51 protein-coding genes and 2 pseudogenes (1 of these 53 running past the window's edge) are annotated in these 55,874 nt (G+C 73.7%); 23 read left to right on the forward strand and 30 right to left on the reverse strand.

What is annotated here, in order from left to right; genetic code table 11:
• Positions 1-366 precede the first annotated feature (366 nt).
• The 4 genes from proC to IE316_RS04235 form a co-directional block, all read right to left on the reverse strand.
• Positions 367-1,176: a pyrroline-5-carboxylate reductase gene (proC, locus tag IE316_RS04220; RefSeq protein ID WP_190202759.1), complete on the reverse strand. Its 810-nt coding sequence runs from the start codon at positions 1,174-1,176 to the stop codon at positions 367-369.
• 119 nt (positions 1,177-1,295) lie between these two features.
• On the reverse strand, positions 1,296-2,096 hold the full coding sequence (locus tag IE316_RS04225; RefSeq protein ID WP_190202760.1) for a class I SAM-dependent methyltransferase: 801 nt from the start codon (positions 2,094-2,096) through the stop codon (positions 1,296-1,298).
• A 150-nt stretch (positions 2,097-2,246) separates the two neighbouring features.
• Entirely contained in the window at positions 2,247-2,756 is a 510-nt protein-coding gene (locus IE316_RS04230) for an EamA/RhaT family transporter (protein ID WP_190202761.1), read from the reverse strand.
• A 43-nt stretch (positions 2,757-2,799) separates the two neighbouring features.
• Positions 2,800-3,117, reverse strand: a complete 318-nt coding sequence (locus tag IE316_RS04235; RefSeq protein WP_190202762.1) for an SH3 domain-containing protein — start codon at positions 3,115-3,117, stop codon at positions 2,800-2,802.
• A 185-nt stretch (positions 3,118-3,302) separates the two neighbouring features.
• Between IE316_RS04235 and IE316_RS04240 the strand changes: the two genes are divergently transcribed.
• Positions 3,303-5,525, forward strand: coding sequence for a serine/threonine-protein kinase (locus tag IE316_RS04240; RefSeq protein WP_190202763.1), 2,223 nt, complete (start codon positions 3,303-3,305; stop codon positions 5,523-5,525).
• 88 nt (positions 5,526-5,613) lie between these two features.
• Here IE316_RS04240 and ilvD read toward each other — a convergent pair whose 3' ends face one another.
• The 3 genes from ilvD to IE316_RS04255 form a co-directional block, all read right to left on the reverse strand.
• On the reverse strand, positions 5,614-7,467 hold the full coding sequence (ilvD, locus tag IE316_RS04245; protein ID WP_190202764.1) for a dihydroxy-acid dehydratase: 1,854 nt from the start codon (positions 7,465-7,467) through the stop codon (positions 5,614-5,616).
• A 188-nt stretch (positions 7,468-7,655) separates the two neighbouring features.
• Positions 7,656-8,480 carry a sugar phosphate isomerase/epimerase family protein gene (locus IE316_RS04250; RefSeq protein WP_190202765.1) on the reverse strand — a complete coding sequence of 275 codons (825 nt, stop codon included), beginning with the start codon at positions 8,478-8,480 and terminating at the stop codon, positions 7,656-7,658.
• Between the two features lie 171 nt (positions 8,481-8,651).
• On the reverse strand, positions 8,652-9,584 hold the full coding sequence (locus IE316_RS04255) for a Ppx/GppA family phosphatase (RefSeq protein WP_190202766.1): 933 nt from the start codon (positions 9,582-9,584) through the stop codon (positions 8,652-8,654).
• Positions 9,585-9,646: 62 nt separating this feature from the next.
• Here IE316_RS04255 and IE316_RS04260 point away from each other — a divergent pair, with 62 nt between their 5' ends.
• Complete coding sequence (locus IE316_RS04260) at positions 9,647-10,534, forward strand: DUF3109 family protein (RefSeq protein WP_190202767.1); 888 nt, start codon at positions 9,647-9,649, stop codon at positions 10,532-10,534.
• A gap of 51 nt (positions 10,535-10,585) precedes the next feature.
• On the opposite strand, the gene IE316_RS04265 is transcribed toward IE316_RS04260, so the two are convergent.
• The gene (locus tag IE316_RS04265; RefSeq protein ID WP_190202768.1) at positions 10,586-12,328 is read right to left on the reverse strand and encodes a BACON domain-containing protein; all 1,743 of its coding nucleotides are present in this window, start codon (positions 12,326-12,328) and stop codon (positions 10,586-10,588) included.
• Between the two features lie 254 nt (positions 12,329-12,582).
• Between IE316_RS04265 and radA the strand changes: the two genes are divergently transcribed.
• Both radA and disA read left to right on the forward strand, forming a co-directional pair.
• Positions 12,583-13,992 carry a DNA repair protein RadA gene (gene radA / locus IE316_RS04270; protein WP_190202769.1) on the forward strand — a complete coding sequence of 470 codons (1,410 nt, stop codon included), beginning with the start codon at positions 12,583-12,585 and terminating at the stop codon, positions 13,990-13,992.
• Between the two features lie 81 nt (positions 13,993-14,073).
• Positions 14,074-15,198 (forward strand): DNA integrity scanning diadenylate cyclase DisA, encoded by a 1,125-nt coding sequence (disA, locus tag IE316_RS04275; RefSeq protein WP_190202770.1) that lies wholly within the window; start codon positions 14,074-14,076, stop codon positions 15,196-15,198.
• A 79-nt stretch (positions 15,199-15,277) separates the two neighbouring features.
• Here disA and IE316_RS04280 read toward each other — a convergent pair whose 3' ends face one another.
• Positions 15,278-16,129: a hypothetical protein gene (locus IE316_RS04280; protein ID WP_190202771.1), complete on the reverse strand. Its 852-nt coding sequence runs from the start codon at positions 16,127-16,129 to the stop codon at positions 15,278-15,280.
• Between the two features lie 175 nt (positions 16,130-16,304).
• Between IE316_RS04280 and IE316_RS04285 the strand changes: the two genes are divergently transcribed.
• Positions 16,305-16,958, forward strand: coding sequence for a phosphatase PAP2 family protein (locus IE316_RS04285; protein WP_190202772.1), 654 nt, complete (start codon positions 16,305-16,307; stop codon positions 16,956-16,958).
• Between the two features lie 5 nt (positions 16,959-16,963).
• On the opposite strand, the gene IE316_RS04290 is transcribed toward IE316_RS04285, so the two are convergent.
• Complete coding sequence (locus IE316_RS04290) at positions 16,964-17,632, reverse strand: response regulator transcription factor (RefSeq protein ID WP_190202773.1); 669 nt, start codon at positions 17,630-17,632, stop codon at positions 16,964-16,966.
• Positions 17,629-19,209 (reverse strand): sensor histidine kinase, encoded by a 1,581-nt coding sequence (locus tag IE316_RS04295; protein ID WP_190202774.1) that lies wholly within the window; start codon positions 19,207-19,209, stop codon positions 17,629-17,631. The genes IE316_RS04290 and IE316_RS04295 overlap by 4 nt, the downstream gene beginning before the upstream one ends.
• 195 nt (positions 19,210-19,404) lie before the next feature.
• Here IE316_RS04295 and IE316_RS04300 point away from each other — a divergent pair, with 195 nt between their 5' ends.
• From IE316_RS04300 to cseC, 5 genes are all read left to right on the forward strand, one after another.
• Positions 19,405-20,583, forward strand: coding sequence for an iron-sulfur binding domain-containing protein (locus IE316_RS04300; RefSeq protein WP_308438889.1), 1,179 nt, complete (start codon positions 19,405-19,407; stop codon positions 20,581-20,583).
• 243 nt (positions 20,584-20,826) lie between these two features.
• On the forward strand, positions 20,827-21,369 hold the full coding sequence (locus IE316_RS04305; RefSeq protein ID WP_190202775.1) for a SigE family RNA polymerase sigma factor: 543 nt from the start codon (positions 20,827-20,829) through the stop codon (positions 21,367-21,369).
• Positions 21,357-22,082, forward strand: a complete 726-nt coding sequence (locus tag IE316_RS04310; RefSeq protein ID WP_373311065.1) for a hypothetical protein — start codon at positions 21,357-21,359, stop codon at positions 22,080-22,082. Before IE316_RS04305 ends, IE316_RS04310 begins: the two co-directional genes overlap by 13 nt.
• A gap of 146 nt (positions 22,083-22,228) precedes the next feature.
• Complete coding sequence (cseB, locus tag IE316_RS04315; protein WP_190202776.1) at positions 22,229-22,924, forward strand: two-component system response regulator CseB; 696 nt, start codon at positions 22,229-22,231, stop codon at positions 22,922-22,924.
• Positions 22,925-22,931: 7 nt separating this feature from the next.
• Positions 22,932-24,293: a two-component system sensor histidine kinase CseC gene (cseC, locus tag IE316_RS04320; protein ID WP_190202777.1), complete on the forward strand. Its 1,362-nt coding sequence runs from the start codon at positions 22,932-22,934 to the stop codon at positions 24,291-24,293.
• A 200-nt stretch (positions 24,294-24,493) separates the two neighbouring features.
• Here the strand turns inward: cseC and IE316_RS04325 are convergent, their stop codons facing one another.
• Positions 24,494-26,068: an MDR family MFS transporter gene (locus IE316_RS04325; protein ID WP_190202778.1), complete on the reverse strand. Its 1,575-nt coding sequence runs from the start codon at positions 26,066-26,068 to the stop codon at positions 24,494-24,496.
• A 143-nt stretch (positions 26,069-26,211) separates the two neighbouring features.
• On the opposite strand from IE316_RS04325, the gene IE316_RS04330 reads away from it, so the two are divergent.
• Positions 26,212-26,799, forward strand: coding sequence for a TetR/AcrR family transcriptional regulator (locus IE316_RS04330; RefSeq protein ID WP_229910185.1), 588 nt, complete (start codon positions 26,212-26,214; stop codon positions 26,797-26,799).
• Positions 26,800-26,821: 22 nt separating this feature from the next.
• Here IE316_RS04330 and IE316_RS04335 read toward each other — a convergent pair whose 3' ends face one another.
• A complete protein-coding gene (locus tag IE316_RS04335) occupies positions 26,822-27,481 on the reverse strand; it encodes a M23 family metallopeptidase (RefSeq protein WP_190202779.1) in 660 nt (219 codons plus the stop codon).
• 442 nt (positions 27,482-27,923) lie between these two features.
• On the opposite strand from IE316_RS04335, the gene IE316_RS04340 reads away from it, so the two are divergent.
• A complete protein-coding gene (locus tag IE316_RS04340; protein ID WP_190202780.1) occupies positions 27,924-28,556 on the forward strand; it encodes an HAD family acid phosphatase in 633 nt (210 codons plus the stop codon).
• Positions 28,557-28,624: 68 nt separating this feature from the next.
• Here the strand turns inward: IE316_RS04340 and IE316_RS04345 are convergent, their stop codons facing one another.
• Positions 28,625-31,150, reverse strand: a complete 2,526-nt coding sequence (locus IE316_RS04345; RefSeq protein ID WP_190202781.1) for an ATP-dependent Clp protease ATP-binding subunit — start codon at positions 31,148-31,150, stop codon at positions 28,625-28,627.
• A gap of 430 nt (positions 31,151-31,580) precedes the next feature.
• On the opposite strand from IE316_RS04345, the gene IE316_RS04350 reads away from it, so the two are divergent.
• A complete protein-coding gene (locus IE316_RS04350) occupies positions 31,581-32,198 on the forward strand; it encodes an SCO3374 family protein (protein WP_229910186.1) in 618 nt (205 codons plus the stop codon).
• A 32-nt stretch (positions 32,199-32,230) separates the two neighbouring features.
• Here the strand turns inward: IE316_RS04350 and IE316_RS04355 are convergent, their stop codons facing one another.
• The 10 genes from IE316_RS04355 to IE316_RS04400 form a co-directional block, all read right to left on the reverse strand.
• The gene (locus IE316_RS04355) at positions 32,231-32,569 is read right to left on the reverse strand and encodes a histone-like nucleoid-structuring protein Lsr2 (protein WP_190202783.1); all 339 of its coding nucleotides are present in this window, start codon (positions 32,567-32,569) and stop codon (positions 32,231-32,233) included.
• A gap of 198 nt (positions 32,570-32,767) precedes the next feature.
• Positions 32,768-33,301 (reverse strand): amino-acid N-acetyltransferase, encoded by a 534-nt coding sequence (locus IE316_RS04360; protein WP_190202784.1) that lies wholly within the window; start codon positions 33,299-33,301, stop codon positions 32,768-32,770.
• A 9-nt stretch (positions 33,302-33,310) separates the two neighbouring features.
• Positions 33,311-33,724: a BlaI/MecI/CopY family transcriptional regulator gene (locus IE316_RS04365; protein ID WP_268257625.1), complete on the reverse strand. Its 414-nt coding sequence runs from the start codon at positions 33,722-33,724 to the stop codon at positions 33,311-33,313.
• A 127-nt stretch (positions 33,725-33,851) separates the two neighbouring features.
• The gene (locus tag IE316_RS04370) at positions 33,852-34,034 is read right to left on the reverse strand and encodes a hypothetical protein (protein ID WP_190202786.1); all 183 of its coding nucleotides are present in this window, start codon (positions 34,032-34,034) and stop codon (positions 33,852-33,854) included.
• 26 nt (positions 34,035-34,060) lie between these two features.
• Entirely contained in the window at positions 34,061-34,792 is a 732-nt protein-coding gene (locus IE316_RS04375; protein WP_190203267.1) for a hypothetical protein, read from the reverse strand.
• A gap of 139 nt (positions 34,793-34,931) precedes the next feature.
• The gene (locus IE316_RS04380) at positions 34,932-35,729 is read right to left on the reverse strand and encodes a type III pantothenate kinase (RefSeq protein ID WP_190202787.1); all 798 of its coding nucleotides are present in this window, start codon (positions 35,727-35,729) and stop codon (positions 34,932-34,934) included.
• A gap of 11 nt (positions 35,730-35,740) precedes the next feature.
• Complete coding sequence (gene nadC, locus IE316_RS04385) at positions 35,741-36,712, reverse strand: carboxylating nicotinate-nucleotide diphosphorylase (protein ID WP_190202788.1); 972 nt, start codon at positions 36,710-36,712, stop codon at positions 35,741-35,743.
• A 5-nt stretch (positions 36,713-36,717) separates the two neighbouring features.
• The gene (locus IE316_RS04390; RefSeq protein ID WP_190202789.1) at positions 36,718-38,442 is read right to left on the reverse strand and encodes an L-aspartate oxidase; all 1,725 of its coding nucleotides are present in this window, start codon (positions 38,440-38,442) and stop codon (positions 36,718-36,720) included.
• Positions 38,439-39,428, reverse strand: a complete 990-nt coding sequence (gene panC / locus IE316_RS04395; RefSeq protein ID WP_190202790.1) for a pantoate--beta-alanine ligase — start codon at positions 39,426-39,428, stop codon at positions 38,439-38,441. Before panC ends, IE316_RS04390 begins: the two co-directional genes overlap by 4 nt.
• Positions 39,425-40,345: a Rossmann-like and DUF2520 domain-containing protein gene (locus IE316_RS04400; RefSeq protein WP_190202791.1), complete on the reverse strand. Its 921-nt coding sequence runs from the start codon at positions 40,343-40,345 to the stop codon at positions 39,425-39,427. Before IE316_RS04400 ends, panC begins: the two co-directional genes overlap by 4 nt.
• 363 nt (positions 40,346-40,708) lie before the next feature.
• Between IE316_RS04400 and IE316_RS04405 the strand changes: the two genes are divergently transcribed.
• The gene (locus tag IE316_RS04405; RefSeq protein ID WP_229910189.1) at positions 40,709-41,905 is read left to right on the forward strand and encodes a threonine aldolase family protein; all 1,197 of its coding nucleotides are present in this window, start codon (positions 40,709-40,711) and stop codon (positions 41,903-41,905) included.
• A gap of 35 nt (positions 41,906-41,940) precedes the next feature.
• On the opposite strand, the gene IE316_RS04410 is transcribed toward IE316_RS04405, so the two are convergent.
• On the reverse strand, positions 41,941-42,180 hold the full coding sequence (locus IE316_RS04410; protein WP_190202793.1) for a hypothetical protein: 240 nt from the start codon (positions 42,178-42,180) through the stop codon (positions 41,941-41,943).
• A 155-nt stretch (positions 42,181-42,335) separates the two neighbouring features.
• Here IE316_RS04410 and IE316_RS04415 point away from each other — a divergent pair, with 155 nt between their 5' ends.
• Positions 42,336-43,442 (forward strand): DUF5937 family protein, encoded by a 1,107-nt coding sequence (locus IE316_RS04415; protein ID WP_190202794.1) that lies wholly within the window; start codon positions 42,336-42,338, stop codon positions 43,440-43,442.
• Between the two features lie 72 nt (positions 43,443-43,514).
• On the opposite strand, the gene IE316_RS04420 is transcribed toward IE316_RS04415, so the two are convergent.
• The 3 genes from IE316_RS04420 to IE316_RS04430 form a co-directional block, all read right to left on the reverse strand.
• Entirely contained in the window at positions 43,515-44,147 is a 633-nt protein-coding gene (locus IE316_RS04420) for an AAA family ATPase (protein ID WP_190202795.1), read from the reverse strand.
• Positions 44,148-44,187: 40 nt separating this feature from the next.
• On the reverse strand, positions 44,188-44,862 hold the full coding sequence (locus tag IE316_RS04425; protein ID WP_190202796.1) for a response regulator transcription factor: 675 nt from the start codon (positions 44,860-44,862) through the stop codon (positions 44,188-44,190).
• Positions 44,863-44,942: 80 nt separating this feature from the next.
• Positions 44,943-46,145, reverse strand: a complete 1,203-nt coding sequence (locus tag IE316_RS04430; RefSeq protein ID WP_190202797.1) for a sensor histidine kinase — start codon at positions 46,143-46,145, stop codon at positions 44,943-44,945.
• Positions 46,146-46,273: 128 nt separating this feature from the next.
• Here IE316_RS04430 and IE316_RS04435 point away from each other — a divergent pair, with 128 nt between their 5' ends.
• On the forward strand, positions 46,274-47,395 hold the full coding sequence (locus IE316_RS04435; protein WP_190202798.1) for an SAM-dependent methyltransferase: 1,122 nt from the start codon (positions 46,274-46,276) through the stop codon (positions 47,393-47,395).
• Here IE316_RS04435 and IE316_RS04440 read toward each other — a convergent pair.
• A complete protein-coding gene (locus IE316_RS04440) occupies positions 47,360-48,511 on the reverse strand; it encodes an NADH-quinone oxidoreductase subunit D (protein WP_190202799.1) in 1,152 nt (383 codons plus the stop codon). The two genes, IE316_RS04435 and IE316_RS04440, sit on opposite strands and share 36 nt — an antisense overlap.
• Before the next feature lie 31 nt (positions 48,512-48,542).
• Between IE316_RS04440 and IE316_RS35290 the strand changes: the two genes are divergently transcribed.
• Complete coding sequence (locus IE316_RS35290; RefSeq protein ID WP_373311068.1) at positions 48,543-49,109, forward strand: PH domain-containing protein; 567 nt, start codon at positions 48,543-48,545, stop codon at positions 49,107-49,109.
• Between the two features lie 110 nt (positions 49,110-49,219).
• The gene (locus IE316_RS04450; RefSeq protein WP_190203268.1) at positions 49,220-50,515 is read left to right on the forward strand and encodes a PH domain-containing protein; all 1,296 of its coding nucleotides are present in this window, start codon (positions 49,220-49,222) and stop codon (positions 50,513-50,515) included.
• 30 nt (positions 50,516-50,545) lie between these two features.
• Here IE316_RS04450 and IE316_RS04455 read toward each other — a convergent pair whose 3' ends face one another.
• Positions 50,546-51,838, reverse strand: a complete 1,293-nt coding sequence (locus tag IE316_RS04455) for a hypothetical protein (RefSeq protein ID WP_190202801.1) — start codon at positions 51,836-51,838, stop codon at positions 50,546-50,548.
• A 408-nt stretch (positions 51,839-52,246) separates the two neighbouring features.
• Between IE316_RS04455 and IE316_RS04460 the strand changes: the two are divergent.
• The 5 genes and pseudogenes from IE316_RS04460 to folK all read left to right on the forward strand — a co-directional run.
• Positions 52,247-53,233: pseudogene (locus IE316_RS04460) on the forward strand (phosphatidylglycerol lysyltransferase domain-containing protein); the annotation flags it as partial.
• A 41-nt stretch (positions 53,234-53,274) separates the two neighbouring features.
• Positions 53,275-54,138 (forward strand): annotated as a pseudogene (folP, locus tag IE316_RS04465) (dihydropteroate synthase); the annotation flags it as partial.
• Between the two features lie 239 nt (positions 54,139-54,377).
• A complete protein-coding gene (locus tag IE316_RS04470; RefSeq protein ID WP_190202803.1) occupies positions 54,378-54,881 on the forward strand; it encodes a nuclear transport factor 2 family protein in 504 nt (167 codons plus the stop codon).
• Positions 54,882-55,024: 143 nt separating this feature from the next.
• Positions 55,025-55,384 (forward strand): dihydroneopterin aldolase, encoded by a 360-nt coding sequence (folB, locus tag IE316_RS04475; RefSeq protein WP_190202804.1) that lies wholly within the window; start codon positions 55,025-55,027, stop codon positions 55,382-55,384.
• Positions 55,381-55,874: the 5' portion of a 2-amino-4-hydroxy-6-hydroxymethyldihydropteridine diphosphokinase gene (gene folK / locus IE316_RS04480; RefSeq protein WP_190202805.1), read on the forward strand. The gene runs 118 nt beyond the window's last position; only the first 494 of its 612 coding nucleotides appear in the window; the start codon lies at positions 55,381-55,383; its stop codon lies off the right edge, out of view. Before folB ends, folK begins: the two co-directional genes overlap by 4 nt.

Consider the following 55,874-nt stretch of genomic DNA (forward strand, 5'->3'; position numbering starts at 1 on the left):
TCCTCGGTGCTTTCCAGGTTCCCGCTTCCGCGTTTCCCTTTCCGGCGGTTCCGACTCTATCAGATCCTTTCGGGCTCTGATTCCCCGTCAGAGGGGGCTGTCCTCCCGGCCGTTGGGCCGTTCCGACGGAGTGAGACTTTAGCGGATTCCCGGCTCCCGAGCTAATCGGGGGCCGCGTTCTTTCGAACGTGGATTCCTCATTCCGTAAATACACGCACCACGACGCGACGACGTCAGATCGACTGGCCGTCGAAGGCTGGTGGGTACTTGCGGGATGGCTGTCCGGGGACCGACCGGAGTCGGCGCTCACGTCGGACAACTCGGAGAACAGTACGTACCCGGAGCGGGCGTGTCAACTCCGGGTCGTCAGTTGTTGCCGGAGGCGAGTTCGCGGCTGCGGTCGCGGGCGGCTTCCAGCGCGGCGATGAGGGCGGCCCGTACGCCGTGGTTCTCCAGTTCGCGGATGGCGTTGATGGTCGTACCGGCGGGGGAGGTGACGTTCTCGCGGAGCTTGACCGGGTGCTCGCCGCTGTCGCGGAGCATGGTGGCGGCGCCGATCGCGGACTGGACGATCAGGTCGTGGGCCTTGTCGCGGGGCAGGCCGAGGAGGATGCCGGCGTCGGTCATCGCTTCGACCAGGTAGAAGAAGTACGCCGGGCCGGAGCCGGAGAGGGCGGTGCAGGCGTCCTGCTGGGACTCGGGGACCCGGAGGGTCTTGCCGACGGCGCCGAAGATCTCCTCGGCGTGGGCCAGGTGGTCGGCGGTGGCGTGGGTGCCGGCGGAGATCACCGACATGGCCTCGTCGACGAGGGCGGGGGTGTTCGTCATGACCCGGACGACCGGGGTGCCGGAGGCGAGGCGCTCCTCGAAGAACGAGGTGGGGATGCCTGCCGCGCCGCTGATGATCAGGCGGTCGGCGGGGACGTGGGGGGCGAGTTCGTCCAGGAGGGTGCCCATGTCCTGCGGCTTGACCGTGAGGATCAGGGTGTCGGCGGTCTTGGCGGCCTCGGCGTTGGTGACGGGGGTGACGCCGTGGCGGGCGTGGAGTTCGGCGGCCCGTTCCGGCCGGCGGGCGGTGACCAGGAGGTCGGCCGGGGCCCAGCCCGCTCGGATCATTCCGCTGAGCAGGGCTTCGCCGATCTTGCCGGTGCCGAGGACTGCGACTTTCTGGGTCATGGCTGCGGGTGACCTCCGGGGTAGTACGTCGTCCCGGGTCATCCTCGCACCGGGGGCGCCGGTGCGGTGGGGATGTCCGGTGGGCGGGACGTGGGCCGTGCCGTGCCGTGCCGGGGTGATCAGGTGGCGGTGGGGACGCGGGCGAGCAGGAGGACGACGACGTAGACCTCCTCGACGATGCCGTCGGGGAAGACGGTCAGGAGGTGTCCGCGCTCCTCGGCGAGGTAGGCGGCGGTGCGTTCCTCGCCGAGGACGAGGAAGACGGAGTGGCTGGCGATGTTCGCCAGGTGGGTGTCGAGGGGGACGCGGCGGCTCCAGCGGATCTCGCGGCGGACCAGGTCCAGGCGGCCGGTGGGGTCGGCGGCGCGGGCGTCGATGGCCCGTCGCTCGGCGTTGATGTCGAGGCCGGCGTGGCGGACGACGCGGTCGGCTGCCGCCGCGATCCACGGGATGTCGGTGGCGCTGGTGTTCCACCACAGTGCCAGCGCTCCGCCGGGCCGCAGGACGCGCAGCGCCTCCGGCACGGCGAGGACGGGGTCGGTCCAGTGCCACGCCTGGGCGTAGGTGAGCAGGTCGGCGGAGTGGCGGGCGAGCGGGAGGGCGTTGCCGGTGCCGCGCACGATCGGGACGTCGGGCAGGGTGGCGCGGAACTGGGCGGCCATGCCGGCGCCGGGTTCCACGGCGATCACGTCGGCGCCGCGGGCGTGCAGCAGGGCGGTGGATATGCCGGTGCCGGCACCGATGTCGGCGACGCGGGCACCGGCGAGGGGGTGGCCGGCCAGGTGTTCCACGGCGTCGAGGAGCGCGGGCGGGTAGGAGGGGCGGTTGGCGGCGTACTGCGCGGCGGCGGCGTTGAAGGAACGGGCGCGCTCGGCGTGGGAGAGGGGCCGGGCGGCGGGCCGGGGTCCGGGTGTGGGCATACGGTCATGGTGACCGCGGGGGGCGGGGCCGGGGGCGGGTTTTTCCCATGTCATGTGCCGGCGGGCGGCGCGGGATTCTTCGCGGACGGTGATCCGGGCCGGTGCCGGGTCGATCCGGGTCGCCGTCGTTCTCCCGCGGGGAGCCGTCGGCTACGGGCGGCGGCGCTTCTTCGGGTTGCCCGAGCGGCGGGTGGTGCGCTTCTCGTGGCGGGCGCGGGCCGCCTCGTACTCGGTGCGGTGGAGTTTTTCGCCGGGGGCCTCGATGAGGCAGCGGAAGGCGTAGGCGAGGAGGGAGCCGATGAAGCCGATGGTCAGCAGGCCGCGCAGGGATGCCTGGCGGTCGGGGTCGGGGCGGCTGCTGAAGCCGGCCCAGGTGTGGCGGAAGGCCAGCGCGCTGCACACCGCGAACATCACGACGACGAGCAGCGTGACGAAGCTGCCGATGTCGGCGATCTGCAGGCCCTGGTAGGCGAGGCACAGGACCAGGCAGGCGACGGCCGCCGCGGCGAGTGAGCCGGCCGCGAGGGCGATGCGGCGGGCGGTGTAGCCGTGGTCGTGGCCGACCCAGCTCGTGCCGAAGAACCGGATCGGTTCGGGGCGGGGACCGGTGGGGGGCGTGGAGCCCGCGGGGGTCTCCGGGGTGCCGTTCTCTGCGCTCACGCGTCGATTATGGCGCCGGAGGGGCCGCGGGCCCCGGCTGGGATCAGGCGCAGCGCGAGGCGACGTAGCCGTCGCTGCCGGTCTGGACGTAGGCGTCGGAGACGTACTCGCCGTTGCCGATGTTGTCCCAGATGCTGCTGGTGCCGTAGGGACCGGAGACCGTGGTGCCCGGTCGCTGGCAGTAGATCGGCACCCGGGCGCCCTCGGGCAGGACCCGGACGACGCTGTAGCTGGTGCCCGGCCCCCGTCGGACGTTCAGACGGACGCCCGGGGCGACCGAGTAGTAGCGGACGGTCGCGGCCGTCGCCGTGACGGCTTCCTCCGTACCGCTCGCGGTTGTTTCCGCACGGTCCACAGACATGACAGAACCTCCCCCGTTGAACCCCATGGCCCCCGCCATGGGGTGGTGGTGATTCCCCTGAGTCGCCAGGCGAAACAGGAGTTCGTTTTTCGCAGGCGGAGGCTAGCAAGCCGCCTCGGTCTCGTACGAGTCATCGACTAGGCTCCGTGCGTCGCGCACGCGGACGAACGCACGGGGGTGGTCCAGTGGCGCCACAGCGGAATGCCGGAGCAGACATGGAAGCGGAACTTCCGGAGTACGCCGGTCACTATCGGCTGGAGTCCTGTCTCGGGTCGGGTGGCATGGGGGTCGTGCACCTGGCCCGCAGTACGTCCGGGATGCGCCTCGCGGTGAAGGTGGTGCACGCCGAGTTCGCCAAGGATCCGGAGTTCAGGGGGCGTTTCCGGCAGGAGGTGGCGGCGGCGCGGCGGGTCAGCGGTGCATTCACCGCGCCGGTCGTGGACGCCGATCCGGACGCCGGGCGGCCCTGGATGGCCACGTCGTTCATCGCCGGTCCGACCCTCGCCGAGCAGGTGAAGCGGAACGGGCCGCTGGACGCCGGGCAGTTGCGCCGGCTGATGGCCGGGCTGGCGGAGGCGCTCCGGGACATCCACCGGGTCGGCGTCGTGCACCGGGATCTCAAGCCCAGCAACGTGCTGCTCGCCGAGGACGGCCCGAAGGTCATCGACTTCGGGATCTCGCGGCCGGCGGACAGTGAACTGCGTACCGAGACCGGCAAGTTGATCGGCACGCCGCCGTTCATGGCGCCCGAGCAGTTCCGGCGGCCCCGGGAGGTCGGTCCCGCGGCCGATGTCTTCGCGCTCGGGTCGGTGATGGTGCACGCGGCGACCGGGCGGGGGCCGTTCGACTCCGACAGTCCGTACGTGGTCGCGTACCAGGTCGTGCATGACGAGCCGGATCTGACCGGCGTACCGGAGCCGTTGGCCGGGCTGGTGCGGCGGTGCCTGGCGAAGGCGCCGGAGGAGCGGCCGACGCCGGACGAGCTGATGCGGGCGCTGCGGTCGGTGGCGGCCTCGTACGACACGCAGGCGTTCATACCGGCGCAGCGGGTGGGCGGGGCGCGGGGGCAGGCCGAGTCGCCGTCGCAGCCCGAGTCGCCGTCGGCCTCGCCAACGGCGTCGCCATCGGTAGCAGTGCCGGCAGCACCGGCAGCACCGGCAGCACCGGCAGCACCGGCAGCACCGGCAGCACCGGCACCGGAGCCTCAGTCCGAGCCCGAGCCCGAAGCCGTGCCCCGGTCGAGGCCGCGGCCCGGGCGGCGGGTGCTGCTGGCGGCCGGGGCCCTCGGGCTCGCTGTCGGTGCGGTGCTGGTCTCCTTCACGGCGTTCGGTGGGGAGGGCGAGACCCGGGAGAAGGCGCCCTCGGGGGGCGCGCCGGGTGCGTGGACGGCGGAGCCCGTCTCCGGGCGCGGGGGCGTACCGCAGTGCACGCACGGCGCGCGGGCGTTGCTGTGCGCCCAGACGGGTGTGGTGTTCGCCCTGGACCCCGCCGACGGCGAGCTGCGGTGGCGGCGTCCGGTCGGTACCGAGTCGGTCAGCGGCCCGCCCGTGGTCTCCGGCGGCCTCGTCCAGCCCTTCCCGGACGGCGGGCCGCGTCTGGAGGGCCGCTCCCCCGCGACCGGCGAGCGAGTCTGGCAGCGGGGCGCGTCCGGGTACCGGTCGATCCGGTACGCCGGTGACATGCTGCTGCTGGCCGGCGCGGACGGCACGGTGACCGGCGTCGACAGCGCCTCGGGCCGGACCGCGTGGACGAAGCCCGCCGCCGTGCCCGCCGACACGGCCCTCGACGCCTTCCCCGGCGACCCGCTGGCCTACGCGACCGCCCCCACGCCGGACGGCACCGGCACCCGGGTCACCGCGCTGGACCCGGGGACGGGCGAGGTGCGCTGGAGCGCCCAACTGGCGGGGACGCTGCGGCCGATCGGCGCCGGAGAGGATTCCGTGGACTTCCTCGCGGTCGACGGGCCCGACAGCCGTGCCGTCGGCGTGGTCCGGTACACGCCCGGGACCCGTACGACGAGCCGGGTGGAGCTGGCCGTGCCCCGCCCGGACGTCCGGGCCTCCGTACGCGGGGACGTGGCGTACCTGCTGGCGGCGGACGGGGCGTTGCAGGCGGTGGACCTGGGCGCCGGTGAGGAGCTGTGGCATCTGGAGACGTCCGTGCCGCACGGCTCGGCGCCCGCCGCCGACGCCCGCCATGTCTACGTCACCGCTCCCGACGGCCGGCTGCTCGCCGTGGACGCCCGGGACGGCCGGCTGGTGGGGCAGACCCCGGCGCGGCTCGGCGCGGACGCCGGCACGGTGGCCGCCGCGCTGCCCTCGCCGGTCGTCGTGGACGGTCTGGTGTACGCGAGCGCCCCCGACGGCACGGTCTTCGCCGTGGCCGGACGCGACCCGGCCGCCTGGTAGGACGTATCCGCCGGGCCCTGCCCGGTACGCGCGTCGGGGCCGCTCCCGTGCGGCACGGGAACGGCCCCGAGGGGGCGGGCGGCGCGGGTCAGCCGAGCTTGCTGACGTCGCGGACCGCGCCCTTGTCGGCGCTGGTGGCCATGGCGGCGTAGGCGCGCAGGGCGGCGGAGACCTTGCGGTCGCGGTTCTTGGGGGCGTAGACGCCGTTCAGGGCCTGCTCGCGGCGGGCGAGTTCGGCGTCGTCGACGAGGAGTTCGATGGTGCGGGCGGGGATGTCGATGCGGATGCGGTCGCCGTCCTGGACCAGGGCGATGGTGCCGCCGGAGGCCGCCTCGGGGCTGGCGTGGCCGATGGACAGGCCGGAGGTGCCGCCGGAGAAGCGGCCGTCGGTGACCAGCGCGCACGCCTTGCCCAGCCCGCGGCCCTTGAGGTACGAGGTCGGGTAGAGCATCTCCTGCATGCCGGGGCCGCCCTTGGGGCCCTCGTAGCGGATGACGACCACGTCGCCCTCCTTGACCTGCTGGGTGAGGATCTTCTCCACGGCCTGCTCCTGCGACTCGCAGACCACCGCGGGGCCCTCGAAGGTCCAGATCGACTCGTCGACACCGGCCGTCTTGACCACGCAGCCGTCGACGGCGAGGTTGCCGCGCAGCACCGCGAGGCCGCCGTCCTTGGAGTAGGCGTGCTCGGCGGAGCGGATGCAGCCGCCCTCGGCGTCCTCGTCCAGGGTGTCCCAGCGCTCGGACTGGGAGAACGCCTCGGCGGAGCGGACGCAGCCGGGCGCGGCGTGCCACAGTTCCACGGCTTCCGGCGAGGGGGAGCCGCCGCGGATGTCCCAGGTCTTGAGCCAGTCGGCCAGCGACGGGCTGTGCACGGAGTGGACGTCCTCGTTGAGCAGGCCGGCCCGGTGCAGCTCGCCCAGCAGGGCGGGGATGCCGCCCGCGCGGTGCACGTCCTCCATGTAGTACGTGCGGTTCTTGGCGACGTTGGGGGCGACCTTGGCCAGGCAGGGCACGCGGCGCGAGAGGGCGTCGATCTCGGTGAGGCCGAACGGGACCTCGGCCTCCTGGGCGGCGGCCAGCAGGTGCAGGATCGTGTTGGTGGAGCCGCCCATGGCGATGTCGAGGGCCATGGCGTTCTCGAAGGCCGCGACGGTGGCGATGGAGCGGGGCAGGACGGTGTCGTCGTCCTGCTCGTAGTAGCGGCGGGTCAGGTCCATGACGGTCTCGGCGGCCCGCACGTAGAGCTGCTTGCGGGCCGTGTGGGTGGCCAGCACCGAGCCGTTGCCGGGCAGGGAAAGGCCGATGGCCTCGGTCAGGCAGTTCATCGAGTTGGCGGTGAACATGCCGGAACAGGAGCCGCAGGTCGGACAGGCGTTCTCCTCGATACGGAGGATGTCCTCGTCCGAGATCTTGTCGTTCACCGCCTCGGACATCGCGTCGACCAGGTCGAGGGTGCGGACCGTGCCGTCGACCAGGGTGGCACGGCCGGCCTCCATCGGGCCGCCGGAGACGAAGACCGTCGGGATGTTGAGCCGCAGGGCGGCGTTGAGCATCCCCGGGGTGATCTTGTCGCAGTTGGAGATGCAGATCAGGGCGTCGGCGCGGTGCGCCTCGACCATGTACTCCACGCTGTCCGCGATCAGGTCGCGCGAGGGCAGGGAGTACAGCATGCCGCCGTGGCCCATGGCGATGCCGTCGTCGACGGCGATGGTGTTGAACTCGCGCGGGATGCCGCCGGCCGCGGTGACGGCCTCGCTGACGATCCGGCCGACCGGCGCGAGGTGGGTGTGGCCGGGCACGAACTCGGTGAAGCTGTTGGCGACCGCGATGATCGGCTTCCGGCCGATGTCCGCACCGGGTACACCGGAGGCGCGCATCAGGGCGCGGGCGCCCGCCATGTTGCGGCCGTGGGTGACTGTGCGGGACCTCAGCTCGGGCATCGTCGCTCGCTCCTTCGACAGAGTGCTGCCAGAGAGTACTGACTGCCGTCGAGCGTACGCCCGTCATCCAGGGGTCGGGACAGGGTGTCCGGAATGCGGGATGTGGAGACCGCGGGGGGTGGCGTCAGGGCGGGGCGCCCTCGGTGCCGCGCCCCGGCGCCGGGGCGGGGTGCCCCCGGTGCCGCCGGTCATCCGCGCGGCACCCTCGCCGCGGAGGCCAGGTGCAGGCGGGTGAAGGCGAGGGCCTCGGCGAGGTCGGCCTCCCGCTCGGCGCCGGACATCGCGCGGCGGGTGTTGACCTCGATGACGACGTGGCCGTCGAAGCCGCTCAGCGCCAGGCGTTCCAGCAGCTCGGCGCAGGGCTGGGTGCCGCGGCCGGGGACCAGGTGCTCGTCCTTGGCGGAGCCCTTGCCGTCGGCGAGGTGGACGTGGCCGAGGCGGTCGCCCATGCGGTCGATCATGCCGAGGGCGTCGGTGCGGGCGGTGGCGGTGTGGCTGAGGTCGATCGTGAAGTGCCGGTAGTCGTCCTTGGTGACGTCCCAGTCGGGGGCGTAGGCGAGCATCTCGCGGTCGCGGTACCGCCAGGGGTACATGTTCTCGACGGCGAACCGTACGTCCGTCTCGTCGGCCATGCGCCAGACGCCGCTGACGAAGTCCCGCGCGTACTGGCGCTGCCAGCGGAACGGCGGGTGGACCACGACCGTGCTGGCGCCGAGCTTCTCGGCGGCGGCGCGGGCGCGCTGGAGCTTCACCCAGGGGTCGGTGGACCACACGCGCTGCGTGATGAGCAGGCAGGGGGCGTGCACGGCCAGGATCGGCACCTGGTGGTAGTCGCTGAGTCGGCGCAGGGCTTCGATGTCCTGGCTGACCGGATCGGTCCAGACCATGACCTCGACGCCGTCGTACCCGAGGCGTCCGGCGATCTCGAAGGCCGTCGCCGTCGACTCCGGGTAGACGGAGGCCGTCGACAGGGCGACCTTCGCATCCGGGATCCGTACGAGGGGCTCTGCCATGGGGGACAGGTTACGGGGTGCGGTCGGGTGGGTGCGGGGTGCCGGGTGGTCGTTGTGGTCATCGCCATACCGGCCTTGATCCTTCTTGATCCCTGTGGCCCGGCGGCCCTGTGGCCCTGTGGCCCTGTGGCTCTGTGGCCCGGTGGCCCGGTGGCCCGGTGGCCATGGGACCTAGTCCTGGCCCATGTGGTCCAGGCGGCGCAGGATGACTCCCTCGCGCAGGGCCCAGGGGCAGATCTCCAGGCTCTCCACGCCGAAGAGGTCCATCGCGGCCTCGGCGACCAGGGCCCCGGCGACGAGCTGGCCCGCGCGGCCCTCGGAGACGCCGGGGAGTTCGGCGCGTTCCGCCGTGGTCATGCCGGCCAGGCGCGGGACCCAGCCCTCCAGGGACTCGCGTTTGAGCTGCCGCTGCACGTAGAGGCCCTCGGCGGAACGGGCCGCGCCGGCGATGCGGGCCAACTGCTTGAACGTCTTCGAGGTGGCGACGACGTGGTCGGGGGCGCCGAAGCGGGTGAACTCGCCGACCGTGCCGGCGATCTCCGCGCGTACGTACCGGCGCAGGGCGCGCACGTCGTCCGGGTGGGGCGGGTCGCCGGGCAGCCGGGCGGCGGTCAGCCGGCCCGCGCCGAGCGGCAGGGAGGCGACGGCGTCGGGTTCCTCGTCGATGCCGTACGCGATCTCCAGGGAGCCGCCGCCGATGTCGAGGACGAGGAGCTTGCCCGCGGACCAGCCGAACCAGCGGCGGGCGGCGAGGAAGGTGAGCCGGGCCTCCTCCGCGCCGGACAGCACCGTCAGCTCGACGCCGGTCTCGGCACGCACGCGCGTGAGGACGTCCTCGGCGTTGCGGGCCTCGCGCACGGCGGAGGTGGCGAACGGCAGCAGGTTCTGCACGCCCTTGTCCTCGGCGGCCTGCAACGCCGTCCGCACGACCGTGACCAGGCGGTCGACGCCCTTGGTGCCGATCGCGCCGTCCGCGTCGAGGAGCTGGGCGAGGCGCAGTTCGGCCTTGTGCGAGTGCGCGGGTATCGGTCGGGCGCCGGGGTGGGCGTCCACCACCAGCAGGTGCACCGTGTTGGAACCCACGTCGAGAACACCGAGTCTCATGGACGGAACGCTACTGCCCGGGGTGGTACGGGGAGCGGGCCCGGCCGACTTACCCTGGACGAGTGCCAAAGACGAAAAAGGCGAAGGACGAAAAGCCTGCCAAGAAGGGCAAGAGGGCGAAGAAGGGCGAAATCGCCCTGAACCCCTCGATGGGTGATGAGAAGGGGCTCGACTTCGCGCGCGCGTGGGTGGAGTTCCCGGACCCGGCCGACGACGAGCAGGTCTTCCGCTGCGATCTGACCTGGCTGACCTCTCGCTGGAGCTGCATCTTCGGCAGCGGCTGCCAGGGCATCCAGGCGGGCCGCGCGGACGACGGCTGCTGCTCGCTGGGCGCGCACTTCTCCGACGAGGACGACGAGCGGCGGGTCGCCGGGCACGTGGCCCGGCTCACCCCGGACATCTGGCAGCACCACGCCGAGGGCACGGTGAACGGCTGGGTGTCGGAGGACGAGGAGGGTTCCCGCCAGACCCGCCCGTTCCAGGGGTCGTGCATCTTCCAGAACCGGCCCGGCTTCGCCGGCGGCGCCGGCTGCTCGCTGCACATCCTGGCGCTGCGGGAGGGCCGCGAGCCGCTGGAGACCAAGCCGGACGTGTGCTGGCAGTTGCCGGTCCGGCGGACGTACGAGTGGATCGACCGGCCCGACGACACGCGCGTGCTCCAGGTGTCGATCGGTGAGTACGACCGCCGCGGCTGGGGGCCGGGCGGCCACGACCTGCACTGGTGGTGCACGTCGGCGACCTCGGCGCACGGCGCGGGCGAGCCGGTGTACGTCTCCTACCGGGCCGAGCTGACCGAGCTGATGGGCAAGGCCGGGTACGACCGGCTGGCCGAGCTGTGCGAGGAGCGGCTGGCCGGTCAGCTTCCTGTGCTGGCCCCGCATCCGGCTGATCCGCCCGTGGGGCCGGGCCCGGCACCGCGTTCGGCCGGTCCGGTGGACGGCCTGGGCTAGGGCCCGCGTCCGCCGCGCCAGCCGGGCAGCAGTCCCGCCCATGGCGACCGGTTACGGCACCTCCGGGCTCGGGTCCTCGCTGTCGTCCGGCGGGGACGAGGAGTCGTCCGGGCCGGTCGGGCTCGGGGCGGTGGGGGTCGGGTCCGGCGGCGGGGTCGTGGGCGTCGGGGTCGCGCTCGGTCCGGGGTCGGGCGGCGTCGAGGTCGCCGGGGCGGTCGGAGTCGTCGGGCGCGGGGCGGAGGGGCGCCCGCCGGGGCTGCTGGGGCGCGGGTCCGGACGGGAGGGGCTCGGGGCGGTGCCGTAGCCCTCGATGGAGACGACGGCGCCGGCGGGCGAGACGGCCACCCGCGCGCTCCAGTGGCCGGACGGCTCGCGCAGGGGGTCGACGTATACCTTGATCGTGAACGTTTCGCCGGGGTGGAGGGTTCCCGAGGACCGGCTGAGGTAGAGCCAGGGGGCGGTGGTCGACGCCGACCAGTGGACCGGGGAGCGGCCGGTCGCGGTCAGGGTGATGAACGTGGTGTCGTCGCGGTTCCCGGCGGTGACCTCCAGCCTCCCGGCCTGTTTGCGGCCGACGCCGCCGATGCCGAGGACCTCGACGGAGACGTCGGGCCGGCCGTTGCGGCCGAGGCGGCCGCCGGGGGCGGTGCTGCCCGTGTTCTCGTAGCCGTTCAGCCCCTCGCCGTCCTCGTCGTGGGTCTCGCTGGCGCTGTTCGTCCGGCCGTCCTCGGCCTCGCCGGTCGGGGTGCCCCGGTAGGCCGCCCACAGGGCGAACACGGGGGCCGCCACCACGGTGGCGACGACGGTGGTGGTGACGGCACGCGCGCGCAGCTTGTCCCGGCGGGCGGCCCGGTCCTTGGGGTCCATCGGGAAACCGCGCCGGTCGAAGCGGGGGGCGGCGCCACGCGCGCGGGGCAACTGCGTCAGGGCCACCTGCAGCGCCATGCGGGGCGCCTCCAGGACGGGCAGCTCGGCGGGCGTGACGCTGGTGCCGGGCCAGTGGCCGGGGATCGCGCGTTCGGCGGTGCGGCGGCAGCGCGGGCAGTCGTCGACGTGCCGGACCAGCTCGCGGCGGAGGGCGGCGCTCAGCACCAAGTGGCCGTCGCCGGTGAGCCGGGCGGCGCCCGGACAGGTGCCGGTCTCCACGACGGCGAGGGCCGCGCGGGTGCGCTCGACCTCGCAGGCGGCGGAGGCGAGCAGCTCCCGCGCGGCGACCGGGTCCAGGCCGAGGACGGCGGCGACCTCGTGGGCGGCCAGGTGGTGGCGTACGGCGAGTTCGAGGGCCTCGCGCTGCTCCGGGGTGGTGCCGGCCGCCTCCGGCCAGGCGAGCAGGGCCAGTTCGCGGCGGCGGCGCTCCAGGACCTCGGCGGACGGGCCCTCGGCGGCCGGGGCCGGGGCGTCGGGCCGGTGGTCGGCGGCGGGGCGGTGGTCGGCGGCGGGGCGGCCCGCCGCGTGGGTGCCCTGACGTTTCTGCTTGGCCTCGGCCAGCTTGCGCAGGCAGAACCAGCGGGCCAGGGCGTACAGCCAGGCCCGCAGGTCGGCGGGGTTCTCGAGGCAGCGGTGGCCGCGGCGCTCGGCGAGCGCGAGGACGTCGCCCAGGGCGGCGGTCGCGGTGTCGTGGTCGCACAGCACGGACAGGCAGTAGGTGAACAGGCCGTCCAAGTACGGCTCGTAGCGTGCGAGCGGCCACTGCGCCACCGTGCGGGCCGCGGCGCGGTCACGCGCTTCCCGGTGCGCCCGGTGCGCGCGGTGGGCGCCGGTCGTGCGGGTCGTGGTCTGCGGACTGCTGCTCATTCCGGTGACCGTAGGCGGCCATGGGTGGCGCGAACTGGCGCAGGGCGCACTTTTAATCCGTACGGGTGAAACGATCCCTCAAAAGGGGACACGAACCCCTTGACCCGGTTGCCCGAGGGTCGGCGTGCCGGGGCGGACAGCCGGTACGGGACGGTGGCGGGCCGCCGGTACGGGACGGTGGCGGCCGCCGGTGGGAGGCGGTGGCGGGCCGCCGGTGGCAGGCGGTGTCAGTGGGTGCGGTTACGGTTTCGTGCATGGCTGCCCGTACGAAGACCACCAAGGACCGTCCGTCCTACCGCTGCACCGAGTGCGGCTGGCAGACGGCCAAGTGGCTCGGTCGCTGCCCCGAGTGCCAGGCGTGGGGGACGATCGAGGAGTACGGCGCGCCCGCGGTCCGTACGACGACGCCGGGGCGGGTCACCACCTCCGCCGTGCCCATCGGCCAGGTCGACGGCCGACAGGCCACCGCCCGCTCCACCGGCGTGCCCGAGCTGGACCGGGTGCTCGGCGGCGGACTGGTGCCCGGCGCGGTGGTGCTGCTCGCGGGCGAGCCCGGCGTCGGCAAGTCCACGCTGCTGCTGGACGTGGCCGCCAAGTCGGCGAGCGAGGAGCACCGCACCCTGTACGTCACGGGCGAGGAGTCGGCCAGCCAGGTCCGGCTGCGCGCCGACCGGATCGGCGCCCTGCACGACCATCTGTACCTGGCCGCCGAGACCGATCTGGCCGCCGTGCTGGGCCACCTGGACGCGGTGAAGCCGTCGCTGCTGATCCTCGACTCCGTGCAGACCGTCGCCTCCCCCGAGATCGACGGCGCCCCCGGCGGCATGGCCCAGGTCCGGGAGGTCGCCGGCGCGCTCATCCGCGCCTCCAAGGAGCGCGGCATGTCCACCCTCCTGGTGGGCCATGTCACCAAGGACGGCGCCATCGCCGGCCCCCGCCTGCTGGAACACCTGGTGGACGTCGTCCTGTCCTTCGAGGGCGACCGGCACGCGCGGCTGCGCCTGGTGCGCGGCGTCAAGAACCGCTACGGCGCCACCGACGAGGTCGGCTGCTTCGAGCTGCACGACGAGGGCATCACCGGCCTCGCCGACCCCAGCGGCCTCTTCCTCACCCGCCGCGCGGAGCCCGTCCCCGGCACCTGCCTCACCGTCACCCTGGAGGGCCGCCGCCCGCTGGTGGCCGAGGTGCAGGCGCTCACCGTCGACTCCCAGATCCCCTCCCCCCGGCGCACCACCTCCGGTCTGGAGACGTCCCGGGTGTCGATGATGCTGGCCGTCCTGGAGCAGCGCGGCCGCATCAGCGCCCTGGGCAAGAGGGACATCTACTCCGCGACGGTCGGCGGGGTGAAGCTCTCCGAGCCCGCCGCCGACCTGGCCGTCGCGCTGGCGCTGGCGAGCGCGGCCAGCGACACCCCGCTACCGAAGAACCTGGTCGCGATCGGCGAAGTGGGGCTCGCGGGCGAGGTGAGACGGGTCACGGGAGTGCAGCGCAGACTCTCCGAGGCGCACCGTCTGGGCTTCACGCACGCCCTGGTACCGGGCGATCCGGGCAAGGTTCCCGCCGGTATGAAGGTCCTGGAAGTGGCGGACATAGGGGACGCCCTGCGGGTCCTGCCGCGATCCCGTCGGCGAGAGGCCCCCCGGGAGGCGGAGCAGCGCCGGTAGACTTTGCCCTGGTCTCGCCCGTCCGTACGAACCGAGTGCGCGAAACGGGGGCGCCCAAGAACCTGCGACCGGAGGAGTGCAGTGGCAGCCAACGACCGGGCAGCAGCTCCCGGAAAGTCCGGTGGGAGTGCCGGTTCCGATGGCCTGATGCGCGCCTCGCTGAGCGCCGTGGCACCCGGCACCGCCTTGCGCGACGGCCTGGAGCGGGTGCTCCGCGGCAACACCGGCGGTCTGATCGTGCTGGGCTCCGACAAGACCGTCGAGGCGATGTGCACGGGCGGTTTCGTGCTGGACGTCGAGTTCACCGCGACCCGGCTGCGCGAGCTGTGCAAGCTCGACGGCGGCATCGTGCTCTCCTCGGACCTGTCGAAGATCCTGCGCGCGGGGGTGCAGTTCGTGCCCGACGCGACGATCCCCACGGAGGAGACCGGCACCCGGCACCGCACCGCGGACCGGGTCAGCAAGCAGGTCGGCTTCCCCGTCGTCTCCGTCTCCCAGTCCATGCGGCTGATCGCCCTCTACGTCGACGGGCAGCGCCGTGTCCTGGAGGACTCGGCGGCGATCCTGTCCCGCGCCAACCAGGCGCTGGCCACCCTCGAGCGGTACAAGCTCCGCCTGGACGAGGTGGCGGGCACGCTCTCCGCGCTGGAGATCGAGGACCTGGTGACCGTCCGGGACGTCTCGGCGGTCGCGCAGCGCCTGGAGATGGTGCGCCGGATCGCCACCGAGATCGCCGAGTACGTGGTGGAGCTGGGCACCGACGGGCGGCTGCTGGCGCTCCAGTTGGACGAGCTGATCGCCGGGGTGGAGCCCGAGCGGGAGCTGGTGGTGCGGGACTACGTGCCCGAGCCGACCGCCAAGCGGTCCCGCACGGTCGAGGAGGCGCTGGCCGAGCTGGACAAGCTCAGCCACGCGGAACTGCTCGAACTGGCCACGGTGGCGCGGGCGCTGGGGTACACGGGGTCGCCCGAGACGCTGGACTCGGCGGTGTCGCCGCGCGGCTTCCGGCTGCTGGCCAAGGTGCCGAGGCTGCCGGGCGCGATCATCGACCGGCTGGTGGAGCACTTCGGCGGGCTGCAGAAGCTGCTGGCCGCCAGCGTGGACGACCTCCAGACGGTCGACGGCGTCGGCGAGGCCCGCGCCCGCAGCGTCCGCGAGGGGCTGTCCCGGCTGGCGGAGAGCTCCATCCTGGAGCGTTACGTCTGACCGGCCCGGCGCCCGCTGTGCCGCGGTGTCGCAGTGTTGTGGTGTCGCGGTGTCGCGGTGTCGCGGTGGAGGGTTGAGGTCAGTCCTTCTCCAGTACGAAGGACGTCTGTACCTTCGCAAAGCCCGGAGCCTCCGCCTCCACCAGGTACGTCCCCGCCTTGGCCGACCCGGACGGCGGCGTGCCGCACTCGGGGGCGCTCGGCTTGCGGTCCCACTTCACGGTGTAGGTGATGCCGCTGCCCGCGGCGACCCGGTACAGCAGGCTCCCGGGGCCCTTCGGGCAGTCGGCGGAGGCCCAGTACGCGTCGTCGCCGTCCGCCTGAGTGATCGTCAACTTGGCGTGCTTGGGGCCGAGATCGACCTTGCAGTCGCTGCCGGAGGTGTTCCGGGCGGTGAGTTCGAAGGTGGGCGTCTGGCCGGGCTCGTAGGCGTTGCGGACGCTGCGCAGGCTCAACCGGACCGCGCCGGGCGTGCAGTCGGGCAGGCTCGACCCGGCCGGCAGGGCGTCGCCCGCGCCGACCCCGGTCGCCGCACCGCCCCCGGCACCGCCGCCCGTACCGCCACCGCCGGCACCGGAGCCGGCCGAACCCCCGGACCCGGCGCCGGAGTCCGCGCCGGAACCGGAGCCGTCACCGGAGCCGTTCCCGCCGCCGCTGCCGCTGCCGCCGGTCTCCTCGTCGCCCGACTCCTCGCGTCCGCCCGGCGCTTGGCTGATCGCCGGACCGGAACCGGAGGGTCCAGGGGTGATGGAGGGCGCGGGGTTCCTGCCGTTGGCGCCGTCGTCGTGGCCGTTGCCGCCACCACCGCCGCCCGAGGTCACGATCCACGTGATCAGCAGCGCCAACACGACGATCACAGACAGCAGTACGACCCTCCGTCGCCAGTAGATGGAGGAGGGAAGCGGCCCGACCGGATTGCGCAGAGATCCCACGGCGCAAACTGTACGAGAGATCAGTCCGTTCCCTTGCGCCACCCGCCGTTCGGGTCATCAACTTTTCCGGATCATCATCCCGGAGACCGTTCCCGACCCCCTGACTTTCGTCAGGTGCCGCACCTGACGATCGCGGGATGTGACCGGATCGCCGTGCCGCCTACCGTCTGTGACCATGGACTTCCAGGACCGATGGCTCTATCTCGACATCACCGGGCAGGCCCGCGACGCGCCCGCGTGGCTGCGGCACACGGCGGAGATCTGGACGGAGGGCGGACTGCTGCTGTTCGCCGTCCTGTTCGTCACCGCCTGGTGGCGCGCGCGTCGCGGCGATCCCCGCGCGTTCGCGATCGCGGTGCTTGCACCCGTGGCCACGGCCGTGGCGTACGTGGGCAGCGAACTGCTCAAGTCGGTGATCACGGAGGAGCGTCCGTGCCGGGCCGTGGCCGGGGCGGCGCGGTCCCTCGCCGAGTGCCCGCCGCACGGTGACTGGTCCTTCCCCAGCAACCACGCCACCATCGCGGGCGCCGCGGCGCTCTCCCTCGCCCTGGTCCGGCGGGCGGTCCTGTGGCTGACCGCGCCGCTCGCCCTGCTGATGGCGTACTCCCGGGTCTTCGTCGGCGTGCACTATCCGCACGACGTGGCCGCCGGGTTGCTGCTGGGCGCGCTCGTCGCCGTGCTCGTCGTACGCCTGGGGACGGGACCGCTGATACGGCTGGTCGTGGCGGTGCGGGGCTCATCGACGCCCGTGGCGCGGTGGCTGACCGGGCCGGGACCCGGCACGGCGCCGGGGCGCGCACCGGCATACGCGACGCACCGGCGGTCCTGACGCGGCTAGTCGGGCACCAGGCCGGCCTCGTAGGCGACGATCGCGGCCTGCACCCGGTTGCGCACCTCCAGACGGTCCAGGACCGCGCTGACATACGCCTTCACCGTGCCCTCGACGAGGTGCAGCCTGGCGGCGATCTCCGGGTTGGACAGGCCGGCGCCGACCAGGCCGAGCACCTCCCGTTCCCGGGGGCTCAGCTTCGCCACCCGTGCGCGGGCCTGGGCCTCGCGGGCGTGCCGGCCGCCGCCCGCGCGGCCGAGGTCCTCGATGACGTACCGGGCGACCTTCGGCGACAGGAAGGCCGCGCCGCCCGCCACCGCCCGTACGCCCGCGATCAGTTCGTACGGGTCGCCGGACTTCAGGAGGAAGCCGGTGGCGCCGGCGGCCAGGGCGCGGTCCACGTAGGACTGCTCGGAGAAGGTGGTCAGCATGGCGACCGCCGTGCCGGGGACGGCGCGGACGATCTCCTCGGCCGCGGCGAGCCCGTCCAGGCGGGGCATCCGGATGTCGAGCAGGGCGACCTCCGGGCGGTGCGCGCGGGCCAGTTCGACGGCCTCGCGGCCGTCGCCCGCCTCGGCGACGATCTCGCACTCACCGCCGCTCGCGCTCGCCAGGATGGCCCGGACCCCGGCCCGTACCATCGCCTCGTCGTCGGCCAGCAGGACCCGGATCACTGCGTCAACTCCTCGTATTCCTCGCGGCCTTCGCCGGCCAGTCCGGCGCGGGGGACCACGTCCTTGGCGACCAGGCGGCCCTCGTCGTCGAAGCAGAGTCTGAAGTGGTCGACGGAGACCAGGAGTTCGCCGCTGGCGCGGTAGTAGCGGCAGGTGGCGCCCTCGGGGGGCGTGGGGGCGCGTTCGTCCGGCGGGTCGTCGACCGCGCGGTCGGGCAGGACGGGGGTGACGTCGGCGGCGGGGGCGCCCAGGCGCAGGGCCGAGTAGACGCCGGGGTCCAGTACGGAGTGGGTCTCGGTGTACGCGTACCAGCCGAAGGCGGCGCCGACCAGGACGACGCCCGCTCCGGCGGCGGCCCAGAGGCCGAGGACGGCCCGGCGGCGGGCGTGGGCGAGGGGCGCCGCCGGGGGGCGCCGCCCGGCGGGGGCGGGTCCCTGGCGGGCGGGGATGTAGGCCCGGACGCGGAAGCCGTCCCCGTGCGGGCCCGCCTCGAAGTCGCCGCCGACCGCGGTGACGGCGGCGCGCAGGCCGAGCAGTCCGGTACCGCCCGAGGAGGCGGAGCCCTTGCCGGTGGCCGGTCCGTTGGTGACGGTGACGGTGCTGCCGTGCGGGTGTCCGGTGAGGGCGACGGTCACGGGGGCGCCCGGGGCGTGCCGGGCGGCGTTGGTGAGGGCCTCGCGCGCGACCCGGTGCAGCAGGCGTTCGGCGACCGTGCCGGGCTCGGGGGGCGCGGTGGCCGGCGAGGGTGCCCAGGTGACCGGGAGGCCCGACTCGGCGGCGCGGGCGACGAGCTGTTCGACGCTCTCGCCGGGCGGGGCCAGCGGGAGGGGGTCGTCGGCCTCGCGCAGCACGCCGATGATGCGGTGCAGCTTGTCCGTGGCGTCGGCGGCGGCGGCCCGCAGATCGGCCGCGGCGGCGCGGTGGGCGTCGGCGAGGCCGGGGGCGACCTGGAGGGCGCCGGCGCGCAAGGCGATCAGGCTCAGTTCGTGGCCGAGGGAGTCGTGCATGTCCTGGGCGATCCGGGCCCGCTCGCGAAGTCTGGCGCGTTCCTCGGCGTGCCGCTGCTCGTCCTCCAGGCGGGCCGCCCGCAGCCAGCCCGCCTCGGCCAGCGCGCGGCTCTGCCGCCAGTAGCGTCCGCCGAGCCAGGGGAAGACACAGCCGAACAGCAGCGTGCCGGTCAGCACCAGGAACTCGGGCGCCGGGTCGGTGCCGACGGCCGCGATCCGGGCCGTGCCCGCGATGCCGACGGCCAGGAAGCAGAGCGCGGCCGGGCGGGCGCGGGGGGCGCGCAGGCCGAGCAGCAGCGCGAGGGCGCCGAGCGCCGGGCCGTAGGAGACGCTGAACAGGGCGGGGGCCGCGGCCAGCCCGAGCGCGGCGGTGAGCGCGAACGACAGGAGCGGGTGGCGCCGGGCGAGGGCGACGGAGGCGGCCAGCACCAGCAGGCCGGCCAGTTGCTGCCAGGGGGCGCGCGGCTCGTTCAGCCCGATCAGGTCGGCCGTGACCGCGGGGAGGGCGAGCGTCCCCCAGAGCAGAACGGCACCGACCGGACGCGCCGGTGCCGGACGGAGGTGTTCCATGCCCTCGACGCTACAAGCGGGCGGCGGGACGGCACCTCTGCCGATCGTCAGGGGTGGGGGGCTGCGGGTAGTAGTGGACGCCGGGTGCGCGCCTGGTGAGTACGGTCCTCCGTCGCCGCCGATCACGAGGTCCCGGACCTCACCGGGTGGCGGTGCGCCCGTGCGGTGGTCCTCCCGTGGCAGGATCGGGAGGTCATGACTGCGCCCACGAAGCCCTCGCACACCGGCCCCGCCACCCCGGCCCCGGCCCCGGGCTGCGGCCCGGACTCCGCCCCGACCGACACCGCCGACACCGCCGACATCACCGACACCTCCGCCGCCCCCGCCGACCAGGCCACCGGGCACGCCCCCGCCGCTGCCCCGGTCGCCGACCTCCTCGGCGCCCACGTCGGCGCCCCCGCTGCCGAGCCCGCCCCCCAGCGCGCCCTCGCCCCGGAGCGCACCCCCGAGCGCCCCGCCCCCTCCCCCACCACGGACGGCACCTCCGGCGGTACCCCCGACGGCACCGCCCTCCACGCCCCCGTCATCGACTGGTTCGAGGAACACGCCCGGGATCTGCCCTGGCGGCGGCCCGAGGCCGGGGCGTGGGGCGTGATGGTCAGCGAGTTCATGCTCCAGCAGACGCCGGTCAACCGGGTCCTGCCCGTCTACGAGCAGTGGCTGGCCCGCTGGCCCCGCCCCGCCGACCTGGCCAAGGAGGCCCCCGGCGAGGCCGTCCGCGTCTGGGGCCGGCTCGGCTACCCGCGCCGCGCCCTGCGGCTGCACGGCGCCGCCGTCGCCATAGCGGAACGGCACGGCGGGGACGTACCGTCCGACCACGCCCAGTTGCTGGCGCTGCCCGGCATCGGCGAGTACACGGCCGCCGCGGTCGCCTCGTTCGCGTACGGGCGCCGGCACGCCGTCCTGGACACCAATGTGCGCCGGGTGTTCGCACGGGCGGTCACCGGTGTGCAGTACCCGCCGAACGCCACCACCGCCGCCGAGCGCCGGCTCGCCCGCGCGCTGCTGCCCGACGACGAGGCGACCGCCGCGCGCTGGGCCGCCGCCTCCATGGAACTCGGCGCGCTGGTCTGTACCGCGCGCAACGAGTCCTGCCACCGCTGCCCGATCGCCGCGCGGTGCGCGTGGAGGCTGGCGGGCAAGCCCGCGCACGACGGCCCGCCGCGCCGCGGCCAGACGTACGCGGGCACCGACCGGCAGGTCCGCGGCCGGCTGCTCGCCGTACTGCGCGAGGCGCACGGCCCGGTGCCGCAGGCCGCGCTGGACCGGGTGTGGCACGAGCCGGTGCAGCGCGCCCGCGCGCTGGACGGCCTGGTCGCCGACGGTCTGGTGGAGCCGCTGGCGGGCGGCCGTTACCGGCTGCCGCTGACCTGACCGCCGCCCGCGCGGGCCCGGCGATACGCGGTCGTCGGCGCGTATCGCCCCGTAACCCCCGTAACTTCCCTTACCGGCCGCGTCCCCGCCCCCGCTCGCCCGTCCGTTACACAACCGACGGACAGCCGAGGGCCGGCCGCAGGCTGCCACGGACAGCGCCGTGACAACGATTCCCTAGGTTCGTTCCGTGCCCGGCGGACCCGGCACGGATCAGGACCCACGGGGAAGGGGAGGCGGTTCACCATGGCGCAGGGCGAGGTGCTCGAGTTCGAGGAGTACGTCCGTACGCGGCAGGACGCGCTGCTGCGCAGCGCCCGCCGGCTGGTCCCGGACCCCGTCGACGCGCAGGACCTGCTGCAGACCGCGCTGGCCCGGACGTACGGCCGCTGGGAGACCATCGAGGACAAGCGGCTCGCCGACGCCTATCTGCGCCGGGTCATGATCAACACACGGACCGAGTGGTGGCGGGCGCGCAAGCTGGAGGAGGTCCCGACCGAGCAGCTCCCGGAGGTGGCGTACACCGACGACGCCGCCGAACAGCACGCCGACCGGGCCCTGCTGATGGACGTCCTGAAGGTGCTCGCCCCCAAGCAGCGCAGCGTGGTCGTGCTGCGACACTGGGAGCAGATGTCCACGGAGGAGACGGCCGCCGCCCTCGGCATGTCGGCCGGTACGGTCAAGAGCACGCTGCACCGGGCGCTCGCCCGGCTCCGCGAGGAGCTGGTCGCCCGCGAGTCGGACGCACGCGCGCTGGAGCGTGAGGAGCGGGAGCGGTGCGCGGCCTGAGCTGCGGCCCGGGGCCAGGAGCGGCCACGGAGGACGCCGGCGTCCCCGGTCCGGTGACGGTCCGGGGGCGCGTCGGCGTCCCGGCGCCGCGCGGACGGATCAGGGCGGCGGTCCCGGCACTGGCCGGGGCCGTCGTCCTCGCCGTGTCGCTCGCCATGTCGCTCGGCGGGTGCGCGGCCGGCGGGACCGGCGCCCGGGACGAGGGGCCGGCCCGGGCGGACGCGGTGCCGGGGGCAGCCGCCTCGCCGTCGCCGTCCCCGTCCGGGACGCCGCACCGGGTGGACGCGGTCCGGCTGGTGAAGTCCGACCCCCGTGTCTCGGCGGAGGTCAAGCGCGAGCTGAAGCCCTGTGTCGCCGACGAGTACCCGGTGGACGTCAGCTACGGGGAGCTGACCGGCGCCTCCGCCGAGGATGTCGTCGTCAACGTCCTGACCTGCGGTGACGCGGTCGGGGTGGGCAGTTATGTGTACCGCAGGCAGAGCGGTGCGTACGAGAACGTCTTCACGGCCGAGGATCCCCCGGTCTACGCGGAGATCGACCGCGGCGACCTGGTGGTGACCAAGCAGGTGTACGCCAAGGGCGACCCGGTGCTGAATCCGTCCCGCGAGAACGTGATCACGTACCGCTGGTCCGCGGGCCGCTTCACCGAGCGGTTCCGCACGCACACCGACTACGGCAACGCCGCGGGCAACGCCCCGACCGAGGCGCCGTGAACCGGACGGGGCGCCGTGAACCGGCCAGGCCGCCCTGCACCGGCCGAGCCGCCGTGAACCGGCCGGGCCGCCGCGCACGATGTAGGGGTGGGCGGCTGAACGGCGGCACCGCACGACACGCACGACACGAGGACTGAGAGCACCGGATGGCAGACCAGACCCACGTTCTGTTCGTCGAGGACGACGACGTCATCCGCGAGGCCACCCAGCTCGCCCTGGAGCGGGACGGCTTCGCGGTCACCGCGATGCCCGACGGGCTGTCGGGCCTGGAGTCGTTCCGGGCCAGACGGCCCGACATCGCGCTGCTGGACGTGATGGTCCCGGGCCTGGACGGCGTCAGCCTGTGCCGCCGGATCCGGGACGAGTCGACCGTGCCGGTGATCATGCTGTCGGCGCGGGCCGACTCCATCGACGTGGTCCTCGGCCTGGAGGCGGGCGCCGACGACTATGTGACCAAGCCGTTCGACGGGGCGGTGCTGGTCGCCCGGATCCGGGCGGTGCTGCGCCGCTTCGGCCACGCCGGCGGCGGTGACCGGGGCGACGCGGCGGCCGGCGGCGGGGTGCTGACCTTCGGCGAGCTGGAGGTCGACACCGAGGGCATGGAGGTGCGCCGGGCCGGGCGGCCGGTGGCGCTCACCCCGACGGAGATGCGGCTGCTGCTGGAGTTCTCCTCGGCACCGGGCACCGTGCTCTCCCGCGACAAGCTGCTGGAGCGGGTGTGGGACTACGGCTGGGGCGGGGACACCCGGGTCGTCGACGTCCATGTGCAGCGGCTGCGGACGAAGATCGGCCAGGACCGGATCGAGACGGTCCGCGGCTTCGGCTACAAGCTGAGGGCCTGAGCACGGCATGCGGGGGTACTTCCGGCGCCCGGTGGCCGCGCTGGTGCGGCGCGCGGAGCTGCGGACGGGCCTGAGGTGGAAGCTGAGCGCCGCCATCGCGCTGGTCGGCGCGCTGGTCGCGGTGGCGCTGAGCCTGGTGGTGCACAACGCGGCACGGGTGTCGATGCTGGACAACGCCCGTGACCTGGCCGACGACCGCCTGGTGATCGCCCAGCGCAACTACGAGCTGTCCGGCCGGGTGAACTTCCCCGGCGCCCGGATCGACGACCCCGCCCTGCCCCGGGAGCTGCGCGAGAAGGCCGCGGCCGGGCGGCGGGCCACGTACGTCTCGGACCGGTCGGGCGGGGCCACCGACATATGGGCCGCGGTGCCGCTGAAGGACGGGCACGTGATGTCCCTGCACAGCGGGTTCACCGACCGCAGCTCGGTCATCCTCAAGGACCTCGACCAGGCACTGGTGATCGGCTCCATCGCGGTGGTGCTCGGCGGCAGCGCGATCGGGGTGCTGATCGGCGGGCAGATGTCCCGGCGGCTGCGCAAGGCCGCCGCCGCCGCGAACCGGGTCGCCAAGGGCGAGACCGAGGTGCGGGTGCGGGACGCCATCGGCGGGGTGGTCCGGGACGAGACCGACGACCTCGCGCGGGCCGTGGACGCGATGGCGGACGCCCTCCAGCAGCGTCTGGAGGCCGAGCGCCGGGTCACCGCCGACATCGCGCACGAGCTGCGCACCCCGGTGACCGGGCTGCTGACCGCCGCCGAGCTGCTGCCGCCGGGCCGGCCGACCGAGCTGGTGCTGGACCGGGCCAAGGCGATGCGCACCCTGGTGGAGGACGTGCTGGAGGTGGCCCGGCTGGACAGCGCCTCGGAGCGGGCGGAGCTGCAGGACATCCTGCTGGGCGAGTTCGTCACCCGGCGGGCGCTGGCGAAGGACCCGGAGGTGAGGGTCCGGGTGGTGCACGAGTCGGAGGTCACCACCGACCCGCGCCGCCTGGAGCGCGTGCTGTTCAACCTGCTCACCAACGCCGCCCGGCACGGCCGCCCGCCGGTCGAGGTGACCGTCGAGGGCCGGGTCGTCCGGGTCCGCGACCACGGGCCCGGTTTTCCCGAGGCCCTGCTGGCCGAGGGGCCGAGCCGCTTCCGCACCGGCAGCGCGGACCGCGCCGGGCACGGCCACGGGCTGGGGCTGACCATCGCGGCCGGACAGGCGCGGGTACTGGGCGCGCGGCTGACCTTCCGCAACGTACGGCCGGTGGGCGCGCCGGCGCGGATACCGGCGGAGGGCGCGGTCGCCGTGCTCTGGCTTCCGGAACACGCCCCCACCAACACGGGCAGCTACCCGATGCTGCCGGACCGGCCGGGCCGGGGCTGACACGGATGCCGCCGGGCCGGCCGCGCCGGGGCTGACCGCTGCACACGTACCTACGGCGGCTATGGTCTGGCCGCTCCAGGCGCACGTACGGCGGCTACGACCAGACCGCGCCGCAACCCGCGTACGCCGAAGACCCCGAAGACCCCGAAGACCCCGAAGGCAGTCTGCCTCCGGGGCCTCCGGGCATCGGGCGGGAGCGGTCAGACCACCGGCTCCGCCACGCTCACCTTGTCCTGCGGGACCGGGCCGTCGCCGCCGTCCGCCTTCGGGCCGGCGCCCTTGAGCGGCACCTCCTTGACGAAGATTGCCGCCACCAGCGCCAGCACCGCCACCGCCGAGCCGAGCAGGAACGCCCCGTGGGTGCCGGAGGAGACCGCGTGCTGGTACGCCTCCCGCGCCGCCGCCGGCAGCTTGGCCAGGCTCGCCGCGTCGAGCTGCGCGGACTGCTCGGTCACCTTGGAGCCCAGCGCGCCGGCCCGCTCGGCCATGACGTCCTGGACGCGGTGGTTGAACAGCGCGCCCATGATCGCCACGCCGAACGAGGAGCCGAGGGTGCGGAAGAGGGTGGTGGACGAGGAGGCCACGCCCATGTCCTTCATCTCGACGCTGTTCTGCGCGACCAGCATGGTGATCTGCATCAGACAGCCCATGCCGAGACCGACGACGGCCATGTAGAGACCGGAGGTGAACCGCGAGGTCTCCGTGTCCATCAGCGACAGCAGGTACAGCCCGACCGTCATCAGCGCGCCGCCGACGATGGGGAAGACCTTGTACCGGCCGGTGCTGGTGGTCACCCGGCCCGCGACCATCGACGTGACCAGCATGGCGCCCAGCATCGGCAGCAGCAGCAGTCCGGAGTTGGTCGCGGACGCGCCCTGCACCGACTGCTGGTACAGCGGCAGGAAGAGGGTCGCGCCGAACATCACGAAGCCGACGATGAAGCCGATCAGCGACATCAGCGTGAAGTTGCGGCTGCGGAAGATGTGCAGCGGCACCACCGGCTCGGCCGCCTTGGTCTGCCAGAACACGAACCCGACCAGCGCGGCGACCCCGATGCCGATCAGCTCCATGATCCGCGCGGAGGTCCAGGCGTACTCCGTGCCGCCCCAGGTGGTGACCAGGACGATCGCGGTGATGCCGATGGTCAGCAGGGCGGCGCCGAGGTAGTCGATGCGTGCCTGGGCCCGCTTCTTCGGCAGGTGCAGGACGGCGCTGATCAGTGCCAGCGCGACCACGCCGAGCGGCAGGTTGATGTAGAAGGACCAGCGCCAGCCCCAGTGGTCGGTGATGGTGCCGCCGACCAGCGGTCCGCCGATCATGGCCAGCGCCATGACGGCGGCCATCATGCCCTGGTACTTGCCGCGCTCACGGGGCGGTATGAGGTCGCCGATGATGGCCATCACACCGACCATCAGACCGCCGGCGCCCAGGCCCTGCACGGCGCGGAAGCCGATGAGCTGGCCCATGTCCTGCGCCATGCCGCTGAGCGCGGAACCGATCAGGAAGAGCACGATCGAGGTCATGAACGTGCCCTTGCGGCCGTACATGTCCCCGAGCTTGCCCCACAGCGGCGTGGCCGCCGCGGTCGCGAGCGTGTACGCGGTGACCACCCAGGACAGGTGTTCCAGGCCGCCCAGCTCGCCGACGATCGTCGGCATCGCGGTGCCGATGATCATGTTGTCCAGCATCGCGAGCATCATCGCGATCATGAGCGCGAGCAGGACGACCCGCACGCTCCTGGGCTGTTTCCCGCCCGCCGTCTCGGTCTCCGCCATGACTCCTACTTCCCCCAGTTGCTACTTACTTGCCGCCCGGCTAGTGGCTACACTCGGAAGGTAGACGCGCAACTAGCCGGGCGTCAAGTAAGTTTTCTGGAAAGCGGCGGGCGAGTGCGCGCAGCGGGAGGTGGCGTAGGAAAATGGGCGACACGATGGACGGCACCAAACAGCGGCGCCGCGGGGACACCCGCCAGCGCATCCAGGACGTGGCCCTCTCCCTCTTCGCCGAGCAGGGGTACGAGAAGACCTCTCTGCGGGAGATCGCCGAGCGCCTGGAGGTCACCAAGGCGGCCCTCTACTACCACTTCAAGACCAAGGAAGAGATCCTGGTCAGCATCTTCGAGGATCTCGTGCGGCCGATCAGCGACCTGATCGACTGGGGCGCCGGGCAGCCGCACACCCTGGAGACCAAGAAGGAGATCGTCCGCCGCTACAGCGACGCGCTGGCGGCCGCGGCCCCGCTCTTCCGCTTCATGCAGGAGAACCAGGCGACGGTACGGGAACTGCGCATCGGCGAGATGTTCAAGACCCGGCTGCTGGGCCTGCGGGACATCCTCGTCGACCCCGAGGCCGATCTGACCGACCAGGTGCGCTGCGTCAGCGCGATGTTCACGCTGCACGCGGGGATGTTCGTGCTCCAGGACCTCGAAGGCGACCCCGAGGCCAAGCGCAAGGCGGTCCTCGAGGTCGCGATCGATCTGGTCACCCAGGCGCATCAGGGCGCCTGAGGTTCTTGTCGACGCGGTCGCGTCAGACGGTCACGCCCTGCGCGCGCAGGAAGGCGACCGGGTCGACGGCCGAGCCGTAGTTCGGGGTGGTACGGATCTCGAAGTGCAGGTGCGGGCCGCTGGAGTTGCCGGTGTTGCCGGAGGCGGCGATGTGCTGGCCGGTCTTGACGACCTGGCCGACCTTGACGTCGATCCGCGACAGGTGCGCGTACTGGGAGTACGTGCCGTTGCCGTGCTTGATGACGATGGCGTTGCCGTAGGCGGGGCCGTCGCCGGCGCCGTTGCCGCCGGCCTTGACGACGGTGCCGCCGTGGGCGGCCATCACGTTGGTGCCGATCGGGACGGCGAAGTCCTGGCCGCTGTGCTTGTGCGACCACATGCCGCCGGCCTGGTTGAAGGTGGCGCTGAGCTTGTAGCTCTTGACCGGGTCGATCCAGGAGGCGGCCTTCTTCTTGGCAGCGGCCTGGACGGCCTTGTCGGCCTTGGCGGCCTTCGCCTGGGCCGCGGCCTGCGCCTGCACGGCGCTCGCGACGCCGGTGGCGCTGGAGGCCGCCGTGGTGTCGGCGGCGGCCGCGACCCCGGCTCCCAGTGCGACCGAGGCGCCCATACCGGCGGCCAGGACCGCGGCGCGGGTGCGCAGAGTGGTCGGACGGGGGAAACGGGGCGTGACACGCGAAGACATACGAACCTCATGGGGACGGGTGCAAAGGAAAGCCCCTCCGACGCACAGACACTCGCCGGGCGGGCTCCACCTTGGTAACCCGAAGGGACGTATGGGCACAAAGGTGTGACGTACGACGATATGTAGTACTTGACCGTGAAACCACTCATCCCTCAACAGTCCTGTCATTCAGGACAAAGGAGGTCAGAGGCCCAGGCAAGTCCGCTACGCCGTGCCCGATAAGCCCGTTTTCGCAGCTCTCGTCCCAGCGACTATTCCGGGTAGTACCCCCCGAATCCCCTGTGCGGCATGTCACCGGGACCCCCCGTCGGGGCCCGCCGGAATGTGACGGGGGCTACGCGCTCACTACCGGCCGGTAACCCGTCCGTTCCTCTCCCGCCACCCGTGCCCACGAGCATGTCCTCGTCAAGCAGCAGCGCCCGGACGGGAGAGGACACCCCCCATGAACAGACGCCCCTGGCTGCGCCGGATCTCCGTGAGCGCGGTCTCCGCGGCGGCTCTCGTCGCCCTCGCCGCACCGGCCGAGGCGGCGACGGCGGGGCCCGCGGCGGCCCCCACGACCGCCGCCGCGGCCGCCGCGGACGTCGACTACGCCACCTGGCAGCGCGACTGCCGCGCCGTGATGGACCAGGCCCTGCCCTATCTCAAGGAACGCATCGCGGACACCGCGCCGGGCGAGAAGCAGGCCCTTGTCCTCGACGTGGACAACACCGCCCTGGAGACCGACTTCGGCTTCAGCTTCCCGCAGCCCGCCAACCGGCCGGTGCTGGAGGCCGCCCAGTACGCGCAGGACCACGGCGTCGCGGTGTTCTTCGTGACGGCCCGCCCGGGCATCATCGCCTCGGCGACCGAGTACAACCTCGACCGGGTCGGCTACGAGGTCGCCGGCCTGCACGTACGGGGCTTCCTGGACCTGTTCAAGAACGTCGCCGACTACAAGACCGCGCAGCGCGCCGCCATCGAGTCGCGCGGTTACACGATCATCGCCAACATCGGCAACAGCGCCACCGACCTGTCGGGCGGCCACGCCGAGAAGACGTTCAAACTGCCGGACTACGACGGCCAGTTGTCCTGACCGCCCGTACCCGGGCAGACGGAAGGGGCCGGTGCTCCACTGAGCACCGGCCCCTCACGTGTCGAGGCTTACGCCTCCTTGCTCAGGTTCGGTCCGGCACCGCCGGCCGCCTGCTCGATCGGCGGGACGTCGGGCAGGGCCGCCTTCTCCTCACCCCGGAAGGTGAAGGTCTTGGCGTCGCCCTCGCCCTCGGTGTCCACGACCACGATGTGACCGGGACGCAGCTCGCCGAAGAGGATCTTCTCCGACAGCGAGTCCTCGATCTCCCGCTGGATGGTCCGGCGCAGCGGCCGGGCGCCCAGCACGGGGTCGTAACCCTTCTTGGACAGCAGCTCCTTGGCGGACTGGGAGAGCTCGATGCCCATGTCCCGGTCCTTCAGGCGCTCGTCGACCTTGTCGATCATCAGGTCGACGATCCGCAGGATGTCCTCCTGCGACAACTGCGGGAAGACCACCACGTCGTCGACGCGGTTGAGGAACTCGGGCCGGAAGTGCTGCTTCAGCTCGTCCGAGACCTTGTTCTTCATGCGCTCGTAGTTGGTCTTCGTGTCGCCCGCGGCGGCGAAGCCGAGGTTGAAGCCCTTGGAGATGTCCCGGGTGCCGAGGTTGGTCGTCATGATGATGACCGTGTTCTTGAAGTCCACGACCCGGCCCTGGGAGTCGGTCAGGCGACCGTCCTCCAGGATCTGCAGCAGCGAGTTGAAGATGTCCGGGTGGGCCTTCTCGACCTCGTCGAAGAGGACGACGGAGAACGGCTTGCGGCGCACCTTCTCGGTGAGCTGGCCGCCCTCCTCGTACCCGACGTAGCCGGGGGGCGAGCCGAACAGCCGCGAGACCGTGTGCTTCTCGCTGAACTCCGACATGTCGAGGGAGATCAGCGCGTCCTCGTCGCCGAAGAGGAACTCCGCGAGCGCCTTGGACAGCTCGGTCTTACCGACACCGGACGGGCCGGCGAAGATGAACGAGCCACCGGGACGCTTGGGGTCCTTCAGACCGGCACGGGTACGGCGGATCGCCTTCGACAGCGCCTTGACGGCGTCGTTCTGGCCGATGACCCGCTTGTGCAGCTCCTCCTCCATACGGAGCAGGCGGCTGGACTCCTCCTCGGTGAGCTTGAAGACCGGGATGCCGGTGGCGGTGGCGAGGACCTCGGCGATCAGCTCGCCGTCGACCTCGGCGACGACGTCCATGTCGCCGGCCTTCCACTCCTTCTCCCGCTTGGCCTTGGCGGCCAGGAGCTGCTTCTCCTTGTCGCGCAGGGAGGCGGCCTTCTCGAAGTCCTGCGAGTCGATCGCGGACTCCTTGTCCCGGCGGACACCGGCGATCTTCTCGTCGAACTCGCGCAGGTCCGGCGGCGCGGTCATCCGGCGGATCCGCATCCGGGAGCCGGCCTCGTCGATCAGGTCGATCGCCTTGTCCGGCAGGAAGCGGTCCGAGATGTAGCGGTCGGCCAGGGTGGCGGCCTGGACCAGCGCCTCGTCGGTGATGGAGACCCGGTGGTGCGCCTCGTACCGGTCGCGCAGGCCCTTGAGGATCTCGATGGTGTGCGGCAGGGACGGCTCCGCGACCTGGATGGGCTGGAAGCGGCGCTCCAGGGCCGCGTCCTTCTCCAGGTGCTTGCGGTACTCGTCCAGCGTGGTGGCACCGATGGTCTGCAGCTCGCCGCGGGCCAGCATCGGCTTCAGGATGGAGGCCGCGTCGATGGCGCCCTCGGCGGCACCCGCACCGACCAGCGTGTGCAGCTCGTCGATGAACAGGATGATGTCGCCGCGGGTGCGGATCTCCTTGAGCACCTTCTTCAGGCGCTCCTCGAAGTCACCGCGGTAGCGGGAGCCGGCGACCAGCGCGCCGAGGTCCAGGGTGTAGAGGTGCTTGTCCTTGAGGGTCTCGGGCACCTCGCCCTTGACGATGGCCTGGGCGAGGCCCTCGACGACGGCGGTCTTGCCGACGCCGGGCTCACCGATCAGGACCGGGTTGTTCTTGGTACGGCGGGACAGCACCTGCATGACCCGCTCGATCTCCTTCTCGCGCCCGATGACCGGGTCGAGCTTGGACTCACGGGCGGCCTGGGTGAGGTTCCGGCCGAACTGGTCGAGGACCAGGGACGTCGAGGGCGTGCCCTCGGCAGGCCCGCCGGCGGTGGCGGTCTCCTTGCCCTGGTAACCGGAGAGCAACTGGATGACCTGCTGCCGCACCCGGTTGAGATCTGCGCCCAGCTTGACCAGGACCTGGGCGGCGACGCCCTCGCCCTCGCGGATCAGGCCGAGCAGGATGTGCTCCGTGCCGATGTAGTTGTGGCCCAACTGGAGTGCCTCGCGGAGCGAGAGCTCCAGCACCTTCTTGGCACGGGGGGTGAAGGGGATGTGACCCGACGGAGCCTGCTGGCCCTGCCCGATGATCTCCTCCACCTGCTGGCGGACCGCCTCGAGCGAGATCCCGAGGCTCTCAAGGGCCTTGGCGGCGACACCCTCACCCTCGTGGATCAGGCCCAGGAGGATGTGCTCGGTGCCGATGTAGTTGTGGTTGAGCATCCGGGCTTCTTCCTGAGCCAGGACGACAACCCGCCGCGCGCGGTCGGTGAACCTCTCGAACATCGTTAATCGCTCCTCAGAGCGGTCAGGCAGTAAGGGGAACTTCCCCTCCCTGTCCTTCCGCAGCTTAGTCCCGCAAGCGGGGACCGCTCATTCCAACTGCCGACACCGTCGATGGCCTCCTGACCCGCAACGCCGACATCTGCCTCAACCCGATGGTGCGAGACGATGTTCCCGCAGGCCAGGCACTTACCCCAGTCGCCAGTACGCCGATGGCGAACGTGAGACGGCCTTTCCTGCGTGTCGCCCCCTCCCACTAGGGATGTCTTACCCGCTGGGACGGACGGTCCATGCCGCGCACCCCCGTTCCCTCCGCTACGGGCGAACAACCTTGCACCTCCCCGTGCCCCTGCGCGCCCCCGTGACCTACACCCTCAGTAGTCACAGAGGCACTGAGCGTAACTCAACGGGCCCGGGAGCGGTTGCACTTGGCATGGTGCGCGCCCCCCTCGCCCCCTTCGCTCCGCTCCCGTTCCCCGCCCCGCGCCGCCCGCCCGGAGCGGACGGCCGCTGGGAGCGGGCACGGCGGTGGTACGAGGACGCGCTCGGCTGGGAGACCGCGCCGGGGGCGCCGGTACGCCTGCGCACGGGCGTCGGCTTCGATGTGCTGGACGTGCCGGCCGAGGCCGGGCACGCGGCCCTCGGGCGGCTTCCGGCGGGCTTCCCGGTGGCGCTGCGGGGCGACCGGATGCTGCTGCTGGTGGCCGCGGGCGGCGCGGAGGAGCTGCCGGGGCTGCTGGAGTGGCTGGAGTGGGGCTCGCTGGAGCTCGGCCTGCGGGCGGTCGGCGCGGGCGGTCTGATCGACGCGCCGCTGCCCGCCGGGCCCGGGGCACCGGCGGTGCCGGGCGGTTCGCAGGGGGCCGCCGTGTGGCTGCGGCCCCCCGAGCCGGGGCGCGGGGCCGGGGCCTCGCTGCCGACGCTGTCGGCCATGGGGGGCGAGCGGGTCGCCCCCGGTCTCGTACGGCTGGTCGGCACGGTGGCGACGGAGTGCCACCGTGTCCGGCTGCGGCGGGCGTGCGGGCGTCCGGCTCCGCGTCCTGGGCGCCCGTAGCCCGCGGCGGTCCGGGAGAACCGGCCCGACGATCAGCCGTTGGCCTTCTCGTACGCCTCGCGGATGGAGGCGGGGACCCGGCCGCGGTCGTTGACCTCGTAGCCGTTCTCCTTCGCCCAGGCGCGGATGGCCGCGGTGTCCTGGCTGCCGCCGCCGGAAGAAGCGCGCGCCTTGCCCCGGCCGCCGGAAGCACGGCCCCCGGTACGGCGGCCGCCCTTCACGTAAGGCTCGAGAAGGCCGCGGAGCTTGTCCGCATTGGCGGTGGTGAGATCGATCTCGTACGTCTTCCCGTCCAACGCGAACGTCACGGTCTCGTCCGCCTCGCCGCCGTCGAGGTCATCGACAAGAAGGACCTGAACCTTCTGTGCCACCGGATTTCCTTTCATCGATAACTGAGGGATCGGGGTCCGCCGGCGTCCGCCGTATCGCCGTCCCCTGTTATATGCAGTACTGCAGTACGTCGGAAAGCAAACCGCTTTTGCCGGGAAAACACAAACCCTTGGAGGGAACCCGCAGCCCCGCACCGGCCCGGAAAGATGCGCGTTTCGGACATAGGGCACCTGCGGCGATCACAGATGCAGAAGCATCCGGCTGTTGCCCAAGGTGTTCGGTTTCACTCGTTCGAGACCGAGGAACTCCGCGACGCCCTCGTCATAGGAACGGAGCAGCTCCGCGTAGACATCGGTGTCAACCGGTGTCTCGCCGATCTCCACGAAGCCGTGCTTGGCGAAGAAGTCCACTTCGAAGGTCAGGCAGAAAACCCGGCGAACGCCGAGCCAGCGGGCGGTCTCCAGCAACTTGTCCAGCAACTGGTGGCCGACGCCGGCGCCCTTGAGGCCGGGCTTCACCGCGAGAGTGCGCACTTCGGCGAGGTCTTCCCACATGACGTGCAGCGCGCCGCAGCCGACGACCTCGGCGTTGTCGTCCCGTTCCGCGACCCAGAACTCCTGGATGTCCTCGTAAAGCGTCACCATCGCTTTGTCGAGCAGGATGCCGTCCCGTACGTAGGCGTCGAGGAGTCGGCGGACGGCCGGGACATCCCTGGTGCGGGCGCGGCGGACGGTGATGGCTTTTGCGGTGACTTCGGGGCGCACTGCTGACATGAGCGGACGCTATCGCCCGCCGGTGTCCGGCGTGGAGTCGGGGTTCTGCGGCTCGGGGGTTTCCGGGCCCTGGACGATGCGGACGGCATCTCTGAGGGCCAGCCGCTGTTCCTCGCTCATCATCCCGAAGAAGGCGACCAGGGCGGCAGCCGGGTTGTCACTCTGCGACCACGCGTCGTTCATCAGCGCGGCGGCGTAGGCGGCGCGGGTGGAGACCGCCTCATATCGATAGGCCCGGCCTTCCGCCTCGCGGCGGACCCAGCCCTTCTGGTGGAGATTGTCCAGGACGGTCATCACGGTGGTGTACGCGATCGACCGTTCCTGCTGCAGATCTTCCAGGACTTCCCGAACGGTCACCGGGCGGTTCCACTTCCACACCCTCGTCATGACCGCGTCTTCGAGTTCTCCCAATGGGCGAGGCACCCTCAGCACGATACTGGGAGATTCCGGCAAGGGCGTGCCGAAGCGGGCCGGATGCGCGGATTCGCGGGCGAATGGGGTGGGGACGGGGTGAAAGGGGCGGGGCGGGGGGCGGGGCCGCCCCGGGGGGTCAGGCGTCGGTGGTGGGGGTGCCGGCCTGGCGGGTGCGCTCCGCCCGGGCCAGGGCGGCGTCCACGACCGCGTCCTCCTTGGCCTTGTTGGCGCCGCCCTGGGTCTTCACGATCACCCTGATCACGGCGATGAACAGCACGGCCATGACGACCGGGGGCAGCAGCGCGGAGACGTAGTCCATGGCTCCAGAGTAGCCACCGGGTCCGGTCAGCCCGCGGCGAGGTGCTGCCCCGGGGTGGCGGGCCGCGCGGCGGGCTTGCGGCGGGGGAAGACCTCGCCGGGGGTGGGGACGGGGCGCTTGGGGGCGGGGGGCCGGGGGGCCGGTTCGCGGGCGGGCTGCTTGTCCGGCTGCGGGGCGGGGCGCTGGGCGGCTGTGGGCGTCGCTGGGGCCGGGGCCGTGGGGGTGGTGGTGGGTGTGGCTGGGGCTGGGACCGTTTGGGTGGCGGTGGCGGTGGCGGTGACCGTGGCCGCGGGGCGGGGGGCGGTGCGGCCGCCGGGGAGGGCCTGGAGGAGGCGGGTGCGGGCGGCGGGGACGGTGGGGGTGGGGCCGGCCGGGGTGACTGGGGTAGCTGAGGTGATCGGGGTGGCCGGCGGGAGCGGGGGCGTGGGGCGGCAGCGGGTCAGGAGGGCGGCGGCGGTGGGGTTGCCGCTCAGGGCCCGCAGGGCGGCGAGGTCGTCGCGGTGCGGGCGGTGGCCGGCGCACAGGGCCTCGTCCAGGAGCGTGAGGTAGCCGGCGGCGGTGCCGGGGAGGGCGGCGCGGTACCGGGCCAGGTCCGCCAGCAGGAAGGCACGCAGCCGGGCGCTCTCCCGCGCCGCCTCGTCGAGGGACTCGGCCAGGCGGCGGCAGTCCTGGGCGTCCTCGGCGGAGACGGGGCTGGGGTTCAGGGCGTGGGCGAGGGCGCGGCGGAGCACACGCAGCTCCTCCGCACCGAACGCCAGGCCGCCGCGGGATCCGTAGGGCGTGGGCATGGGGCGACGATACGCGCTAATCAGACAAACCATGCCCGGTTGCCGGGCGTGGCGCGGAGGTGCCACTCCGGTGGGGGTGCGGGCCTCCGCGCGGTGGGTGGGTCGGGGGTCAGAGGCGGGAGACGTTGCGGGCGTAGACGAGGCGGAGGCCGATCAGGGTGAGCCAGGGTTCGTGCTCGTCGATGACCGAGGATTCGCCGAGGACCATCGGGGCGAGGCCGCCCGTCGCGATGACCGTGACGTCCCCGGGGTCGTCGGCCAGCTCGCGGGCCATGCGGCTGACGACCCCGTCGACCTGGCCGGCGAACCCGTACACGATGCCCGCCTGCATCGCCTCGACCGTGTTCTTGCCGATGACGCTGCGCGGCCGGGCCACCTCGATCTTGCGGAGCTGGGCGCCCTTGACGCCGAGTGCCTCCACGGAGATCTCGATGCCGGGCGCGATGACCCCGCCGACGTACTCCCCGCGCGCGGAGACCGCGTCGAACGTGGTCGCCGTGCCGAAGTCGACGACGATCGCGGGGCCGCCGTAGAGGTCGACCGCGGCGACCGCGTTGATGATGCGGTCCGCGCCGACCTCCTTGGGGTTGTCGGTGAGGATCGGGACGCCGGTCTTGACGCCCGGTTCGACGAGGACCGCGGGGACGTCGCCGTAGTAGCGGCGGGTGACCTCGCGCAGCTCGTGCAGGACCGAGGGGACGGTGGCGCAGATGGCGATGCCGTCGATGCCGTCGCCGAGTTCGTCGCCGAGCAGGGGGTGCATGCCCATCAGGCCCTGGAGGAGGACCGCCAGCTCGTCGGCGGTGCGGCGCGCGTCCGTGGAGATGCGCCAGTGTTCGACGATCTCCTCGCCGTCGAACAGACCGAGGACGGTGTGGGTGTTGCCTACGTCGATCGTCAGCAGCATGGGTGTTCCGCCTACTCCGCCGCTCGCAGGTCCAGGCCGATGTCCAGGATCGGGGAGCTGTGGGTGAGGGCTCCCACGGCGAGGTAGTCGACGCCCGTGTCGGCGTACGCCTTGGCGTTGTCCAGGGTGAGCCGGCCGGACGCCTCCAGGGCGGCGCGGCCGTCCACCAGGGCGACGGCCTCCGCGCACTCGCCCGGGGTGAAGTTGTCCAGCAGGATCAGGTCGGCGCCGGCGTCGAGGACCTCGCGGAGCTGGTGCAGGGTGTCGACCTCCACCTCGATGGGGACGTCGGGGAAGCGGTCGCGGACCGCCTGGAAGGCCGCGGCGACGCCGCCCGCGGCGACCACGTGGTTGTCCTTGACCAGGGCCGCGTCGGAGAGGGACATGCGGTGGTTGACGCCGCCGCCGCAGCGGACCGCGAACTTCTCCAGGCTGCGCAGGCCGGGGGTGGTCTTGCGGGTGTCGCGGACCTTGGCCTTCGTGCCGTCCAGGGCGTCCGCCCACGCGCGCGTGGCGGTGGCGATGCCGGACAGGCGGCACAGCAGGTTCAGGGCGCTGCGTTCGGCGGTGAGCAGGTCGCGGGTGCGGGTGGTGACGGACAGGAGCTTCTGGCCGGGTTCGATCCGGTCGCCGTCCGCCACATGGCGTTCGACCTCGAACTCGTCCGTGCAGACCACCGAGAGGACCGCCTCGGCGACGCGCAGGCCCGCCACCACGCCGGCCTCGCGGGCGGTGAAGTCGGCGGTGGCGACCGCGTCCTCGGGGATCGTCGCGACCGTCGTCACGTCCACGCCGTGGGCGAGGTCCTCCTGGAGGGCGACGTTGGCGATGTCCTCGACCTCGACGGGGTCGAGGCCGGCGTCGGTGAGGAGCTGGGCGAGCGCGGGGTCGAGACCGCACTCCAGGTACTCCTCGCCGGCGCCGCAGGCGCAGTCGTCGCCGCAGCCTCCGTCGGAGGCGAGGGGAAGGTCGTGGGTGCTCACGTCGGTCACTGCTCCTGGGGGTTCTGCGGCGGCTGTGCGGTCGGGGGAAAGTCTGCGGTCTCGGTGGTGCGCACGGCGAGTGCCCGGTCGGGTGCCACGCGTACGACGATGTGACGGCGCCAGTTGACGTCGTCCCGGTCGGGGCGGTCCTCGCGCCAGTGGCAGCCCCGGGTCTCCTCGCGCAGCGCGGCGGCGGCGACCAGGACCCGGGCCACGGTCAGCAGGTTGGTGGCCTCCCAGGTGTCCACGCCGGGCTCGGCGGTCTTGCCGTGCTCCTGCAGGGCGTCCTGGGCGTCGGTGTGCAGGCGGTCCAGCCGGTCGGCGGCCCGGGCGAGGGAGTCGGCGGAGCGCAGCACACCGGCGCCCTCGGACATGATCCGCTGGACGGCGAGCCGGGCCTCGGGGGGCAGCAGGGGGTGCTCGGCGGTCGCCGGGTGCGGGGGCGTGTGCGGCACGCGCGCGAGGAGGGTGCCGTCGGCCCGGCGGGCCGCGATGTCGGCGGCGATCCGCTCGGCGTAGACGAGGCCCTCCAGCAGGGAGTTGGAGGCCAGCCGGTTGGCGCCGTGCACGCCGGTGCAGGCGACCTCCCCGCACGCGTAGAGGCCGGGCACGGTGGTCCGGCCGCGGGCGTCGGTGCGCACGCCCCCGGAGGCGTAGTGGGCGGCCGGGGCGACCGGGATCGGCTCGGTGACCGGGTCGATGCCGTGGGCGCGGCAGGCGGCGAGGATGGTCGGGAAGCGGTGCTCCCACATGTCGGCGCCGAAATGCCGGGCGTCCAGGTACATGTGGTCGGCGCCGTGCTCCCGCATGCGGCGCATGATGCCCTTGGCGACGATGTCGCGGGGGGCCAGCTCGGCGAGTTCGTGCTGCCCCCGCATGAACCGTACGCCGTCGGCGTCCACCAGGTGGGCGCCCTCGCCGCGGACCGCCTCCGAGACCAGCGGCTGCTGGCCCTCGGCGTCCGGGCCGAGGAAGAGCACGGTGGGGTGGAACTGGACGAACTCCAGGTCGCTGACCTCGGCGCCCGCGCGCAGCGCCAGGGCGACGCCGTCGCCGGTGGACACGGACGGGTTCGTCGTCGCCGCGAAGACCTGGCCCATGCCGCCGGTGGCGAGGACGACGGCGGGGGCGTGCACCGCTCCGACGCCGTCGTGCTGGCCCTCGCCCATGACGTGCAGGGTGACGCCCGCGGTGCGGCCCTCGGCGTCCGTGAGCAGGTCCAGGACGAGGGCGTTCTCCACGGTGCGCAGGCCACGCGCGCGGACCGCCTCGACCAGCGCGCGGGAGATCTCCGCGCCGGTGGCGTCGCCCCCGGCGTGCGCGATGCGGCGGCGGTGGTGGCCGCCCTCGCGGGTGAGCTGGATGCCGCCCTGGTCGTCGGTGTCGAACCGGGCGCCGGTGCCGATCAGCCGGCGGACGGCGCCGGGGCCCTCGGTGACCAGCAGCCGGACCGCCTGCTCGTCGCAGAGGCCGACGCCGGCCACCAGGGTGTCGTCCAGGTGCTGTCCGGGGGTGTCGCCCTCGCCGAGGGCGGCGGCGATGCCGCCCTGCGCCCAGCGGGTGGAGCCGTCGTCCAGGCGGGCCTTGGTGACGACGACGGTGCTCAGTCCGGCCGCCTCGCAGCGCAGCGCGGCGGTGAGGCCGGCGACGCCGGAGCCGACGACGACCACGTCCGCGTCGAGGGCCCAGCCGGGCGCGGGGGCGTGCAGTCGTATGCCTGTGCCGGTCACGAGGCGGCTCCGAAGGTGAGGGGGATGTTGTCGATCAGCCGGGTGCCGCCGACCCGCGCGGCGACGGCGAGGACCGCCTCGCCGGTGAAGTCGTCGCCGATGTCGGTGAAGTCGGCGGGGTCGACCAGCGCCAGGTAGTCGAGCCGCAGCGGTGGCTGGAGGCGGGCGGCGTCGTCCAGGACCGCCCGGGCGGCGGCGCGTACCGCGGCCGGGCCGCCGGCCGCCTTGGCGACGGCGTGCGCGTCGGCCGCCGCGCGGGACTCGCCCAGGGCGCTGAGCGCCTCGGCCCGCGCGGGTGTGGCGGGCACCTCACGCGCCCGTGCGCGCAGCGCCTCCTGGGCGGCGTGCCGGTCGCGGCCCGCGAACAGCGCCTGGGACAGCGCGAGGGCGGTACGGCGCTCCTCGGGCGTCAGATAGCGGTTGCGGCTGGAGAGGGCGAGGCCGTCCTCCTCGCGGACGGTGGGCACGCCGACGATCTCCACGCCGAAGTTCAGGTCGCGCACCATGCGGCGGATCAGGGCGAGCTGCTGGGCGTCCTTCTGCCCGTACAGCGCCACGTCCGGGCGGGTGAGGTGGAGCAGCTTGGCGACGACCGTGAGCATGCCGTCGAAGTGGCCGGGGCGGGAGGCGCCCTCCAGGCGTTCGCCCATAGGGCCCGCGGTGATCCGGACCTGGGGTTCGCCGCCGGGGTAGACCTCGTCGACGGACGGGGCGAAGACGACGTCCGCGCCGGACCGCCCGGCGAGCTCGACGTCGGCGTCCAGGGTGCGGGGGTAGCGGTCGAGGTCCTCGCCGGCGCCGAACTGGAGCGGGTTGACGAAGACGGTGACGACCACCTCGCCGTCCGGGCCGGCCAGCGAGCGGGCGGCGCGGATCAGGGTGGCGTGGCCCTCGTGCAGGGCGCCCATGGTCATCACGACGGCCCGGCGGCCGTGCCGCACGCGTGCGTGCAGTTCGTCGGCGGTGCGCAGCAGGGCGGTGGTCATCGGGCGGTCCCTTCGGTCCCGTCGGCGAGGACGCCGAGCAGGTCCTCGGCGAGTTCCGGCTTGAGCAGGCCGTGCGCGAGGGCGCGGTCGGCGGTCGCGCGGGCCATCGCCAGGTACCCGGCGACGGCGCCCGGGGCGTGCGCGCGCAGTTGCTGGACGTGCGCGGAGACCGTACCGGCGTCGCCGCGCGCGACGGGGCCGGTGAGGGCGGCGTCACCGGAGCGCAGCGCGTTGTCGAGGGCGGCGCCGAGCAGTGGGCCGAGCATCCGGTCGGGGGCCGTGACACCGGCGGTGCGCAGCAGGTCCAGGGACTGGGCGACCAGGGTGACCAAATGGTTGGCGCCGAGGGCGAGGGCCGCGTGGTACAGCGGGCGCTTCTCCTCGTCGATCCACTCGGGTTCGCCGCCCATTTCGATGACGAGGGCCTCGGCGGCGAGGCGCAGTTCCTCCGGGGCGGTGACGCCGAAGGAGCAGCCGGCCAGCCGCTGGACGTCGACGGGGGTGCCGGTGAAGGTCATCGCCGGGTGCAGGGCGAGCGGCAGGGCGCCGGCCCGCAGGGCGGGTTCGAGGACCTTCGCGCCGTACCGCCCGGAGGTGTGGACGAGCAACTGGCCCGGCCGGACCGCGCCCGTCTCGGCGAGCCCGGTGACCAGGCCGGGCAGGGCGTCGTCGGGGACCGTCAGCAGCACCAGCTCGGCGTGCCGGAGGACCTCGGCGGGCGGCATCAGCGGGACGTCGGGCAGCAGTGCGGCGGCCCGCCGCCGTGACGCCTCGGAGACGCCGGAGGCGGCCACCGGGCGGTGCCCGGCCAGGCGCAGGGACGCGGCGAGGGCGGGGCCCACGCGGCCGGCGCCGACGACGCCGACGGTGAGCCGCGCGGGGCGGTCCCGGGGATCGGGCGGTGGGGTTGTGTTCACGCGACGGTGGCCTTCCCGTTCCAGTCCGCTCTGGGTACCGGACGATTTCTCGTCATGTTAACGCTATCGGCCCGGGGGCGTTCGGTTGTCCACAGGCTGTGGGTTTCCCGGGCGCGCGGGGGCACGGGTGCGGCGTGCGGGTCCGGTCGGGGGCGTACCGGTCGGGCACCGGTGGCCCGCGGGGCGCCTGCCACGCGTCCACGCGCGCGTGCGGCGGGCGGCGTGCGGCGTGCGGCGTGCGGCGTGCGGCCGGGCCGGACGCGTACCGGGCGGCGGCGCGGTCCCGGGCCGAGCCGCCTCCCACGCGCGTGCCCGGCGGGACCGGGGTGCCCCGGCCGGGCGCCGCACGGCATGATCCGGGGCATGAGCGATACCGAGCGACAGGACGACCGGCGGACGGCACGGGCCACGGGGACCGGGCGGCGGCGCGAGCTGCGGGAGCGGCGCGTGGCCGCCCAGCGCGACGCCCGGCGGGTACTGGCCCGTCCGGGCTTCCAGGGCACCCTGCGCGAGCGCCTGGCCGTGCTGGACGGCGCCGGGGAGCTGTACGACCTGGACGCGCCGGCCGACATGTACGGCGACGGCGTCGTCGAGGAGCTGGAGCGGCGCACCGCCGGCCTGCTCGGCACGGAGGCCGCCGCGTTCTTCCCGACCGGCACGATGGCCCAGCAGGTGGCCCTGCGCTGCTGGGCGGCCCGCACCGGCGGCCCCGTGGTCGCCCTGCACGCGCTCAGCCATCCCCAGGTGCATGAACGGGACGCCCTCAGCCAGGTCAGCGGCCTGCGGCCGGTGGAGCTGACCAGCGCGCCCCGGCAGCCCACCGCCGACGAGGTACGGGACTTCCCGGAGCCGTTCGGGACGCTGATGCTGGAGCTGCCGCTGCGCGACGCCGGTTATCTGCTGCCGACCTGGGAGGAACTGACCGAGGTGGTCGCCGCCGCGCGGGAGCGGGACGCGGTGGTCCACTTCGACGGGGCCCGCCTGTGGGAGTCGACCGCGCACTTCGGCCGCTCCCTGGCGGAGATCGCGGGCCTGGCGGACAGCGTCTACGTGTCGTTCTACAAGTCCCTCGACGGTTTCGGCGGCGCCGCGCTGGCCGGGCCCCGCACCCTGGTCGACGAGGCCAAGACCTGGCGGCACCGCTACGGCGGCATGGTCTTCCAGCAGTTCCCGACGGCCCTGGCGGCACTGGCCGGCCTCGACCGCGAGCTGCCCCGGCTGCCGGAGTACGTGGCCCACGCGCGCGTGGTGGCCGCCGCGCTGCGCGAGGGCCTCACGGCGGCCGGGCTGCCCTGGGCGCGGGTGCACCCCGAGGTGCCGCACACCCACGAGTTCCAGGTCTGGCTGCCGTACGACGCCGACGCCGTCGCCGAGGCGGCGGTCCGGCAGGGCGAGGAGTCGGACACGCTGCTGTTCTCCCGCGCGTGGGACGCCCCGGGGCCCGGGCTCGCCATGACGGAGGTCAGCGTGACGGCGGCGGGCCTGGAGTGGACGGCGGACGACGTCCGCGCGGCGGTCGCGGACTTCGCGGCGCGCTTGAAGGAGACGGCCGGCGGGTGACCCGCCGGTCAGGGGTCAGCCCGTGGAGCGCGGCGTCAGCCCGTGGAGCGCGCCCGGACCGGCGACACCCGGCCCAGGGCGCGCCGCAGGGCATGTCTCAGGGCGTGCCGCAGGCGTCCGCGGGCCGGGCGCCCGGCGATGACCGCGCGGAAGCGGCGTTCGTCGCGCCCGGCGCGCAGCACGCGCAGGTCGTGGGTGCCGGGCGGGGGCGGCGGGGGCGTGCCGAGCTGGTGGGCGCGGTAGGTGTCGAGGAGGTACTGCTGGGTGACGCTCATGGGGATCGGCCTCTCGGGACGGACAGCCCGGGTCGTGGAGGGTGATCGGGGCCCCGGTGTTCCCAGCCTGCCGCGCCCCGGCGACCGCGTCGCGCCGATTGACGGCGGACGTCAATCGGGACGGCGTTGTCAGTGGCGGGGTGCACCATGAGGGCATGAGCGTACGCATCGACATCACGGGGCTGCGGCCGGAGAGGGTCACCGTCGTGCCCTCGCCCCTGGCCGAGCTGTGCATGGCGCTGCACGCGCTGTCCGAGCCGGGCCACCACCCCGGTCTCCAGGGCTGGGTCACCGGCGTCACCGCCCGCCTCGACTCGCACCTGGCCGACCGGATGAGCGAGGCCGACTTCCTGTGGCGGACGACGTTCTCGGACCTGTTCATGCCGTTCGCCGGCGTCCCCGGCCGCACCACGCTGCCCGGCGCCACCCTCGCCGAGGACCTGGACCTGCTGGACAAGCTGTCGGACGAGCAGTTCGTCGACGCGGCCCTGGAGTTCACCTGCGCCCTGGCGTACAGCACACCCGGGTCGTCGGCGCTGACGGACGCCGGGACGCGCCGCCGCGCCCTGGACCTGGCCGCCGCGCGGGGCCCGCGCCAACTGCGGTTCGCCGAGCGGCTGCTGACCGACCCGCCGCGCATCCGCGCCTGGCTGCGCGGGTTCCTGGACGACTGCGACGAGGCGTTCTTCGCGGACGCCTGGTCCCGGCTGCGCCACCAGCTCGCGGCGGACGCCCGGCACAAGACGGAGCTGCTGCGCCGCAAGGGCCTGGCGGAGGCGCTGGCCGCGGTCTCCCCGGCGGTCACGCTGGACGAGGAGGCCGCGCGGATCACGGTCGACAAGCTCGCCGACGGGCGTACGACGACGGGGGACGGCGGCCTGCTGCTCCTGCCGACCAGTTTCGGCTGGCCCCACCTGTCCGTGCTGCACCGGCACGGCTGGCAGCCGGTGCTGCACTACCCGGTGGCCTCTCAGGACCCGGCCGACCCTCCGTCGGTCGAGCAGCTCGCCCTGCGGATGACCGCGCTGTCCCACCCGGTGCGGATGCGGATCTGCCGTTACCTGGGGCGCAGCGCGTACACCACCAGCGAGCTGGCGCAGGCGCACGGCGTGACGCCGCCGGAGATATCCCGGCACCTGGCCGTGCTGAAGAAGGCGGGCCTGCTCATCACCCGCCGCCGCGGGCGGTACGTCCTGCACCAGCTCGACGTGACGGTGGTGGCCCGCCTGGGCAGCGACTTCCTGGAGGGCATCCTCCGGTAGCGGCGCGGCGCCCCGCGCGGGAGCGCCGGTCGGCCGGACCGGGTGTACCGCGGCCCCGCGCGGGAGCGTCGTTCAGTCGAACCGGATGTGCCGCACCCCGACCCCGGCCTGCCGCAGCCGCGTCCGCAGGGGGCCCTCGTGGTTGGGCCGGAGCGTCAGCCCGGCGAGGACGGCGATGCGGTCGGCGGTCCTGGGCACGGTCGTGCAGTCCGTCCACAGGTGCTCGGCGAACTCCGGTTCGCGCAGCCGTGCCAGGCAGTGGTCGAGCCGCTGCTCGGCCCAGCTCTCCCCGCGCGGCCCGGGACGCTTCCCGGCGGCGTACGACAGGAGGTGGTTCAGGCCGCGCTCGCGCAGCCGCCTGCGTACGGTCTCGGCCTCGGCGAGCAGGGTGAAGTGCCGGACGTCATGGCCGAGTTCGCGCAGCCGGCCGACGGTCTCGGCGAAGTACCCGGAGTCGGTGACGGTCATGGGGACGATCACCACGCCGTCGTGCCGGGTGAGGGCCAGGTCGAGGACCTCCACGACGCCCTGCCGCCAGGACACCAGGTCCTGGAAGTCGCCCCGCAGCGCGGGCGGCAGCATCCGGCGCAGGCCGAAGCCGGCGTGCTCGGGGTCGCAGACGACGCTGCCCGGCAGGCGGCGCAGGATCTCGTGTGCGGTCTGTGTCTTGCCGCCCCCGAAGGGGCCGTTGATCCACAGGAGCATGTGCGGACCCTATCGACGCGGCACCGGCCGCGGGGACCGGTCAGCCGTGTCCGCCGCCGGCCCGTACCAGCCCGGTCTCGTAGGCCAGGACGACCACCTGTACGCGGTCCCGGAGGCCCAGTTTGGTCAGGATGCGGCCCACGTGCGTCTTCACGGTCGCCTCCGACAGCACCAGCCGGGCCGCGATCTCGCCGTTGGACAGGCCCTGCGCCACCAGGACCATCACCTCGCGCTCGCGTTCGGTGAGCCGGGCCAGTTCCTGGTGCTGCGGCTGCTGGACGCTGCTCGGCAGCATCGGCGCGAAGCGGTCCAGCAGGCGCCGGGTGGTCGAGGGGGCGACCACCGCGTCGCCGCTGTGCACGGAGCGGATGGCGGTGAGGAGTTCGCCGGGCGGCACGTCCTTGAGCATGAAGCCGGAGGCACCGGCCTTCAGCGCGGAGAACGCGTACTCGTCGAGGTCGAAGGTGGTCAGGATGAGCACCTTGGGGGCGTCCGGGTCCTGGCAGATCCGGCGGGTGGCCTCCACGCCGTCCAGCTTGGGCATCCGGACGTCCATCAGCACGACGTCCACGGCGGTCGAACGCAGCACCTCCAGGGCCTCGACGCCGTCGCCCGCCTCCGCGACGACCTCCATGTCCGACTGGGCCGCGAGCACCATCCGGAACCCGGTGCGCAGCAGCACCTGGTCGTCGACGAGCATGACGCGGATCGTCATCGTGTTTCTTCCGTTCTCGGGGTGGTCACTGGCGGGCTTGTTACAGGTGTCAACGCCGGGCACGCGTGTGTGCCGGTGTGTCAGTGCGCGGGTTTGAGCGGGAGCAGGGCACTGATGCGGAATCCTCCGCCGGGGCGCGGGCCCGCGTCCAGCGTGCCGCCGACCATGCCGACCCGTTCCCGCATGCCGATCAGTCCGTGGCCGCGGCCGTCGAAGCCGCCCTCCTCGTACAGCTCGTGCGGGGCGCCCTTGCCGTCGTCCTCGACCAGCAGGCCGAGCCCGTCGTCGAAGTAGACCAGGCGGACGCTGGCGCCCGCGTCGGGCCCGGCGTGCTTGCGGGTGTTGGTCAGCGCCTCCTGCACGATCCGGTACGCGGTCAGCTCGACGCCGCTGGGCAGCGGGCGGGGCGTGCCCTCCACCTTGAAGTCGACGGGCAGCCCGGAGCCCCGGCACTGCTCGACCAGGTCCTCTATCTGCTGGACGTCGGGCTGCGGCACGTACTCGCCGGCCTCCTGGTGCTCGCCGGTGCGCAGCACGCCGAGCAGGCGGCGCATCTCGGCGAGGGCCTGGCGGCCGGTGGAGGAGATGGTCTCCAGGGCCTTCTTGGCCTGGTCGGGCGCGGCGTCCAGGACGTAGGCGGCGCCGTCGGCCTGCACCACCATCACGGAGACGTTGTGCGCGACCACGTCGTGCAGCTCGCGCGCGATCCGGGCGCGTTCGGCGGCGACCGCGACCTTGGCCTGCGCCTCGCGCTCCTTCTCCAGCCGGGCGGCGCGCTCCTCCAGTTGCGCGAAGTACGCGCGGCGAGTGCGGATGGAGTCGCCGAGCACCCAGGCCAGCGCGAACGGCACCGCCTGGAAGACGGTCAGCGCCACATTGCCCGCGACGCCCGTCTCGCCGCTGGGCCAGCGCAACTGCGCCAGCGGCGCCGCGCACAGCCCCGCGCTCAGCGCCAGCCGGGACGCCCAGCGGGCGCCGGTCGCGGCCACCGTGTAGACGATCACCAGCATGGCGAAGTCGGCGGGCATGGTGGACACGTCCAGCGCCAACTGCGCCACGCCGACGACACCCGCGAGGACGAGCATCCGCTCCGGCACGCGTCGGCGCAGCGCGATCACCAGGCACAGCAGGACGGCGACCGGGATGATCAGGAAAGGGGCGTCCGTGCCGGTGTTCGCCTGACTCGCGCCCGCGGACACCAGGGTGAGCCCGAGCAGGACGAGGGCCCAGAAGCTGTCGACCCCGGTCGGGTGCCTGCGGATGAAGTCATAGAGGCGCTGCACGTAACCCAGCGTAGGGAAGCCGGATAGGTGCAGGGGTCAACCGGAGGGTCGATCCCCAGTGGGCGCGCGTACTCCGCAAGGTGGAGGTCTCGCGCACCCGTGCGCTGAGGCTGCCCTAGCCTGAGCCGGTGAAAGCTGGGACCAGAGGGGCGAAAGACGACGCAGGGGGCTGGCGGGGCTGGGCCGAGGCGGCGCGGGACGCGCTGTACGGGCCCGGTGGCTTCTACCGGGGACCCGCCGGTCCGGCCGCGCACTTCCGTACGTCCGTGCACGCGTCGCCGCTGTTCGCCGAGGCGGTGGCGAGGCTGCTGTGCCGGGTCGACGAGGCGCTGGGCCGGCCCGCGGAGCTGGACTTCGTGGACATGGCGGCCGGGCGCGGCGAACTGGTCACCGGGGTGCTCGCCGCGCTGCCCGCCGGAGTGCGCGCCCGCGTGCGGGGGTACGCCGTCGAGCTCGCCGACCGTCCCGAGGGCCTCGATCCGACGGTGCTGTGGCGTGCCGAGCCGCCGCGCGGGATCACGGGGCTGCTGTTCGCCAACGAGTGGCTGGACAACGTCCCCCTGGAGGTCGCCGAGGTGGACGCCGCGGGCGTGCCCCGGCGGGTGCTCGTGCGGGACGACGGCGCCGAGCGGCTCGGGGAGCCGGTGGAGGGGGCGGAGGCCGCGTGGCTGGCCCGGTGGTGGCCGCTGCCGCCGGAGCCGGGGCTGCGGGCCGAGATCGGGCTCCCCCGCGACCTGGCCTGGGCCGCCGCCGTGACGACGCTGGACCGCGGCCTCGCCGTCGCCGTCGACTACGCCCACACCCGCGCCGCCCGCCCGCCGTTCGGCACCCTGACGGGCTTCCGGGACGGCCGGGAGACCCCGCCCGTCCCCGACGGCACCTGCGACATCACGGCCCACGTGGCCCTGGACGCGTGCGCGGAGGCGGGGGCGGGGGCGGCGGCCGACGCCGGCGCAGCCGCCGACGCAGGGACCGGCGTGAGCGCGGGCGTGCGCGCCCCGAACAGCGCCCTCTCGCGCCCCCGTACGCTCCCCCAGCGCGACGCGCTCCGCGCCCTGGGCGTCACCGGCGCCCGTCCCCCGCTGGCCCTCGCCTCCACCGACCCCGCCGCCTACGTACGGGCCCTCGCGCGTGCCGGTGAGGCCGCCGAGCTGACCGCGCCGGGCGGGCTCGGCGGCTTCCGGTGGCTGGTGCAGCCCGTCGGGGTCGGCGGGCTATTTGTCGATGTCCCCGACCACGAAGAACATTGACCCGAGGATCGCCACCATGTCCGCGACCAGCGTCCCGGGCAGCAGTTCGGTGAGCGCCTGGATGTTGTTGTACGAGGCCGACCGCAGCTTGAGCCGGTACGGCGTCTTCTCGCCCTTGCTGACCAGGTAGTAGCCGTTGATGCCGAGCGGGTTCTCGGTCCACGCGTAGGTGTGCCCCTCGGGCGCCTTGAGCACCTTGGGCAGCCGCTGGTTGATCGGCCCGGGCGGCAGCTCGGCGATCCGGTCCAGGCACGCCTCCGCGAGGTCGAGCGCGTTGTGCGTCTGCGCCAGCAGGCACTCGAACCGGGCGAGGCAGTCGCCCTCGTCGCGGGTGACGACCTCCAGCACGTCCTGGAGATCGCCGTACGCCAGGTACGGCTCGTCGCGGCGCAGATCGAAGTCGACGCCCGAGGCACGCGCGATCGGGCCGCTGACCCCGTACGCGTGCACGGCCTCGGGGCTGAGCACGCCCACGCCCCGGGTGCGCCCGCGGAAGATCTCGTTGCCGAGCACCAGGTCGTCGAAGACGTCCATGCGGGACCGTACGGCGCAGACGGCGGCACGCGCGCGTGCGGTCCAGCCCGCCGGCAGATCCTCCTTGAGGCCGCCCACGCGGTTGAACATGTAGTGCATCCGCCCGCCGGAGACCTCCTCCATGACGTTCTGGAGCACCTCGCGCTCCCGGAACGCGTAGAAGACCGGGGTGATGCCGCCCAGCTCCAGCGGATACGAACCGAGGAACATCAGGTGGTTGAGCACCCGGTTCAGCTCGGCGAGCAGCGTGCGCGTCCACACCGCCCGCTCGGGCACCTCCATGCCGAGCATCCGCTCGACCGCCAGGACGACGCCCAGCTCGTTGGAGAACGCCGACAGCCAGTCGTGGCGGTTGGCGAGCACGATGATCTGGCGGTAGTCGCGCGCCTCGAACAGCTTCTCCGCGCCGCGGTGCATATAGCCGATCACGGGCTCCGCGCGGGTGATGCGCTCGCCGTCCAGCAGCAGCCTCAGCCGCAGGACGCCGTGCGTGGAGGGGTGCTGCGGCCCGATGTTGAGCACCATGTCGGTGCTCTCCGCGGCGCCGCCGATGCCGACCATGGTCTCCGTCGTAGGAGTCATGGACCCAGTCTCCCCTACGTACGCTGGCCTCATGGATACGGGGAGCCCGCCGGGCACGGGCAGGGGTACGAGTACGGGTACGGACGAAGGCACAGGCACAGACACAGGTACGGATAGGGCGGCGGCCACGGGGGACGGCCCGGCCTGGACCGGGCTGCCGCGGGGGCTGCTGCGGATGCGGCGGCTGCTGCTGGTGGTGTGGCTGGGGCTGCTGACGCTCGCCGCAGGGCTGCTGCCGGGGGTGTTCGCCAGCCCGGCGTGGGCGGCCTTCGCGCTGCTGCCCCTGGCGGCGCTGGCCTGGGGCTGGGTGCTGCTGGAGCGCAACTGGCGCTCCTGGCGGTACGCCGAGCGCGCCGACGATCTGCTGATCAGCCGGGGCGTGCTGTGGCGTGAGGAGACGGTCGTGCCGTACGGGCGGATGCAACTGGTCGAGGTGACGTCCGGGCCGGTCGAGCGGCACTTCGGGCTGGCCAGCGTGCAGTTGCACACGGCCGCCGCCGCGACCGACGCGACGATCCCGGGCCTCGACCCGGCCGAGGCGGAACGGCTGCGCGACCGGCTCACCGAGCTGGGCGAGGCAAGGTCGGCGGGCCTGTGACCGTGACCGGCTCCGAGAACGACGCCGACGGCCCGAACGGCACCGCCGCCCCCGCGGAAGCCGCCCCCGCGGAAGCCGCCCCCGACACCGCCCCGGGCGCCGCACGCGGCGTGATCGAGCGGCGGCTGCACCCCGTCACGCCCCTCAGGCGCGCCTGGGCGCCGGTCGCGGTGCTGGTCGGCTGGGCGGTGCACGACCCCGACCAGGCGCAGCGCCAGCTCACCCGGCTGACCACCACGGGCCTGCTGATCGGCATCGCCGTCCTCATCCCGGCCGCCGCCCTGTACGGCTTCCTGACCTGGTGGTTCACCCACTTCGCGGTGACCGACACGGAACTGCGCATCCGTACCGGACTGCTGTTCCGGCGCACCGCGCACATCCGGCTGGAACGGGTGCAGGCCATCGACGTCACCCAGCCGCTGCTGGCCCGGGTCGCGGGCGTGGCCAAGCTCAGGCTCGACGTCATAGGCACCGGCAAGAAGGACGAACTGGCGTTCCTGGGCGCGGACGAGGCACGCGCGCTGCGCGCCGAGCTGCTCGCGCGGGCGGCCGGTTTCGCGCCCGAGACCGCCCACGAGGTCGGCGAGGCACCGTCGACCCGGCTGCTGAACGTGCCGCCCGGCGTCATCGCCGTCTCGCTGCTGCTGACCGGCGCGACCTGGGGCACGCTGGCCGCCGCCGTCGTCGTACCGGTGCTGCTGTGGCTGGCCACCCACAGCCTGTGGACGGTCCTCGCCACCGCCGTACCGCTGGCCGGCGCGGCGGGGGCGCACACGGTGGGCCGGTTCGTGACGGAGTACGACTGGACGGTGGCCGAGTCGCCGGACGGGCTGCGGGTCGACCGGGGGCTGCTGGACCGCACCCACGAGACGGTGCCGCCGGGCCGGGTGCAGACCGTCCGGATCGTCCAGCCGCTGCTGTGGCGGCGGCGCGACTGGGTGCGGGTCGAGCTGGACGTGGCCGGGTCGTCGAACTCCGCGCTGCTGCCCGTCGCCCCGCGCGGGATCGCCGAGTCCCTCGTCGCGCGCGTGCTGCCCGGCGTGAGCGTGCCGCCGCCCGCGGCGCTGTCCCGCCCGCCGCGCCGGTCCTGGCGGTGCGCGCCGCTGCGGTGGCGCGGTTACGGGCTCGCCGTCACCGACGCGGTGTTCGCCGCGCGGTACGGGCTGCTGCGGCGCTCCCTGGCGCTGGTGCCGCACGCCAAGGTGCAGAGCGTCCGGCTCACTCAAGGGCCGTGGCAGCGGCTGGCGCGGGTCGCCGACGTCCGGGTGGACACCGGCGCCGGCAAGACGGTCGCCGCGAAGCTGCGCGACGCCGGGGAGGCGGCGGAGCTGCTGCGGGCCCAGGCGGAGCGCTCCCGCACCGGGCGGCGCGACGCGCGGCCGGACCGGTGGATGACCGGGGACTGAGCCGCCCCGGCGGGACGGCGTCCCCCGTCGTCAGGAGACGGCGCTGCGCAGGCCGTCCAGGTCGATCTGCTCGGTCTCGTCGTGCTCGGTCAGGTCGATCACCTGGCCGGCCTCCCGGACGTCCGCGCCGGCCTCCTTGAACCCGGCCTCGGCCTCGGCCTTGTGCAGGGCGAGGGCCTCCTGGCCGACCACGTCGGCGAGGTCCTCGTCGGCGAGGTCCGCGTTCCGCCCGGCCGCCGGGCCGTCGCCGTCGTCCGCGTGGCCGGACGGACCGGAGGTCTTGTTGCCGAAGAAGTCGAAGCCGCCCTCGGCCACCGGTCGCCGCGCGGGCGGCGCGGCCGGGACGACGGCCACGGCGGTCGGCACGGTGAAGTGCCCGGAGGCGCCCCGGGCGGGCTGCGCGGGCTGGGCGGACCGGTCCGAGCGGTCCGGCCGGTCCGTCCCGGGGGCGGCGGCGCGCTCGTGCCCACCGGTCCCGTCGGGCTCGTCGTGGACGCGCTCGCCCGCCGTACCGTCCTCCGTCCCGTCCTGCTCCTGCGGCTCGTCCTCGGAGACGGGCTCGGCCGCCGCGTCGGCCTCCCGGACCCCGCCGCCTCCGCCGTCGCCGTCGTCCCCGCCGTCACCGTCGCCCTCGGCCCGGCCGCCGGCGGAGCGCGCGTCCCCGGCACCGCCCCCGGCCGGCTCACCGCCCTCGCCGAGCCGCGCCAGTGCCGCACCGGCCCGCAGGAACAGCCGCGACCCCTCCGGGGAGAAGATGCCGGTGCGGGCCTCCGGGGCCGCCACGGCCTCTTCCGCCGCCTCGGAGACGCGCCCCGGGATCTCCATCGCCCCGGAGGTCCGCGCGGCCGGCAGGGCGGGCGTGGGGGCCACCGTCTCCCTCTCCAGCAGGCGGCGGCCCTCCAGGGCGCTGGCCCGCTCGGTCTCCGCCGTGGCGTACCGGCGCAGCAGGGCGGCGTGCTCGTTGCGCAGCTTCGCCAGTTCCGCGCGCTTGGCGCGCAGCCGCTGTTCCAGCTTGCCGCGCAGTTCGCGCGACTCCTCCAGGTCGGACTCCAGTTCGGCGACCCGCTCCTCGTAGCGCCACTCGTCGCTCGCCCGCGCGCGCGTGAGGTCGGCGACGCGCTTGCCCGCCTGGGTGTCCCAGTGCCGCATGACGACCGCGCCGGTGATCGCGGTCACCGCGGCGGCGGCGGCCAGCGCGCGGAGCACCGGCGTCTCGGTGAACACCCAGGGGCCGAGGGCGCAGACGACGGAGACGCCTGCGATCGCCGACGGGGGAAGCAGCCTGTGCAGAGGCGGGGAATGGCGGTGACGTCCACGTGGCATGGCCAGAAACTTACCGCGCGTAGGCGTTTCTTGGCGCCCCGGTCTCGTAAAAACACCGCCGTAACGGAAGTGTTCACGGGGCATCAGGAAACACCGCGCCATTTGGTCAAGATCATTTTTGGCGATCGTCCGGTGCTCGTCCGCCGCCCCCGCGCACAGGCGCCCTGACCGCCGCTTTGACCGCGGACACCGACACCCTGACGGCCCGTCACATCACCGGGCCATTTCCCCGACCCAAGGCGTCCGGAAAAAGCCCCCCGGTCCCGGTGCCGAAGACCGCTCCCGCCCTTTCCCGATCCGGAACGGGAGTGAACCCGGCCCCCCGGGACACCGTCCTAGAGGGCGCAATGCCGCCGGATGCCCGGATCGGCACCGGACCCAGGGTCCCTCGCAGAACTACAGGGTGCGATGTCTGTCAGGACGGATGAGGAAATGTCGGGCACGGTTCCGGGACCCGTCCACCGAAGGATCGGCAGGGCCTGCGCCCTGGCCGGCCTCCTGGACATCGCCGCGGGCGTCTTCCCGCCCTTCCGCGACGGCCTTACGCCCGTACTGTCCTCCCTGCTCCCCGTGTTCCCCGACGCGTTCGGCCCGGCGGCGGCGGCCGGGGCGCTCGGCGCCGGGGTGGTGGCACTCCAGTTGGCGCACGGTCTGCGGCGCGGCCGGCGGCGCGCGTGGCGGGCCGCCGTACTGGTCCTGCCGGCCGGGGCGGCGGTGGCGTACGGCCACCAGGGCTCCCTGGTGGCCGCGCTGGTGCCCCTGGCGCTGCTGTGGGCCCTGCTGCGCCACCGCGACCGGTTCACCGCCCCGCCGGGGCCGCGCAACTGGTGGCGGGCGCTGGCCCACCTGGTGCTGATGGGCGCCGGTTCCGTCCTCCTCGGCCTGCTGATCGTCAGCGCCCACCCGCACCGCGTCGTCGGCGACCCCAGCCTGGCCGACCGCCTCACCCACGCCCTGTACGGCCTGTTCGGTGTCGAGGGCCCGGTCGCCTACCGGGGCCCCGCCTCGGCCACCGTCGCCCTCTCCCTCGGCACCCTGGGCCTGCTCACCGCCCTCAGCACCCTCCATCTGGCGTTCCGCCCCCGGGACCCCGCCGCCCGCGCGGACCGGGCGGACGCGGCCCGGCTGCGCGCCCTGCTCGCCGAGCACAACTGCCCGCACCGCCCGCTCGGCCGCGACGGACGCGTCGTCTTCTCCCCCAGCGGCCGGGCGGCGGTGACGTACCGCGTCGTCGCCGGCGTGATGCTGGCCGCCGGGGACCCCGTCGGGGACGTCGAGGCGTGGCCCGGCGCCATCGAACGGTTCATGGACGAGGCCCGCGCCCACTCCTGGACCCCGGCGGTCACGGGCTGCTCCGCCACCGGCGGCGAGGTGTGGGCCCGGGAGACCGGCCTCCTCGCGGGCTGCCCCGCACCCCCTGGGCCTACGCTGAAGGCATGAGCAAGCGAACCGGCCGCCGCCACGTGGCGGGACTGACCGCATGGGACCGCTGCGCGGTCATGGGGGTCGTCAACGTCACCCCCGACTCGTTCTCCGACGGCGGTCGCTGGTTCGACACGACGGCCGCCATCAAGCACGGCCTGGACCTGGTCGCCGAGGGCGCCGACCTGGTCGACGTCGGCGGTGAGTCCACCCGCCCCGGTGCCACCCGGGTCGACGAGGCCGAGGAACTGCGGCGCGTGGTGCCGGTGGTGCGCGGACTGGCCTCCGAGGGCGTCACCGTCTCCGTCGACACCATGCGCGCCAGCGTCGCCGAGCGGTCCCTCGCGGCGGGCGCGGCCCTGGTCAACGACGTCTCCGGCGGCCTCGCCGACCCCCGCATGATCCCGGTCGTCGCGGACGCCGGCGCCCCCTTCGTGGTCATGCACTGGCGCGGCCTGCTGGCGGCGGGCAACGTGCGCGGGACGTACGACGACGTCGTCGCCGAGGTCACCGGCGAACTGCACGCGCGCGTGGAGAGCGTCCTGGAGGGCGGCATCGCCCCCGACCGCGTGATCGTCGACCCCGGCCTCGGCTTCTCCAAGGACGCCGAGCACGACCTGGTGCTGCTGGCCCACCTCGACCGCCTGCTGGGCCTCGGCCACCCGCTCCTGGTCGCCGCCTCCCGCAAGCGGTTCCTCGGCCGGGTCCTCGCCGGTCCCGGCGGCTCCCCGCCGCCCGCGCGGGAGCGCGACGCCGCCACCGCCGCCGTCTCCGCGCTCGCCGCCCAGGCCGGCGCCTGGGCGGTGCGCGTGCACGAGGTCCGCGCCACGGCGGACGCGGTACGCGTCGCCCGCGCCATCGAGGGAGCACACGCGCGGACGACCCCGCACTCCGGAACCGCACCGCACGCGCGGGACACATCCGACGCCGCAGCCGCACCGCACGCGCACAACGCACCGCACGCCGAAACCGAGGCCCCCGCGCACGCCGAAGCGCCCACGCCCCCCGAGGCCCCCGCGCACGCCGACGCCCCCGCGCCCCCCGGAACCCCCGAGCCCCCCGCCGCACCCCCGAACACCCCCGCCCGCACCACGCCCCGCCCCGCCGAAGGAACCCGGTGAGCGCCCCCCACCTCGACGTCGAAGAGGTCGAGGCCGCCAACGCCGCCTACTACGAGGCCCAGGAGTCCGGCGACTTCGAACGGCTCACCTCGCTCTGGCTCACCCCGTCCGACCTGGGCGTCGACGAGTCGTACCACGACCCGGCGGACACCGGCGTGATCTCCTGCGTGCACCCGGGCTGGCCGGTGCTGACCGGCCGCGGCGAGGTGCTGAGGTCGTACGCGCTGATCATGGCGAACACCGACTACATCCAGTTCTTCCTCACCGACACGCATGTCTCCGTCACCGGCGACACCGCCGTGGTGACCTGCACGGAGAACATCCTCAGCGGCGGCCCCGCCCCCGACGACGGCGACGAGCTGGGCCCGCTGGTCGGCCAGCTCGTGGTCGCCACCAACGTGTTCCGGCGCACCGCCGACGGCTGGAAGCTCTGGTCGCACCACGCCTCCCCGGTGCTCGCCGAAACCGACGAGGAGGAGGGCGAGGAGTCGCCCTCCTGAGTGGGTATGCGGCCGGAAGGCACCCCTCCCGCGGCCCCGAGGCCCGGCGCTGTCAGTGCCCGCGGGTAGATTCGACCATGGCCGGTGTGCCGCCCGCACCCGGCACCGACCGGCCGAGACCGACGACTGCAGGAGTGATTCGGGTGGATCGTGTCGCGCTGCGCGGCCTGAAGGGCCGTGGGTACCACGGCGTGTTCCCCAAGGAGCGCGAGGAGGGCCAGACCTTCCTCGTGGACATCGTCCTTGGCCTGGACACCCGTCCGGCCGCGGCCGACGACGACCTGACCAAGACCGTGCACTACGGCATCGTGGCGGAGGAGGTCGTGGCCGTCGTCGAGGGCGAGCCCGTCAACCTCGTCGAGACGCTGGCCGAGCGCATCGCCCAGGTCTGCCTGAAGCACGAGGGGGTCCAGGAGGTCGAGGTCCGCGTCCACAAGCCGGACGCCCCGATCACCGTCCCCTTCGACGACGTGACCGTCACCATCACCCGGAGCCGAGTATGAGCGTCCCGTTCGCCCAGGGCCCCAGTGACCCGATCGTCCAGCCGGTGCCCGCCTCGGTCGTCGAGCAGGTCGACGCGGCCGACACCACCCTGTCCAACCCCCGGCGCGCGGTCCTCTCCCTCGGCGCCAACCTCGGCAACCGCCTGGAGACCCTCCAGGGCGCCATCGACGCGCTGGAGGACACCCCGGGCGTCCGCGTCAAAGGGGTCTCCCCGGTCTACGAGACCGAGCCGTGGGGCGTCGAGCCCGGCACCCAGCCGTCGTACTACAACGCGGTCGTGGTGCTGAAGACCACCTTGCCCCCGTCCTCCCTGCTGGAGCGGGCGCACGCCGTCGAGGAGGCGTTCCACCGGGTCCGCGACGAGCGCTGGGGCCCGCGCACCCTCGACGTCGACATCGTCGCCTACGCCGACGTGGTCTCCGACGACCCGCGGCTCACCCTGCCCCACCCCCGGGCCCACGAGCGCGCCTTCGTCCTCGCCCCCTGGCA

Source organism: Streptomyces fumanus (assembly GCF_014655295.1).
GTDB classification, from domain to species: Bacteria; Actinomycetota; Actinomycetes; order Streptomycetales; family Streptomycetaceae; genus Streptomyces; species Streptomyces fumanus.

Bases quoted from the DNA above. Each gene is read 5' to 3' on its own strand.
- proC (WP_190202759.1), bottom strand. From the start codon at position 1,176: ATGACCCAGAAAGTCGCAGTCCTCGGCACCGGCAAGATCGGCGAAGCC.
- IE316_RS04225 (WP_190202760.1), bottom strand. From the start codon at position 2,096: ATGCCCACACCCGGACCCCGGCCCGCCGCCCGGCCCCTCTCCCACGCC.
- IE316_RS04235 (WP_190202762.1), bottom strand. From the start codon at position 3,117: ATGTCTGTGGACCGTGCGGAAACAACCGCGAGCGGTACGGAGGAAGCC.
- ilvD (WP_190202764.1), bottom strand. From the start codon at position 7,467: ATGCCCGAGCTGAGGTCCCGCACAGTCACCCACGGCCGCAACATGGCG.
- IE316_RS04250 (WP_190202765.1), bottom strand. From the start codon at position 8,480: ATGGCAGAGCCCCTCGTACGGATCCCGGATGCGAAGGTCGCCCTGTCG.
- IE316_RS04255 (WP_190202766.1), bottom strand. From the start codon at position 9,584: ATGAGACTCGGTGTTCTCGACGTGGGTTCCAACACGGTGCACCTGCTG.
- IE316_RS04265 (WP_190202768.1), bottom strand. From the start codon at position 12,328: ATGAGCAGCAGTCCGCAGACCACGACCCGCACGACCGGCGCCCACCGC.
- radA (WP_190202769.1), top strand. From the start codon at position 12,583: ATGGCTGCCCGTACGAAGACCACCAAGGACCGTCCGTCCTACCGCTGC.
- IE316_RS04285 (WP_190202772.1), top strand. From the start codon at position 16,305: ATGGACTTCCAGGACCGATGGCTCTATCTCGACATCACCGGGCAGGCC.
- IE316_RS04295 (WP_190202774.1), bottom strand. From the start codon at position 19,209: ATGGAACACCTCCGTCCGGCACCGGCGCGTCCGGTCGGTGCCGTTCTG.
- IE316_RS04300 (WP_308438889.1), top strand. From the start codon at position 19,405: ATGACTGCGCCCACGAAGCCCTCGCACACCGGCCCCGCCACCCCGGCC.
- IE316_RS04305 (WP_190202775.1), top strand. From the start codon at position 20,827: ATGGCGCAGGGCGAGGTGCTCGAGTTCGAGGAGTACGTCCGTACGCGG.
- cseB (WP_190202776.1), top strand. From the start codon at position 22,229: ATGGCAGACCAGACCCACGTTCTGTTCGTCGAGGACGACGACGTCATC.
- cseC (WP_190202777.1), top strand. From the start codon at position 22,932: ATGCGGGGGTACTTCCGGCGCCCGGTGGCCGCGCTGGTGCGGCGCGCG.
- IE316_RS04325 (WP_190202778.1), bottom strand. From the start codon at position 26,068: ATGGCGGAGACCGAGACGGCGGGCGGGAAACAGCCCAGGAGCGTGCGG.
- IE316_RS04330 (WP_229910185.1), top strand. From the start codon at position 26,212: ATGGGCGACACGATGGACGGCACCAAACAGCGGCGCCGCGGGGACACC.
- IE316_RS04335 (WP_190202779.1), bottom strand. From the start codon at position 27,481: ATGTCTTCGCGTGTCACGCCCCGTTTCCCCCGTCCGACCACTCTGCGC.
- IE316_RS04340 (WP_190202780.1), top strand. From the start codon at position 27,924: ATGAACAGACGCCCCTGGCTGCGCCGGATCTCCGTGAGCGCGGTCTCC.
- IE316_RS04345 (WP_190202781.1), bottom strand. From the start codon at position 31,150: ATGTTCGAGAGGTTCACCGACCGCGCGCGGCGGGTTGTCGTCCTGGCT.
- IE316_RS04350 (WP_229910186.1), top strand. From the start codon at position 31,581: ATGGTGCGCGCCCCCCTCGCCCCCTTCGCTCCGCTCCCGTTCCCCGCC.
- IE316_RS04360 (WP_190202784.1), bottom strand. From the start codon at position 33,301: ATGTCAGCAGTGCGCCCCGAAGTCACCGCAAAAGCCATCACCGTCCGC.
- IE316_RS04370 (WP_190202786.1), bottom strand. From the start codon at position 34,034: ATGGACTACGTCTCCGCGCTGCTGCCCCCGGTCGTCATGGCCGTGCTG.
- IE316_RS04380 (WP_190202787.1), bottom strand. From the start codon at position 35,729: ATGCTGCTGACGATCGACGTAGGCAACACCCACACCGTCCTCGGTCTG.
- panC (WP_190202790.1), bottom strand. From the start codon at position 39,428: ATGACCACCGCCCTGCTGCGCACCGCCGACGAACTGCACGCACGCGTG.
- IE316_RS04405 (WP_229910189.1), top strand. From the start codon at position 40,709: ATGAGCGATACCGAGCGACAGGACGACCGGCGGACGGCACGGGCCACG.
- IE316_RS04410 (WP_190202793.1), bottom strand. From the start codon at position 42,180: ATGAGCGTCACCCAGCAGTACCTCCTCGACACCTACCGCGCCCACCAG.
- IE316_RS04415 (WP_190202794.1), top strand. From the start codon at position 42,336: ATGAGCGTACGCATCGACATCACGGGGCTGCGGCCGGAGAGGGTCACC.
- IE316_RS04420 (WP_190202795.1), bottom strand. From the start codon at position 44,147: ATGCTCCTGTGGATCAACGGCCCCTTCGGGGGCGGCAAGACACAGACC.
- IE316_RS04425 (WP_190202796.1), bottom strand. From the start codon at position 44,862: ATGACGATCCGCGTCATGCTCGTCGACGACCAGGTGCTGCTGCGCACC.
- IE316_RS04440 (WP_190202799.1), bottom strand. From the start codon at position 48,511: ATGACTCCTACGACGGAGACCATGGTCGGCATCGGCGGCGCCGCGGAG.
- IE316_RS35290 (WP_373311068.1), top strand. From the start codon at position 48,543: ATGGATACGGGGAGCCCGCCGGGCACGGGCAGGGGTACGAGTACGGGT.
- IE316_RS04455 (WP_190202801.1), bottom strand. From the start codon at position 51,838: ATGCCACGTGGACGTCACCGCCATTCCCCGCCTCTGCACAGGCTGCTT.